Annotated in this window: 44 protein-coding genes; 23 read left to right on the top strand and 21 right to left on the bottom strand. The window is 60.0% G+C overall.

The window, feature by feature from the left end:
• Window positions 1-137 precede the first annotated feature (137 nt).
• From TRIHO_RS04070 to TRIHO_RS04025, 10 genes are all read left to right on the top strand, one after another.
• Window positions 138-1,523 (top strand): MFS transporter, encoded by a 1,386-nt coding sequence (locus tag TRIHO_RS04070; protein WP_068240649.1) that lies wholly within the window; start codon window positions 138-140, stop codon window positions 1,521-1,523.
• Window positions 1,520-2,443: a penicillin-insensitive murein endopeptidase gene (gene mepA, locus TRIHO_RS04065; protein WP_068240647.1), complete on the top strand. Its 924-nt coding sequence runs from the start codon at window positions 1,520-1,522 to the stop codon at window positions 2,441-2,443. The genes TRIHO_RS04070 and mepA overlap by 4 nt, the downstream gene beginning before the upstream one ends.
• Window positions 2,416-3,348, top strand: coding sequence for an esterase-like activity of phytase family protein (locus TRIHO_RS04060; RefSeq protein WP_068240645.1), 933 nt, complete (start codon window positions 2,416-2,418; stop codon window positions 3,346-3,348). The genes mepA and TRIHO_RS04060 overlap by 28 nt, the downstream gene beginning before the upstream one ends.
• A 126-nt stretch (window positions 3,349-3,474) precedes the next feature.
• Window positions 3,475-4,107 (top strand): queuosine precursor transporter, encoded by a 633-nt coding sequence (locus TRIHO_RS04055; RefSeq protein WP_068240643.1) that lies wholly within the window; start codon window positions 3,475-3,477, stop codon window positions 4,105-4,107.
• Window positions 4,108-4,507: 400 nt separating this feature from the next.
• On the top strand, window positions 4,508-4,927 hold the full coding sequence (gene arfB / locus TRIHO_RS04050) for an alternative ribosome rescue aminoacyl-tRNA hydrolase ArfB (protein WP_068240641.1): 420 nt from the start codon (window positions 4,508-4,510) through the stop codon (window positions 4,925-4,927).
• A gap of 68 nt (window positions 4,928-4,995) precedes the next feature.
• Window positions 4,996-5,742, top strand: coding sequence for an SDR family oxidoreductase (locus TRIHO_RS04045; protein WP_068240639.1), 747 nt, complete (start codon window positions 4,996-4,998; stop codon window positions 5,740-5,742).
• A gap of 103 nt (window positions 5,743-5,845) precedes the next feature.
• The gene (locus TRIHO_RS04040; RefSeq protein WP_068240664.1) at window positions 5,846-6,865 is read left to right on the top strand and encodes a P1 family peptidase; all 1,020 of its coding nucleotides are present in this window, start codon (window positions 5,846-5,848) and stop codon (window positions 6,863-6,865) included.
• Window positions 6,866-6,999: 134 nt separating this feature from the next.
• Complete coding sequence (locus tag TRIHO_RS04035) at window positions 7,000-7,431, top strand: c-type cytochrome (RefSeq protein WP_068240638.1); 432 nt, start codon at window positions 7,000-7,002, stop codon at window positions 7,429-7,431.
• Between the two features lie 110 nt (window positions 7,432-7,541).
• Window positions 7,542-8,096 (top strand): isopentenyl-diphosphate Delta-isomerase, encoded by a 555-nt coding sequence (idi, locus tag TRIHO_RS04030; protein WP_068240637.1) that lies wholly within the window; start codon window positions 7,542-7,544, stop codon window positions 8,094-8,096.
• 60 nt (window positions 8,097-8,156) lie between these two features.
• Window positions 8,157-9,413 (top strand): flavin-dependent oxidoreductase, encoded by a 1,257-nt coding sequence (locus TRIHO_RS04025; protein WP_068240636.1) that lies wholly within the window; start codon window positions 8,157-8,159, stop codon window positions 9,411-9,413.
• 172 nt (window positions 9,414-9,585) lie between these two features.
• Here the strand turns inward: TRIHO_RS04025 and glpK are convergent, their stop codons facing one another.
• The 3 genes from glpK to panB all read right to left on the bottom strand — a co-directional run bounded on the left by glpK (window position 9,586) and on the right by panB (window position 12,882).
• Complete coding sequence (gene glpK, locus TRIHO_RS04020) at window positions 9,586-11,070, bottom strand: glycerol kinase GlpK (protein ID WP_068240635.1); 1,485 nt, start codon at window positions 11,068-11,070, stop codon at window positions 9,586-9,588.
• Between the two features lie 121 nt (window positions 11,071-11,191).
• Window positions 11,192-12,034, bottom strand: a complete 843-nt coding sequence (gene panC, locus TRIHO_RS04015) for a pantoate--beta-alanine ligase (protein WP_068240662.1) — start codon at window positions 12,032-12,034, stop codon at window positions 11,192-11,194.
• A 14-nt stretch (window positions 12,035-12,048) separates the two neighbouring features.
• Window positions 12,049-12,882 (bottom strand): 3-methyl-2-oxobutanoate hydroxymethyltransferase, encoded by an 834-nt coding sequence (gene panB / locus TRIHO_RS04010; RefSeq protein ID WP_068240634.1) that lies wholly within the window; start codon window positions 12,880-12,882, stop codon window positions 12,049-12,051.
• A 230-nt stretch (window positions 12,883-13,112) separates the two neighbouring features.
• Here panB and TRIHO_RS04005 point away from each other — a divergent pair, with 230 nt between their 5' ends.
• Window positions 13,113-14,591, top strand: coding sequence for an ABC transporter substrate-binding protein (locus tag TRIHO_RS04005; RefSeq protein WP_068240633.1), 1,479 nt, complete (start codon window positions 13,113-13,115; stop codon window positions 14,589-14,591).
• Window positions 14,592-14,688: 97 nt separating this feature from the next.
• Here the strand turns inward: TRIHO_RS04005 and TRIHO_RS04000 are convergent, their stop codons facing one another.
• Window positions 14,689-15,816: an acetoin utilization protein AcuC gene (locus TRIHO_RS04000; RefSeq protein ID WP_068240632.1), complete on the bottom strand. Its 1,128-nt coding sequence runs from the start codon at window positions 15,814-15,816 to the stop codon at window positions 14,689-14,691.
• 122 nt (window positions 15,817-15,938) lie between these two features.
• Here TRIHO_RS04000 and TRIHO_RS03995 point away from each other — a divergent pair, with 122 nt between their 5' ends.
• From TRIHO_RS03995 to TRIHO_RS03975, 5 genes are all read left to right on the top strand, one after another.
• Window positions 15,939-16,886 (top strand): ABC transporter permease, encoded by a 948-nt coding sequence (locus TRIHO_RS03995; RefSeq protein ID WP_068240630.1) that lies wholly within the window; start codon window positions 15,939-15,941, stop codon window positions 16,884-16,886.
• 130 nt (window positions 16,887-17,016) lie between these two features.
• On the top strand, window positions 17,017-17,832 hold the full coding sequence (locus TRIHO_RS03990; protein WP_068240660.1) for an ABC transporter permease: 816 nt from the start codon (window positions 17,017-17,019) through the stop codon (window positions 17,830-17,832).
• Complete coding sequence (locus tag TRIHO_RS03985; RefSeq protein ID WP_068240628.1) at window positions 17,829-19,442, top strand: ABC transporter ATP-binding protein; 1,614 nt, start codon at window positions 17,829-17,831, stop codon at window positions 19,440-19,442. Before TRIHO_RS03990 ends, TRIHO_RS03985 begins: the two co-directional genes overlap by 4 nt.
• Window positions 19,439-19,912 (top strand): GNAT family N-acetyltransferase, encoded by a 474-nt coding sequence (locus TRIHO_RS03980; protein ID WP_068240626.1) that lies wholly within the window; start codon window positions 19,439-19,441, stop codon window positions 19,910-19,912. Before TRIHO_RS03985 ends, TRIHO_RS03980 begins: the two co-directional genes overlap by 4 nt.
• Window positions 19,905-21,362 carry an aldehyde dehydrogenase family protein gene (locus TRIHO_RS03975; RefSeq protein ID WP_068240625.1) on the top strand — a complete coding sequence of 486 codons (1,458 nt, stop codon included), beginning with the start codon at window positions 19,905-19,907 and terminating at the stop codon, window positions 21,360-21,362. Before TRIHO_RS03980 ends, TRIHO_RS03975 begins: the two co-directional genes overlap by 8 nt.
• 27 nt (window positions 21,363-21,389) lie before the next feature.
• On the opposite strand, the gene pncB is transcribed toward TRIHO_RS03975, so the two are convergent.
• From pncB to pncA, 3 genes are all read right to left on the bottom strand, one after another.
• Window positions 21,390-22,679 carry a nicotinate phosphoribosyltransferase gene (gene pncB / locus TRIHO_RS03970; protein WP_068240624.1) on the bottom strand — a complete coding sequence of 430 codons (1,290 nt, stop codon included), beginning with the start codon at window positions 22,677-22,679 and terminating at the stop codon, window positions 21,390-21,392.
• 63 nt (window positions 22,680-22,742) lie between these two features.
• Window positions 22,743-25,013 carry an ATP-binding protein gene (locus tag TRIHO_RS03965; protein ID WP_068240622.1) on the bottom strand — a complete coding sequence of 757 codons (2,271 nt, stop codon included), beginning with the start codon at window positions 25,011-25,013 and terminating at the stop codon, window positions 22,743-22,745.
• Window positions 25,014-25,102: 89 nt separating this feature from the next.
• Window positions 25,103-25,696 carry a bifunctional nicotinamidase/pyrazinamidase gene (gene pncA / locus TRIHO_RS03960; protein ID WP_068240620.1) on the bottom strand — a complete coding sequence of 198 codons (594 nt, stop codon included), beginning with the start codon at window positions 25,694-25,696 and terminating at the stop codon, window positions 25,103-25,105.
• 226 nt (window positions 25,697-25,922) lie between these two features.
• Between pncA and trhO the strand changes: the two genes are divergently transcribed.
• The gene (trhO, locus tag TRIHO_RS03955) at window positions 25,923-26,816 is read left to right on the top strand and encodes an oxygen-dependent tRNA uridine(34) hydroxylase TrhO (RefSeq protein ID WP_068240618.1); all 894 of its coding nucleotides are present in this window, start codon (window positions 25,923-25,925) and stop codon (window positions 26,814-26,816) included.
• A gap of 137 nt (window positions 26,817-26,953) precedes the next feature.
• On the opposite strand, the gene TRIHO_RS03950 is transcribed toward trhO, so the two are convergent.
• A complete protein-coding gene (locus TRIHO_RS03950; RefSeq protein WP_068240659.1) occupies window positions 26,954-27,451 on the bottom strand; it encodes a lactoylglutathione lyase family protein in 498 nt (165 codons plus the stop codon).
• Between the two features lie 101 nt (window positions 27,452-27,552).
• Here TRIHO_RS03950 and TRIHO_RS03945 point away from each other — a divergent pair, with 101 nt between their 5' ends.
• Window positions 27,553-28,440 (top strand): LysR family transcriptional regulator, encoded by an 888-nt coding sequence (locus tag TRIHO_RS03945; RefSeq protein ID WP_068240657.1) that lies wholly within the window; start codon window positions 27,553-27,555, stop codon window positions 28,438-28,440.
• 378 nt (window positions 28,441-28,818) lie between these two features.
• Here the strand turns inward: TRIHO_RS03945 and TRIHO_RS03940 are convergent, their stop codons facing one another.
• Window positions 28,819-30,336: a Fic family protein gene (locus TRIHO_RS03940; RefSeq protein ID WP_068240616.1), complete on the bottom strand. Its 1,518-nt coding sequence runs from the start codon at window positions 30,334-30,336 to the stop codon at window positions 28,819-28,821.
• Window positions 30,337-30,934: 598 nt separating this feature from the next.
• Window positions 30,935-36,880, bottom strand: coding sequence for a DUF3320 domain-containing protein (locus tag TRIHO_RS03935; protein ID WP_232367708.1), 5,946 nt, complete (start codon window positions 36,878-36,880; stop codon window positions 30,935-30,937).
• Window positions 36,881-37,126: 246 nt separating this feature from the next.
• Here TRIHO_RS03935 and TRIHO_RS23115 point away from each other — a divergent pair, with 246 nt between their 5' ends.
• Window positions 37,127-37,501 carry a transposase gene (locus TRIHO_RS23115; protein ID WP_232367707.1) on the top strand — a complete coding sequence of 125 codons (375 nt, stop codon included), beginning with the start codon at window positions 37,127-37,129 and terminating at the stop codon, window positions 37,499-37,501.
• A gap of 228 nt (window positions 37,502-37,729) precedes the next feature.
• Here the strand turns inward: TRIHO_RS23115 and TRIHO_RS23110 are convergent, their stop codons facing one another.
• Together TRIHO_RS23110 and TRIHO_RS03930 are read right to left on the bottom strand one after the other, a co-directional pair.
• Window positions 37,730-38,332, bottom strand: coding sequence for a DUF433 domain-containing protein (locus TRIHO_RS23110; protein ID WP_082705012.1), 603 nt, complete (start codon window positions 38,330-38,332; stop codon window positions 37,730-37,732).
• The gene (locus TRIHO_RS03930; protein WP_131811173.1) at window positions 38,329-40,035 is read right to left on the bottom strand and encodes a TniQ family protein; all 1,707 of its coding nucleotides are present in this window, start codon (window positions 40,033-40,035) and stop codon (window positions 38,329-38,331) included. Before TRIHO_RS03930 ends, TRIHO_RS23110 begins: the two co-directional genes overlap by 4 nt.
• A 38-nt stretch (window positions 40,036-40,073) precedes the next feature.
• Between TRIHO_RS03930 and TRIHO_RS23485 the strand changes: the two genes are divergently transcribed.
• Window positions 40,074-43,589 (top strand): N-6 DNA methylase, encoded by a 3,516-nt coding sequence (locus TRIHO_RS23485; protein WP_106406149.1) that lies wholly within the window; start codon window positions 40,074-40,076, stop codon window positions 43,587-43,589.
• A gap of 416 nt (window positions 43,590-44,005) precedes the next feature.
• Here TRIHO_RS23485 and gyrB read toward each other — a convergent pair whose 3' ends face one another.
• On the bottom strand, window positions 44,006-46,423 hold the full coding sequence (gene gyrB / locus TRIHO_RS03915) for a DNA topoisomerase (ATP-hydrolyzing) subunit B (protein WP_068240612.1): 2,418 nt from the start codon (window positions 46,421-46,423) through the stop codon (window positions 44,006-44,008).
• 85 nt (window positions 46,424-46,508) lie between these two features.
• Window positions 46,509-47,102 carry an NAD(P)H-dependent oxidoreductase gene (locus tag TRIHO_RS03910; RefSeq protein WP_068240656.1) on the bottom strand — a complete coding sequence of 198 codons (594 nt, stop codon included), beginning with the start codon at window positions 47,100-47,102 and terminating at the stop codon, window positions 46,509-46,511.
• A gap of 113 nt (window positions 47,103-47,215) precedes the next feature.
• Here TRIHO_RS03910 and TRIHO_RS03905 point away from each other — a divergent pair, with 113 nt between their 5' ends.
• Entirely contained in the window at window positions 47,216-47,800 is a 585-nt protein-coding gene (locus TRIHO_RS03905; RefSeq protein WP_068240611.1) for a TetR/AcrR family transcriptional regulator, read from the top strand.
• On the opposite strand, the gene TRIHO_RS03900 is transcribed toward TRIHO_RS03905, so the two are convergent.
• The 7 genes from TRIHO_RS03900 to mutM all read right to left on the bottom strand — a co-directional run bounded on the left by TRIHO_RS03900 (window position 47,793) and on the right by mutM (window position 55,188).
• Window positions 47,793-48,413: a LysE family translocator gene (locus TRIHO_RS03900; RefSeq protein WP_068240609.1), complete on the bottom strand. Its 621-nt coding sequence runs from the start codon at window positions 48,411-48,413 to the stop codon at window positions 47,793-47,795. The two genes, TRIHO_RS03905 and TRIHO_RS03900, sit on opposite strands and share 8 nt — an antisense overlap.
• A complete protein-coding gene (recF, locus tag TRIHO_RS03895) occupies window positions 48,410-49,507 on the bottom strand; it encodes a DNA replication/repair protein RecF (protein WP_068240606.1) in 1,098 nt (365 codons plus the stop codon). Before recF ends, TRIHO_RS03900 begins: the two co-directional genes overlap by 4 nt.
• A gap of 66 nt (window positions 49,508-49,573) precedes the next feature.
• Window positions 49,574-50,695, bottom strand: a complete 1,122-nt coding sequence (gene dnaN / locus TRIHO_RS03890; protein ID WP_068240604.1) for a DNA polymerase III subunit beta — start codon at window positions 50,693-50,695, stop codon at window positions 49,574-49,576.
• A 318-nt stretch (window positions 50,696-51,013) separates the two neighbouring features.
• Complete coding sequence (dnaA, locus tag TRIHO_RS03885) at window positions 51,014-52,411, bottom strand: chromosomal replication initiator protein DnaA (protein WP_068240602.1); 1,398 nt, start codon at window positions 52,409-52,411, stop codon at window positions 51,014-51,016.
• A 576-nt stretch (window positions 52,412-52,987) separates the two neighbouring features.
• Window positions 52,988-53,251 (bottom strand): 30S ribosomal protein S20, encoded by a 264-nt coding sequence (gene rpsT, locus TRIHO_RS03880; RefSeq protein ID WP_068240601.1) that lies wholly within the window; start codon window positions 53,249-53,251, stop codon window positions 52,988-52,990.
• 243 nt (window positions 53,252-53,494) lie between these two features.
• Window positions 53,495-54,271, bottom strand: a complete 777-nt coding sequence (locus TRIHO_RS03875; protein WP_068240599.1) for an enoyl-CoA hydratase — start codon at window positions 54,269-54,271, stop codon at window positions 53,495-53,497.
• Between the two features lie 65 nt (window positions 54,272-54,336).
• Window positions 54,337-55,188 (bottom strand): bifunctional DNA-formamidopyrimidine glycosylase/DNA-(apurinic or apyrimidinic site) lyase, encoded by an 852-nt coding sequence (mutM, locus tag TRIHO_RS03870; RefSeq protein WP_068240597.1) that lies wholly within the window; start codon window positions 55,186-55,188, stop codon window positions 54,337-54,339.
• 86 nt (window positions 55,189-55,274) lie between these two features.
• On the opposite strand from mutM, the gene ubiE reads away from it, so the two are divergent.
• Complete coding sequence (gene ubiE, locus TRIHO_RS03865; protein WP_068240595.1) at window positions 55,275-56,027, top strand: bifunctional demethylmenaquinone methyltransferase/2-methoxy-6-polyprenyl-1,4-benzoquinol methylase UbiE; 753 nt, start codon at window positions 55,275-55,277, stop codon at window positions 56,025-56,027.
• 3 nt (window positions 56,028-56,030) lie between these two features.
• Entirely contained in the window at window positions 56,031-57,557 is a 1,527-nt protein-coding gene (gene ubiB / locus TRIHO_RS03860; RefSeq protein ID WP_068240593.1) for a 2-polyprenylphenol 6-hydroxylase, read from the top strand.
• Window positions 57,558-57,671 lie beyond the last annotated feature (114 nt).

Genomic DNA, 57,671 nt, shown 5'->3' with positions numbered 1-57,671 from the left:
GCGCCCTGGTTGACGCCGGGTGAACAGGTGGTTTCTGGGAAACAGATGGCCCCTGCGCCGCCGGACCACGTCGGACTTGCCAGCCCCGGCTGCGCCCTGCCATACCTTGCGCCAAACAGGGCACTGCGGGGGCAAAGATGACGGAACGTTCAGCGGCGCAGGTGATGTCCCTGCGTAAACGCGTCTGGGGATGGTGGTTTTTCGACTGGGCCAGCCAGCCTTACCACACGCTGCTTGTCACCTTTGTATTCGGACCGTTTTTCGCGGCGACAGCGACGCAGTATTTCCTCGGGACCGGCCTGGGGGACGAGGCCGCGCGGGCGCAGGCCCAATTCAGCTGGTCGCTCTGCCTCACGATCACCGGGTTGATCATCGGTATCTGTGCGCCTTTCATCGGGGCGCTGGCCGATATTGCCGGGCGCAAGATGCCATGGATTGTCGGATTTTCGGTGGCCTATGTCCTCGGCTCCGCCGGTCTGTGGTTCATGGATCCCGGCGGCAGCAACATGTGGTGGATGCTTGTCAGTTTCGGGATCGGGTTCATCGGGGCGGAATTTGCGCTGATCTTTATCAACGCGCAACTGCCGACATTGGGCAGCAAGGACGAGATCGGCCAGGTGTCCGGCTCTGGCTTTGCCTTTGGCTATCTCGGCGGTGTGATCTCGCTCTTTATTATGCTGTTGCTTTTTGTCGAACAGGACAGCGGCAAGACATTGATCGGGATCGACCCGATCCTGGGGCTGGACGCCAACAGCAAGCAGGGCACCCGCGCGGTCGGCCCCTTTGTCGCGGTTTGGTTCATCGTCTTTATGATCCCCTATTTCAGCTGGGTGCGCGACCCACATGGGCCCTCCCGCGCCAAGGCCAGCCTCGGCCGTGCCGTGTCGATGGTGGTCGCCTCCGTGAAGGGGTTGAAGCAGCGCAAGAGCCTGACCGCCTATCTTGTGTCCTCGATGCTCTACCGCGACGCGCTGAACGGGCTCTACAGTTTTGGCGGCGTCTATGCCGGATTGGTGCTGGATTGGTCGATCACCCAGATCGGCATCTTTGGCATTGTTGCCGCGATTTCCGCCGCCGGGTTTTCCTGGGTCGGCGGTCTGGCGGACCGGCGGTTTGGGCCAAAACCTGTGATCGGCGCCGCCATAGCGGTGCTGAGCCTCGTCTGCCTCGTCGTCGTCAACATGTCCCGGACAGAGCTCTTTGGCATCGCCCTGGCTGACGGATCTGGCCTGCCGGACCAGATCTTCTTTGGCTGCGGTGTTTTGATCGGTGGTTTCGGCGGGATCTTGCAGGCCACCAGCCGCACCCTGATGGTGCGTCACACCCGCCCGGAAACCGCGACCGAAGCCTTTGGTCTTTATGGGCTTTCCGGTCGCGCAACCGCCTTTCTCGCACCCGCGCTGATTGGCCTGGTGACCACACTGACAGGAAATGCGCGCCTTGGGCTGACGCCAGTGATTGCGCTCTTTGCCCTTGGTCTGCTTTTATTGTCGCGGGTGGATGGTGAAGGAGATCAGGTTTGAGAGTCATTCGGCACATCACCCTTGCGGCGCTGTTGCTCGCCGCCTGTAGCCCCGCGCAGGACAGCCCGCGCAGCGCGGCCACAGCCTATGCGAACAAAACAGTCAGCTCCACAGCGCCCGCCAAGCAGCTGTTTGGGGCCAAACGCGATGCCTCCACCCAGCGGCCCAACCCGCTTGGGTCTTATGCCAAGGGATGTGTGGCTGGCGCGGCGCAATTGCCGGAAACCGGACCCACCTGGCAGGCCATGCGTCTGAGCCGGAACCGCAACTGGGGTCACCCGGAAACCATCGATTTCATTCAGGACCTGAGCCGTGTCGCGGCGCGGCAACCCGGCTGGAAAGGCCTCTACGTCGGCGACATCAGTCAGCCCAGAGGCGGGCCGATGTTGTCTGGCCATCGCAGCCACCAGATTGGACTGGATGCAGATATCTGGATGCTGCCACCGGATCGGCTCGACCTCAGCCGGGACGCGCGGGAAAATATCTCTTCGATCTCATTGCGCCGTGCCGCTGGGGCCTATGTCAATGAGAACTGGAGCGCCCAGCACCACGCCGTGCTGAAAGCGGCCGCATCAGACCCTCGGGTGGCGCGGATTTTCGTCTTCCCCGGTGCCAAGGTCAAAATGTGTGATACCGCGACCGGCGACCGCAGCTGGCTACGTAAAATTCGCCCCTGGTATGGCCACCACTACCATTTCCATGTGCGGCTGAATTGCCCGCGTGGCGCACGCGGCTGTGTCGATCAGGATCCACCGCCAAACGGAGACGGCTGTGACGATGCCCGGCAATGGGTTTCTGACATCCTGAACCCACGGCCACCAAAACCGGTTGACCCCAACGCGCCAAAGCCGCAACCACGTCGGGATTACACCCTTTTGGATCTTCCCCAACAATGCGCCGCCGTACTCTTGTCCGACTGACCACGCTTTCTTCCGGGCTTGTCCTGATATGCTGTGCCGCAGCCTGGGCGGCCTCTGCCGTTTGGAACGTGGCCCGCGCCGAAAGCAACTCTGCCCAGCATATATCCAGTTTTCGCTGGCACGAGGCACCGGATTGGTTTGGGGGTTTTTCTGGGATTGAGCTGACCGGGGACGGGACCGGTTTCGTGGCGATCACCGACCGGTCGCATATCGTCGAGGGCCAGATTTCGCGGGACGGGGACCGGATCGCCGGAGTCAGCATCACCCGGCACGACCGTCTTTTGGATGCCGATGGCGCCCCCATTCGCCCGGAAGTCGAAGACAGCGAAGGCCTGACCATCGTCGGGCGTAATACCTATTTTGTCTCATTCGAGACGCCGCATCGGGTGCTGGCCTATTCGCCCACCGGCGTGCACGAATTGCCCACTCCGAAATCCTTTCGCAAGTTCCGCTATAACGGATCTTTTGAAAGCCTGGCCAGCGATGCGACCGGGCAGTTGCTTCTGATCTCCGAAAAACCGCCGCGCAAACCCGATGTGCCCCGCGTCTGGCGCTGGACTGAAAGCAAGGGCTGGCGTGGCGCGGGGCCCTACCCGGAGCTGGACGGTTTTTTACCCGTGGGCGCGGATTTCGGCCCGGATGGCGCGGTTTATGTCCTGGAACGCAAATTTGTCTCGGTCGGATTTCGGTCCCGGCTCAGGCGTTTCACCCTGACACCAACCGGTCTCGAAGGGGGCGCAATCCTGCTGAACACGCCGCTGGCGCGACATGACAACCTGGAAGGCGTCAGTATCTGGCAGGACAGCGCAGGCGGCTTGCGGGCCACGATGATTTCGGACGACAACTTTCTCTGGCTGCAACGCACGGAGATCGTCGAATACCGCCTGCCAGACCTGCCAGGGTAACGGGAGGGCGTCCATGGCGCAGAATCGCTTGCAATTCGTGCCATAGGGGCATAGACGACGCCACCATCGACGCGCCCGCAAAGGCGCACAAGTCTCCGCGACCTTGTCTAAAAAACGGACCCATACATGACCCGTACCTATATTCCTGGCATCCTTGCCATGGCCGCCGTTGTTGTGGCCTCCAATATCCTCGTTCAGTTTCTCTTTGGCAATTGGCTGACCTGGGGCGCTTTCACCTATCCGGTCGCATTTCTCGTCACCGATGTGATGAACCGCGTCTACGGGGCCAAGGCCGCACGCCGCGTCGTGCTGGCCGGTTTTGCAGTTGGCGTGCTGTGTTCGCTGATCGGCACCCAGATCATGGGCGAGTTCGGTCCCCTCGTCACCCTGCGCATTGCCATCGGCTCTGGCCTGGCGTTCCTCCTGGCGCAACTTGCTGATGTGGCAATCTTTTCTGCGCTGCGCGCCGGGAAATGGTGGCGCGCGCCCCTGGCCTCCACCCTGGTCGGATCCTCGCTCGATACCGCGATCTTCTTTACTGTCGCCTTCTCCGGCGCGCTGACCGTGCTGGAACCTGGCAATGACGTCTCCTGGGCGGGCGAGGTTCTGCCCCTGCTCGGTTTTGGCCCGATGGCGCCGCTCTGGGTCTCGCTGGCTGTTGCCGATTGGGGGGTAAAGCTGGCACTGGCGCTGATCGCCCTGATCCCGTTCCGCCTGATTGTTGCCCGCCTGGCAGGCAGCCAGACCGCCCGCGTCTGACGTCGCGCGATTTTCATTTGGTGATCCGGGGTATTCATGCCAGTCTGATCTCAACCGAAACAGTGAGAAAAGGAGGTGATCCAGTGTCAAGAAAGGTATTGGAGCAGAGTGTAGCAACAACCGGAGCGGCCCTCTACTGAGGCAGCCCTCTCTGGCAGTGGTCAACCGGCCGGGTTTCTGCAACCCTCACCTGCCTTTGCTCTCAACAAACTTTCGGAAGGGCCGTACCAATTTGGGGCGGCCCTTTTTCTTCTCTTTCTCGACCTGTTTCTCTACCTATCGATCCTTGCGCGGTCTCCTCCTTTCCGATCCGGCACCGCGACGGGTTGCCGATCTTTTACGGATGTAGCCGTCCAGATTGGACTTTGCCCTGTCGTAACAACACCCTATGGTCTGCCCCATGCTGCATATCAGTGACGAAATCACCCTTCAGGACTGGGAATTGACCGAAAGCTTCATGCGCGCCTCCGGGCCAGGGGGGCAAAACGTCAACAAGGTCTCCTCGGCGGTCGAACTCCGTTTTGAGGCGGAGCGTTCGCCGCATCTGCCCGCCCCGGTAAAAACCCGGCTGCGCCGGATTGCCGGGCGTCGCTGGACCAAGGACGGCGCCGTGATCCTGCAATGTGACGAAACCCGCTCGCAGGTCCGCAACCGCGAAATCATCCGCGAACGTCTGGCCGAGCTGATCCGGCGCGCGCTTGTCAAACCCAAACGCCGCATCGCGACCAAACCCACCCGAGGCAGCGTCGAACGACGCATCAAGGCGAAAAAGACCCGTGCCGGGGTAAAATCGCTCCGCGGCCGGGTGGACGAGGATTAAATTTCCCGATTGCTCCGGCTGCCGCGCCGCGCCATCCTGACCCAAATCAGGACGAGGGAGGACCACTCATGCGGCTCAAGGACAAAACCGCCATTGTCACCGGCGGCGCGTCAGGCTTTGGCAAGGGTATTGTCGACGCATTCCTGCGCGAAGGGGCGCGCGTGATGATTGCCGACATAAACGAGACCGCAGCCCGCGACCTGGCCAGTTCTCTCGGCAGTCGTGCCATTGCGCAGCGCGTTGATGTCAGCAACCGCGCTGCGGTGACGACAATGGTCGACGTCGCGCTGGAAGAATTCGGCCATATCGACATTCTGGTGAACAACGCCGGGGTGACACATCTGCCAACCGCGCTGGAGGACGTCACCGAGGAGGATTTCGACCGGGTGTTCAACGTGAACATGAAATCCGTCTATCTGACCGCACAGGCGCTGGTGCCGCATATGAAACATCGCGGTTCCGGCGCAATCCTCAACGTTGCCTCCACGGCCGGCGTCTCGCCACGGCCCAGGCTCAACTGGTACAATGCCTCCAAGGGATGGATGATCACCGCCACCAAAACCATGGCCGTCGAACTCGCCCCGGCCGGTGTACGCGTCAACGCGATCAACCCGGTCGCGGGCGAGACGCCGCTGCTCAAATCCTTCATGGGAGAAGACACCCCGGAAATCCGGGCAAAGTTCCTCTCCACCATACCGCTGGGTCGCTTTTCCACCCCCGAGGACATGGGAAATGCCGCCCTTTATCTCTGCTCGGACGAGGCCAGCATGGTCACAGGTGTCTGCATGGAAGTCGACGGCGGCAGATGCATCTGACGCCGGCCACACCCCGCCAATCGGCGCGCCAGCGCTTGGCCTGCGCGCCCGGCACGGGCGCCCCGCTTTGCTGCCCCCACACCAAAAGAAGAGATGCCCGATGATGACCCCCGGTGCAAAGAACCTGATCACCGATGTGGCAGGCCTGCGCGTCGGCAATGCCGCCGATGCCACGCTGAAATCCGGCACCACCGTGCTCACTGCAGACCGCCCTTTCACGGCGGCGGTCCACATCATGGGCGGCGCGCCGGGCACCCGGGAAACTGATCTTCTGGCCCCTGACAAGACGGTTGCCGGTGTCGATGCGCTGGTGCTGTCAGGCGGATCAGCCTATGGGCTGGATGCCTGTTCCGGCGTCGTCGAGGGCCTGCGCGCCATCGGCCGCGGGTTCCGGCTTGGCCCGGCCATCGTGCCCATCGTGCCCGGCGCAATTGTCTTTGACCTGCTGAACGGCGGCGCCAAGGATTGGCCGACCAACCCCTATCCCGCGCTGGGGCGCGCCGCCTTTGACGCGGCCGCGGTGGAATTCGACCTTGGCACTGCGGGCGCTGGCACCGGGGCGCTGACAGGCATGCAAAAGGGCGGCCTTGGCTCCGCCTCTCTGGTGCTCGACAGCGGCCACACGGTCGGCGCTTTGGTGGTTGCCAATCCGATCGGTTCGGTCACCACCCCGGGCGAGCGTCATTTCTGGGCGGCTCCCTTTGAAATTGATGGCGAATTTGGCGGCCTCGGCCCTGACCCCGCCGCCGGACTTGGCCGGGCCATGCGCAGCCGCAAGCTGGAGGCGATGGCCGATCTGGCAGGCGCAGCCGTCAGCTCCAACGGGACCAACACCACAATTGCGATTGTTGCCACCGATGCGACCCTCAGCAAAGCCGAAGCGCAACGCATGGCCACGGCGGCTCATGACGGCATGGCCCGCGCCATCGTGCCCTCACACGGTCCCCATGATGGCGATCTGGTCTTTGCCGCAGCCACCGGCGCACACCCGCGGGGTGACCCTGCGGCCAATATGCTCGATCTGTGCCACGCGGCCTCGCTCTGTCTTGCGCGCGCCATTGCCCGTGCCGTTTATGAGGCGCGCGCCGAACCCGGCGACATCCTGCCCTGCTGGCCGGCCTGATCGGCAAGCGTTTTGGCACCATATGCGATTGTTTTTCAGGCCCATAGACCACAGCTGACACTTAGTCGCGTTGACTTATCGGCGGCATCCGCCCGATCCTGACAACAGCCAACTGACCCTACAGGAGCCAGCACATGAAATACCTTCCCGCCGCCGCACTGCTCACCGCCCTTGCCGCACCCGCCCTTGCCGAAAGCGATGCCGCCGCCGGGGAAAAGACGTTCGGCAAGTGTAAATCCTGCCATCAGATCGTTTCCGACAGCGGCGAAACCCTTGCAAAGGGGGGCAGAACCGGACCCAATCTCTTTGGCATCGTGGGGCAGACGGCCGGGACCGCAAAGGATTTCCGCTATGGCGATGATCTCGTGGCAGCGGGCGAAGCGGGGCTTGTCTGGGATGAAGAACAGTTTGTTGCCTACCTCGAAGACCCACGCGGCTTCCTGAAAACCTATCTCGACGATTCCGGTGCGAAATCCAGAATGAGTTTTCGCCTGAAATCCGGCGGTGCGGACGTCTTTGCCTATCTCGCACAATTCGGCGCCCCGGATACCGCTGCCAGCGACTAAGGCCGCGCCTGGGCGCCAGGCGGGACGCCTTGAGATTCGCGGCGTCTTGCCCTACACGCTCGACGTTCCGTGCCGGTGGTTCCCGGCGCCGCGATATCGTCAGGAGTGACATGCCCGAGCGCAGCCCAAATCTGATACCCGCCTGGGTCGATGGCGAACTGACCCCCGTCGACAAGCTACGCGCCCATCAGGACGGGCTGCGGCACAAGGCCGTCTCGGTGTTTGTGGTTCAGGACCGGCAGATCCTGATGCAGCGGCGGGCGATGGGAAAATACCACACCCCCGGTCTCTGGGCGAATACCTGCTGCACCCACCCGATGTGGAACGAAGCCTCAGACATCTGCGCCGTGCGGCGGCTGGACGAGGAACTGGGCCTGTCGGGCCTGCATCCTGAGTATCGTCATCGAATTGAATATCGTGCAGACGTCGGCGATGGCCTGATCGAACATGAGGTGGTCGATGTGTATCTGGCCCATATGCTGGAGCCGCTTGGCCTCACGCCCAATCCCGACGAGGTGATGGAAACCCGCTGGGTCGACTACCACGACCTTCTGGCAGAGGTGGCCCGTCATCCTGATCGGTTCACCCCCTGGCTGAAGATCTATCTGGCGGACTATGCAGACGTGATTTTTGGCCCTGACCTGATCGTTGCGGCGCGGGACTGACCCTCCGCTTGCCATTGCCGCGCTGGCGGTGTTTTCATGTCCCGTGGGAGGAATGAGACAATGACAGTTTTGATTGCAGGCGGTGGCATCGCCGGTCTCGCCTTGGGCCTGACCCTGCACCAGATCGGCGTCCCCTTCCGGGTGTTTGAGGCCAGCGCAGAGCTGAAACCGATGGGGGTCGGCATCAATCTGCAACCCAACGCGGTGCGCGAACTGTTTGATCTCGGGCTCGAAGCGGAGCTGGACGCGATCGGCGTGCGCACCCGCAGTCTCGGGTTTTTCTCCAAATACGGCAAAACCATCTGGGAGGAGCCGCGCGGCCGCGACGCCGGCTATGCCTGGCCGCAATTTTCGGTCCACCGAGGCGCCTTGCAGATGCTGCTCTATCGCGCCTTGGTGGCGCGGGCCGGAGCTGACGTCATCACAACTGGCGCCCGCGCCGTCGACTGGCAGACTTCCGACACCGGCGTCACCTTGCACTTCGCCGATGGCAGCAGCGCCAATGGAACCTTGTTACTGGCCGCCGACGGCATTCATTCGGCATTGCGCGCCCGACAATACCCAGAAGAAGGTCCGCCAATCTGGGATGGCCGCATCCTGTGGCGCGCCACCACGCGCGCTCCGCTCTTTCGCGGCCCTGCAGCGATGGTGATGATCGGCCACAATCGTCTGCGGTTCGTTTCCTACCCGATATCGCAACCGGATGAGAACGGTCTGGCGACCATCAACTGGATCGCAGAGAAACGGTTCGACCCCGAGGCCGATTTTCAACGCGAAGACTGGAACCGGGCGGTGGATGTCGAACGGTTCATCGCTGATTTTGCGCAATGGCGATTTGACTGGATTGATGTGCCGATGCTGATCCGCGGTGCGGAACAGGTTTACGAATATCCCATGGTGGACCGGGACCCTTTGCCACGCTGGACATTCGGCGCCATGTCACTGATGGGCGACGCTGCCCATCCAACCTATCCCGTCGGTTCCAACGGGGCGAGCCAGGCGATCCTGGATGCCCGCGTGATCGGCGCCCAGTTGCTGCGCCATGGCATGACCGAAGCGGCGCTCCTGGGCTACGAGGCAGAAATGCGTCCGGCAGCGACCCAGATCGGCCGGGCCAATCGCTCTGGAAACGGCCCGGATGCGGTCCTGCAGCAGGTCGAAGATCTGTGCGGTGGCGACTTTGACAGCATCGACACCGTGATCCCCCACGCCGATCTGGCAGCCCATGCTGCCCGTTACAAGGCGATCTCGGGGTTTTCCATCGCGGCGCTGAATGCCCAGCCCCGCACCATCGCCGAAGGTCAGCGGCTCAGCTAACGCCTGCTTTCTGACGACAGGCGTGGGTGGCACACAAGACTGGCAACCGGGACCGCGCCGCGTCAGCGGCGCCCGGCCCAACGGGTGCGCTTGCATGGATATGCATGCGCACCGGGCGGGAGAGCCCCCTCCTCCCGCCTGCGCACCGAAGACGCACCACTGCGGATGTCGCCTAGACGCCAATCACCGCCTGAACCGCGCGTTTCCAACGGTCATAGGCTGCATCGCGGCGCCCAGCGTCCAGCATCGGCTTGAACTCTCGATCCAATGCCCAGGTCGCGGCAAACCCTTCCTGATCCGGATACACACCCGCCTGCATGCCCGCCAACCAGGCCGCGCCCAGCGCCGTGGTTTCCTGCATCACCGGCCGATCAACGGCGGCGCCCAGAATGTCGGACAGGCTCTGCATCGCCCAGTCGCTGGCGCTCATTCCACCGTCCACCCGCAGGGTCACCTGGGTATCGCCCTTCCAATCTGCCCGCATCGCTTCCCACAGGTCGCGGGTCTGATAGGCGACGCTCTGCAACGCGGCGCGGGCAAATTCCGCCGGCCCCGAATTGCGGGTCAGCCCGAACATGCCGCCCCGGCACTCCGGCTGCCAATAGGGCGCGCCAAGGCCGGTAAAGGCTGGCACCAGGATCACATCCTGCACCGGGTCCGCCTTTTCCGCGAGCACACCCGATTCGCTGGCTTTGCCGATAATCCCCAGCCCATCCCGCAACCACTGGACCGCCGCCCCGGCGATAAAGATGGATCCCTCCAGCGCGTAGGTCGGCGTGCCATCCAGCTGATAGGCAATGGTCGTCAGCATCCGGTTTTCTGACAGAACAGGCGTGTCGCCGGTGTTGAGCAGCGCAAAGCAACCCGTACCGTAGGTGGATTTCATCATGCCCGGCTTGAAACAGGTCTGCCCAAGGGTGGCTGCATGCTGATCGCCGGCAACGCCAAGGATCGGGATGGATCCACCTAAATGCGCGCCAAGTGTGGTCCCGAATTCCGCAGCGCAATCCTTCACCTCTGGCAGCATCGCGCGCGGCACGCCAAGCATGTCGCAGATCTCGTCGCTCCAGTCCCCTTTGCGAATGTCATACATCAGGGTGCGCGCTGCGTTGGTGGCATCGGTGACATGTGACGCCCCCCCGGTCAGCCGCCAGATCAGGAAACTGTCGACGGTCCCGAACATCAGTTCACCGGCTTCGGCCCGCGCCCGCGCGCCCTCGACCGTGTCAAGGATCCACTTGACCTTGGTGCCCGAAAAATAGGGGTCAAGCAGCAGCCCCGTGGTCGCGCGTACCATATCCTCCCGGCCGTCGTTCCGGAAGGTTTCACAGATCTGCGCCGTCCGGCGATCCTGCCAGACAATCGCGTTGTGGATTGCCTGACCGGTGTTTTTGTCCCAGACGATTGTGGTTTCGCGCTGGTTGGTGATCCCGATCCCGGCGATGTCCGTGCTGGAAATTCCCGTGTCTTTGATCACCGTCCGGCAGGTGGACAGGGTAGTCTCCCAGAAATCCTCGGGATCGTGCTCGACCCAGCCTGCTTGCGGATAGTGCTGCGCGAACTCCTCCTGCGCAACGGCGGCCACCTGCATTTCGGCATCAAACAGAATTGCGCGGGTCGAGGTGGTCCCCTGGTCAATCGCAAGAATATAAGTCATCGGCTCCCCTCCGGTTCAGATCTTGAAGCGGAGAGTAGACATAATTTCACCGACGCGGCCAGCCCCTACTAAACATGTAGTAGTGGAAAGTTGCGCACTGCGGCGGACACCGACGCTGAGGTCAGACCGCGATGTTGTCGATCAGCCGCACGCCATCCAGCCAGGCTGCGACAAAGATCCGCGTCGCCGTCTCTGGTCCGGTCTGTTCCGACAGGTTGGTGGCGCTGCGCAGGTCGATGTATTCAACCTCGGAAAACCCCGCCTGAACCAGCGCATCGCGCATTCCGGCTTGCAGAGGGTCCCAGGCGGCACCTGCCCTCAGTTGCTCTGCGGCGGTCTCCATCATCCGGTTCAGCGCGCCTGCCGTGTCCCGCGCCTGTGCGGAGAGGCGCAAGTTGCGCGAGGACAGCGCCAGACCCGATGCCTCGCGCACGGTGGGACAGCCGATCACCTCGATTGGAATATTCAGATCACGCACCATGCGCTTGACCACCAGCAATTGCTGATAGTCCTTCTCGCCAAAAAACGCCTTGTCTGCCCCGGATTGCAGGAACAGTTTCGCCACCACGGTGGCCACCCCGTCAAAGTGACCGGGCCGGTTGGGGCCGTCCATCACCTCTGTCACGCCGGTCACACTGACGGTTGTCGCATAGCCGTCCGGATACATCTGATCGGGATCGGGCACATAGATCGCATCCACGCCATAGGGTGCGAGTTTGGCGGCATCCTCGACCTCTGTCCGTGGGTAGCTGGCCAGATCCTGCGGATTGTTGAACTGTTTTGGGTTCACAAAAATCGTCACCACGACATGGTCGCAAGCGGCACGCGCAGCTTCGACCAGCGACAGGTGGCCGGCATGCAACGCGCCCATGGTCGGCACCAGAGCGAGGCTCTCGCCGTTGCGGATCCAGTCCCGACGCAGGGCGCGCAGGTCATCAAGGCGACGCAGTATTTTGGGGGTCATCTGGAAGGGATCCTTCACTCTTTCGGTGCCGGAGTCTGGTCGGCAAAGATATGTTCAGCGCCAGGGAAGCGCCGCGCCCGCACTTCGGCGGCATAGTCCGCAATCGCAGCCTCGGCCGCGGGGCCAAGATCTGCGTAGCGTTTGACGAATTTTGGTTTGAACGCGGTGAAAAATCCCAACATGTCGTCCACCACCAGGATCTGCCCGTCGCACCCGACCGAGGCGCCGATGCCGATGGTCGGGATCGGCACAATCTCTGTGACCTGATCGGCAAGCGAGGCCGGCACTTTTTCCAGCACAACGGCAAAGGCCCCGGCATCGGCCACCGCGCGGGCGTCTGCGATCAGCGGCTTGGCGGCCTCGGCACGGCCCTGCACCTTGTAGCCCCCAAGCGTGTTGACCGACTGTGGCGTCAGGCCGATATGGGCCATCACCGGAATGCCCCGGCGGGTCAAGAACTGGATGGTCGGCGCCATTTCCACGCCACCTTCAAGTTTTACCGCTGCGGCGTTGGTTTCAGCCATCAACCGGGCGGCGTTGCGAAAGGCCTGGGCCGGGCTTTCTTCATATGACCCGAAAGGCATGTCGATCACCATCATCGCGCGGTTCAGCCCACGGGCCACCGCCGCGCCATGCATCACCATCATGTCCATCGTCACCCCCAGCGTCGAGGGCAGCCCATGCAGCACCATCCCAACGCTGTCGCCGACCAGCACAAAATCGCAATGCGCATCCATCAAGCCTGCCATCGGCGTCGTATAGGCCGTCAGGCTGACGATCGGGCGCTGCCCTTTGAGGGCGCGAATGTCATCGGCGTTGAAGGCGGTTTTGCGGGCAGTGGCGCTCATGTCTCGGCTCCTTGGCTGGACCGTTTTTCAGCCGACATCGCAGTCGGGCGGGCAAAGTTGTCGGTCTTTATCAACTGCGGCACCGCAATACCAGCCATGCGGCACAGCAGCAAAGCTTGATTACGGGACGAAAAAGACGGACGCTTCCCGCAATCGCCCCGCGAACGTGGGCGACATGATCCCGTCGGGTCGCGATCTGCCTTCCCGGCGCCAGAGGAGGACCTGAGAAAATGAATTTCAAATCGCCCTTTGCGGCAGCGGTTTGCGCCATCGGCCTGATGGTCAGCGCGGGCTGGGCCAAGGAAACGGTCACCTATGCCACCAGCCTGGAGCCACCCCATCTCGACCCGACTGCGGGGGCCGCGCAGGCGATTGACGCCGTGGTGCATTTCAACATTTTCGAGGGTCTGACCCGTTTCACCCCCGATGGCGCTGTCGTGCCCCTGCTGGCAAAATCCTGGGAGATTTCCGAGGATGGTCTGACCTATACCTTCACCCTGCAAGAGGGGGTCACCTTTCACGATGGCAGCGCGATGGACGCGGCAGATGTGAAATTCTCGCTGGACCGGGCCCGCGCCGAGGACAGCACAAACGCCCAGAAGGCCCTGTTTACCGCGATTTCTGATGTCGAAGTGACCGACCCCCAGACGGTCGTCGTGACGCTGATGGAACCCAATGGCAGCCTGCTGTTCAACCTCGCCTGGGGCGATGCCGTGATCGTCGCCGAAGAATCGGTGGAGATGCTGAAGACAAATCCGATTGGCACGGGTCCCTATCGCTTCAACGAATGGATCCAGGGCGACCGGGTCGAACTGGTCCGCAACCCCACCTATTGGGGCGAGGTACCGCCGCTCTCTGCCGCTACGATCAAATTCATCTCGGACCCCACCGCCGCCTTTGCCGCGATGATGGCCGAGGACATCGACGCCTTTGACAACTTCCCCGCGCCAGAGAACGTCGCCCAATTCGAAGCGGACCCCAGATTCCAGGTGCTCGTCGGTTCGACCGAAGGTGAAACGATCCTTTCCATCAACAACGCCCAGTCGCCGTTTGACAATCCAAAGGTGCGCGAAGCGATTGCCCATGCCATCGACCGTCATGCGATCATTGATGGCGCAATGTTTGGCTATGGCACGCCAATCGGCACCCACTTCGCACCGCATAACCCCGCCTATCTGGATCTGACCGGTCAATCCGACCACGATCCGGACAAGGCACGCGCGCTGCTGGCCGAGGCCAACCTGCCGGATGGCTTCTCCACCACGTTGCATCTGCCGCCGCCGTCTTATGCCCGCCGGGGTGGTGAAATCATCGCCGCACAGCTGGCGGAGGTCGGCATCACCGCCGAGATCATCAATGTGGAATGGGCGCAATGGCTGGAAACAGTGTTCAAGGGCAAGACCTATGGGCTGACCATTGTCAGCCACACCGAACCGATGGACATCGGCATTTACGCCCGACCCGGCTACTATTTCCAATATGACAATCCGGACCTTCAGGGGCTGATGAACCGCCTGAATGCCACCACCGATCCCGAAAAACGGACCGAGATGTTGCAAATGGCGCAGCAGACAATTGCCGATGATTACGTCAATGGCTACCTCTTTCAGCTGGCCAAGATCGGCATCGCCAAAGCGGGACTTAACGGCACCTGGGTAAACGCCCCGACCGCCGCTATCGAGATCGGTGCCCTGAGCTGGGCCGACTAACCCGCCACCAAATCCAGAGCCTGCGGGCGGGGCACTGCCCTGCCCGTCGCCTTGTTTTTGCGCTGTCCGGATCGCGATGCAAGGTCGCTGATGGGCCCTACAACGGGCGGTTTTTCCATCGCTGCCGAAGATACGCAACCCGGTCGAAGATCTCGGACCGGACCGGCCCCGTGCGGGGGATGTCCCGCAGGCTGGTGAACCAATGTTCGGGTGGATTGCGGCCCAAACGATGCCCCGTGAACGTCAGGGCGCGCAGAACATCTTGCGCGGCATCCGGCAAACGCTCCGGGATATCCTGCCCGAGAAGCGTCGCCCAGACACCCGTCCAGAGCCGCCCCACCGACCACGGATTATAGCCGCCACCGCCAAGCACAAGATACCGCGGGGCGAGACCTTTCAGTGCCGCAACGATCTGCCAATGGGCGTTATTGGACAGATCGAGATGCGCCAATGGGTCCTCGGTCACCGCATCCGCACCGCATTGCAGCACAATCGCATCCGGCGCGAAGTCCGCCACAGTCGGCAGGATCAATGCCTCGCGGATATGCGCCATCTCGCTGTCATTGAGTCCGCGCGACACCGGCAGGTTCAAGCCCGATCCGCCCGCGTCGTCGCACAGCTCCCCTGTTCGCGGCCACAGGTTTTCTTCATGCACCGAGATCATCAAGACCGCCGGATCGCCAGCAAACCCAGCCGCGACCCCATCGCAGTGATGCGCATCAATATCCACATAGGCGATTCGCCGGGCCCCGTGATGGCGCAGCGACAACATCGCCAGGACCGGATCGTTGAGATAGCAAAACCCGTTGGCACGGTCGGGCATGCCGTGATGCGTGCCACCTGCGGGATTGTAAACGACGCCGCCCCGCGCCAGCAGCTCGCCTGCCAGTATCGACCCGCCCGCTGCCGTTGCCGGTCGTCTGAAGATCTCGGGGAACACCGGGTTCGAGACGGTCCCGATGTGGTGCCGCGCCCGTACCGTATCCGAAACCTGCAACGCCGCCTCGGCCGCCTGAAGCGCTGCAACATAGGCGGGCGTGTGCCACGCATGGAGGGCTGCCGGTTTGGCGCGGGGCGAAGTCACAAAGGCCTCTCGCGGCAGCCACCCCAGGGCACGCGACAGGTCCATCGCAGTTGACACGCGCGGCACGCGCAACGGATGCCACCCGCCATAGGACGAGCCGCGATAGATTTCCGATCCGATGAACAGGGGGCGCTCCAACATGGATCAAGAGCTAGCGACCCGGACCCAAAGCGCAAGCCCCCTCACAACCGCGACCACGTTGCCAAGCGGATTTCCAAAGCTCCCTCTGGACCGACAGGCTCGCGCGCCCTAACCTGCCGCCAATGCTGCACTATCTCGCCAAACGCATCCTCTCGCTCTGCCTGAGTCTCGCCATCGCTTCGATGGTGATCTTTGCCGTGATCGAAGTGGCCCCCGGCGATCCCGCCTCCTTCATGCTGGGCACCGGCGCGCAGGAGGATACGGTCGCCGCGCTCCGCGAAGAACTGGGGCTCAACCAGAGCAAACTGAGCCGCTATTTCAGCTGGGTCACCGGGATGGTCACGGGCGATTTCGGCACTTCCTATACCTATCGCACTCCAGTGGCAAAAATGGTCGGCGACCGCCTCTGGGTTTCCCTGCCGCTGGCGCTTTATGCGTTGATCCTGTCCACCCTGATTGCGCTGCCGGCCGGTATTTTCGCCGCATCGCGCCGGGGCAAGCTGGGCGACATGTCGGTGATGGGCGCGACGCAGGTTGGCATGGCGGTTCCGAACTTCTGGTTTGCAATGCTGCTGGTGCTGGTCTTTGCCATCAACCTGCGCTGGTTCGCTGCGGGCGGGTTTATCGGCTGGGACAAGGGGCTCTGGGCCGGGCTGCACGCGCTGACCCTGCCGGCCATCGCGCTGGCGCTGCCTCAGGCAGCGATTTTGGCGCGGGTCATGCGGTCTGCCCTTCTGGACGTCCTGAACGAGGATTTCATGCGCTCGGCCCGCGCCAAGGGCTTGAGCCAGGGCCAGGCCATTCGTCGCCATGGTGTCCGCAACGCACTGATCCCAGTCCTGACCATCATCGGGCTGCAGTTTTCGTTTCTCCTCGCCGGTGCGATCATCATCGAGCAGGTGTTTTACCTGCCCGGCCTCGGGCGGCTGGTCTTTCAGGCGATTTCCGCGCGCGACCTGATCGTGGTAGAAAGCGTGGTGATGCTACTGGTCTTTGCGGTGATCATGGTGAATTTCCTCGTCGATCTGACCTATGCACTTGTGGATCCCAGACTTCGGAGGACGCCATGACCGCATCCATCCGGCGCGCGAACCACAGGGGGACACCCGCGGCCTGCTGGCCCCAGGGCAACCGTCAAACAAGGGGCGCGCCGCCATGTCATCTGCCACGGATATCCCCCCGAACCAAAAGGCGCGCGCCATGAGCCGCAGCCTGATTCTGGGCGGCATGCTCGCCGGAATAATGCTGATCCTGGCGCTGGTCTCCTTCGTCTGGACGCCATTCGACCACGCGGTGATGAATATCCCCGACAAGATGCAGCCGCCGAATGCGGTGCATTGGCTTGGCACCGATCACTTTGGCCGCGATATCCTGTCCATGGTGATGGTCGGCGCGCGCACCTCGCTTGCCGTGGCCTGTCTGTCTGTCGGCATCGGCATGAGCCTCGGCGTGCCGCTCGGCCTTGCCGCTGCGGCGATGCGCGGATCGTGGCTGGACGAGATGATCATGCGCGGAAACGACCTTGTCTTTGCCTTCCCCTCGCTTGTCATCGCAATCCTGATCACGGCGGTTTTCGGGCCCAGCGCGGCCAATGCCATCATTGCAATCGGCATCTTCAACATTCCCGTCTTTGCCCGCGTCGCACGCGGCGGCAGCCTCAGCCTCTGGGCGCGCGAGTTCATCCTGGCCGCCCGTGTCGCCGGTAAAAGCCGGGCCCGCATCTCGGTCGAACACATTCTGCCGAACATATCGAACTTGTTGATTGTTCAGGGAACAATTCAATTTTCGCTTGGCATCCTGGCCGAGGCGAGCCTGTCCTACATCGGGCTTGGCGCCCAGCCGCCGACCCCCAGCTGGGGGCGCATGCTCGCCGAGGCCCAGACCATGGTCAGCCTCGCCCCGCATCTGGCCATCGTGCCGGGTCTGGCCATCATACTGACCGTGGTTGGGCTCAACCTGCTCGGTGACGGGTTGCGGGACCGGTTCGATCCCCGATTGCTGGAAGGGCGCGCATGAGCCTCCTCGACATATCCGGCCTCAGCCTCTCCATCGGAGCCTTGCCGATCTTGCGGGACGTAACGCTGTCGATTGCGGCAGGCGAGATCCTTGCCGTCACCGGCGAAAGCGGCTCTGGCAAATCAATGACCGCGCTTGCCGTGATGCGGCTGTTGCCGCAGGTGGCCAAAACCCGCGGCGCGATCTATCTCGAAGAGACCGAGCTGTGCGCCCTGTCCGAAGACGACATGTGCCGCCGCCGGGGCCGCGACATCGGCATGGTGTTTCAGGAACCCATGACGGCGCTTAATCCGGTGATGACCATCGGCGCCCAGGTCATGGAAACGATCCAGATCCACACCGACATGACCCGCGCCGAAGCTGAAGTCGAGGCCGCCCGGGTGTTGACCCGGGTCGGGTTGCCGCCAGACCGCTTCGCTCTGGACCGCTATCCGCACGAGCTGTCAGGCGGCCAGCGGCAACGTGTGGTGATCGCAATGGCCATTGCGCTGCGCCCGAAACTGCTGATCGCCGATGAACCGACCACCGCCCTTGATGTGACAACGCAGGCGCAGATTCTCGACCTGCTGCGCGATCTGGTCCGCGAAACCGGCATGGGCCTGATGATCATCACCCATGACCTTGCCGTGGTTGCCGGCCTCGCGGACCGCATCGTGGTCATGCGAAACGGCGAAGTGGTGGAGCGCGGCCCGACCATGAGCGTCCTCACCCACCAGCGCCATCCCTATACAAGGATGCTGTTTCAGGCCTCCCGGCACAGGGTGACATTGCCAGCCGCGCGTCAGGCACGGTCTCCCCTGCTTGAGGTCCGGCATGCGGTGCGCGACTACCCCACTGCGCGCCCTCACCTCTTTGCGAAACACGGTCGGTTTCGGGCCGTCAACGATGTCAGTTTCACGCTGCATCGCGGCGAGCGGCTTGGCCTTGTGGGCGAGTCAGGCTGTGGGAAATCCACCCTGACCCGGGCCATATTGGGGCTCGAGGGTCTGCAAGGCGGAGAGCTGCTCCTGAACGGTCAGCCGCTGTCGCAAAAGCGCAGCCCCGCCGAGCGGCAAGCGATGCAGGTGGTGTTTCAGGATCCCTTTGGCAGCTTCAATCCCCGCCATCGGGTCGAGAGGCTGATCACCGAACCTTTTCACAGCGCAGCTGACGCCCCCACCGGCCGCAACCGGGAGGATATGGTGGCCCAGGTGCTCAGCGATGTCGGCCTGCGACCGGAAGATGCGCAGAAATACCCACATCAGTTCTCTGGCGGCCAGCGCCAGCGTATTGCCATCGCGCGCGCCCTGATCACCCGACCGGAGTTGATCCTCTTTGACGAGGCCGTCTCGGCGCTGGACGTTTCGGTGCGCGCCCGCATTCTGGACCTGATCGCCGATCTGTGCCGCGCCTATGGGCTGACCTACCTTTTCATCAGTCACGACCTGAGTGTGGTGCGCGAGATCTGTGACCGGGTTCTGGTGATGCAAAACGGCGAAATCGTCGAGGACGGCCCGGTGGCGCAGGTGTTCGCCGCGCCACAGCATTCCTATACGCGGCGCCTACTTGCGGCCGCACCGGTGCTCCCCGACATGACTGCAGAGGATGACACCGCCGGAGCCCCGGCATGACTGTATCGCTCTCGCTGATCCTGCCGCGAGAGCGCGGTCGCCTGGCCACCCTCCTTGCGCCCTATTTCGCCGAGGTCGCCCCCGAAGCCCGCCTTGATCCACAACGGCGGGCGGGACAGATGCTGAACCGGCGAGATGTGACCGCCTTCTGGGTCCACGACTGCAGCCGCCGCATCGGATTTGCCATCGTCCTGAACCTGCCCGATGACCGACGGGAACTGTCCGAACTGATGATTCTGCCACGGTTTCGGCGCAACGGTCTGGGCAGGGCCGCCGCAGCCCTGATCCTCAGCGAATTCCCAGGCTTCTGGCGCATGGGGGTCTCTCGTCACTCGCCAACTGCCGATGCATTCTGGCACACTTGCCTAACCCAGTTTCCCAATGTCCGCGCCCTGCGCACGGGCGCGCCTTTCACCGACCAGCAGGTCAAGAGTTTCACGTTCGAGATCGAAGGACCGTATCATGGCTGACACCTCTCCTCTCTGGTTCGATCCCAGCCTTTGCCTGATCGGGGGGGCCTGGCGTCCCGCCGCGGGCGGCACGACGATTTCGCTGACAAACCCTTCGGACGGCAGTGAAATCTGCCAGATCGCGCGTGGCGGTGCCGCCGACATAGACGCCGCCGTTGGCGCGGCACAATCGGCACAGGATGGCGCCTGGGGCGCGATGAGCGCAACCGAACGGGGCCGTATTCTCAGCCGTCTGGCGCAGGTCATCGCCGACAATGTCGCCACCCTTGCCGCACTTGAGGTGATGGATGTTGGCAAGCCACTGACCCAGGCGCGCGCCGACGCGGTGGCGCTGGCGCGGTATTGCGAATTTTATGGGGGCGCTGCGGACAAAGTGATGGGGGAAACCATCCCCTACATGAATGGCTATACGGTCTACACCCTGCGCGAACCTCTTGGCGTTACCGGCCACATCGTGCCCTGGAACTATCCGATGCAGATCATTGGCCGCTCTGTCGGGGCGGCGCTGGCGATGGGAAATTCCTGCGTCCTGAAACCCGCAGAAGAGGCCTGCCTCACCGCGCTTGCCTTTGCTCATCTGGCCGAAGAGGCGGGGCTGCCCGCCGGTGCGCTGAATGTGGTGCCCGGGCTTGGTGCAGAGGCCGGAGCCGCCCTGTCCGGTCACGCCGGTGTGCAGCATCTTTCCTTCACCGGGTCTGTCGCGACGGGAGCCTTGGTTCAGGCCGCTGCAGCGCGAAACGTGGTGCCGGTGACGCTGGAGCTGGGCGGCAAATCTCCTCAGATTGTCTTTGCCGATGCGGATCTCGATGCGGCGCTGCCGTTCCTTGTCAATGCAGGCATCCAGAACGCAGGCCAGACCTGTTCCGCGGCCTCTCGTATTCTTGTCGAACGTCCCATCTACGAACAGGTCAAGGCGCGGATGGGCGATGCCTATGCCGAGCTGACCGTCGGTCCCGCCGCCGAGGATCTGCGCCTTGGTCCGTTGATTTCGGCCCGTCAGAAAGAAATCGTCACCGGCTTTCTTGCGATGGGGACGGACCTGACCATTGCCGGTCAGGGTCAGATCGTCCCCCACGCACCGGCAAGCGGCGCCTATGTGCGCCCCACCCTGTTCGCCGACGTGCCGCCCGATCATCCGCTGGCGCAGCAGGAGATCTTTGGCCCGGTTCAGGTCTTGATCCCCTTTGACGCCGAAGACGACGCGATCCGGATCGCCAACGGAACCGACTACGGACTTGTTGCGGCGGTTTGGACCCGCGACGGTGCACGTCAATTCCGGCTCGCCAGGCGGTTGAAGGCCGGTCAGGTTTTCCTCAACACCTATGGTGCTGGCGGCGGCGTCGAATTGCCCTTTGGCGGCGTCGGAAAATCCGGCCACGGTCGCGAGAAGGGGTTCGAGGCCCTTTACGGCTTCTCACAACTCAAAACCGTGGCGGCGCAGCACGGCTGACCAAGCGCGGGGCGGGGCCTGATCGCCTCAGACAATCACCTCGATGCTTTGCTGTGTGCCGACGCCAAAGACGCGCTTGTAGCGGGCGATCTCCTCCGCCGGTCCCATTGCCTTTTCTGGGTTGTCCGACAGTTTCACCGTCGGCCGTCCGTTGGCCGATACCGCCTTGCACACCAGCGAAAACGGCGCAAGCCCGTCACCGGGAACCAAGCCGCGGAAATCATTGGTCAAAAGCGTGCCCCAGCCAAAGGAAACCGTGACCCGGTCGGAAAACTGCCTGTGCAATTCTGCGATCTTGTCCACGTCGAGCCCGTCTGAAAAGATCACCCGTTTGCTGCGTGGGTCTTCGCCCCGATCCTGCCACCAGCGGATCGCCGTTTCTGCGGCTGTCGCCGGGTCCCCGCTGTCGACCCGAATACCGGTCCAGCCTGCCAGCCAGTCGGGCGCGTGGTCCAGGAACCCCTTGCTGCCATAGGTGTCGGGCAGGATGATCCGCAGGTTGCCTTCGTGCTCCTCGTGCCAATCCGACAGCACCTCGTATGGGGCCTGGGCCAGCGCCGCATCATCCTGGGCCAGGGCGGAGTAGACCATTGGCAGTTCGTGCGCATTGGTGCCAATCGCCTCCACCTCGCGCCGCATCGCGATAAGACAGTTGGAGGTTCCGGTAAACGACCGTCCCAGCCCTTCCATCATCGCCTGCACACACCAGTCCTGCCACAGGAAACTGTGCCGCCGCCGGGTGCCGAAATCGGCGATGGACAGTCCCTTGACGTGGCGCAGACGTTCTATTTTCTCCCAGACCTTGGTCATCGCGCGGGCATAGAGCACCTGCAGTTCAAACCGCCCCATGTCGTTCAGAACCGCCCGCGACCGCAGCTCCATCAGCACCGCCAATGCCGGGATTTCCCACAGCATGACCTCGTGCCAGGCCCCCTCAAATGTCAGCTCGTATTGATCGCCACGCCGCTCCAGATGATAGGGGGGCAACCGGAGCCCCTCGAACCACTCCATGAAATCCGGGCGGAACATCTGGCGTTTGCCGTAAAACGTGTTGCCCCGCAACCAGGTGCTTTCCCCCCGGCTGAGCGACAGCGAACGAATATGGTCCAACTGCTCGCGCAGCTCGCCTTCGTCGATCAGCCGGGCCAATGGCACCTTGTCAGAGCGGTTGATCAGCGAAAAGGTAACCTGCGTGTCCGGCTTGTTGCGAAACACCGACTGGCACATCAGCAGCTTGTAAAAATCCGTATCGATCAGCGACCGGACAATCGGATCAATCTTCCACTTGTGGTTATAGACGCGGGTTGCAATGTCCAAGGGTCGACCTTTCGCGGTTGTTCACCGATTGATAGGACAGGGTCGCCCCCTTCGGCAAGCGGTTCAGCTGTCTTCAGGTTCCCGCGCGGTTTCGGCAAATTCGACCAGCAGCGTCAACAATTCGCGGCGCGACAGGGGCTTACTGAGAAAGGCGTCCATACCTGCATCCAGGCAGGCCTGCCGGCTGACATCATCGACATTGGCGGTCAGCGCCGCGATAAAGGGTTGCGCGATAGGCAGCCGCCTGATCGCCCGTGTCGCCTCCAGCCCGTTCACCTCCGGCATCGACATATCCATGAAGATCACCTGGGGTTTGTGCACGCTGGCCAGCACTTCCGCCTCCGCGCCATCGGTGGCAAAGCGCAGATCGACCGGTGCATCGGCAAGAAATTTGCTGATCAGCAGCCGGTTCACGCGGTTGTCTTCAGCCACCAGCAACCGCAGCCCGGTCAAGCTGGACAGATCCATCGGCGCCTGATTGTCTTCGACCTCTCCGACGACGCGCGGCGCTGAACTCGCGAGCCCGAGATCAATGTTGAGAGTGAAACAGGACCCTTCGCCCAGTTTGGAGGTGACAGTGATGTCGCCCCCCATCGCCTGCGCCAGCCCGCGTGAGATCGACAGCCCCAGCCCCGTGCCGCCATAGCGTCGCGAGATGGCATTGTCAGCCTGCGAAAACCGCTCGAAAATATAATCGAGCTTGTCGGTGGGGATACCGATCCCTGTGTCCTCCACCGCAATAGAGAGGGCAAGAGTCCGGTCACGGATCTGCCCGGAGACGCGAATGACAACGCCGCCATCGCTGGTGAATTTCAGGGCATTGCCGACCAGGTTGATCAGGATCTGGCGCAGCCTGCGATCATCCCCCGTGACCCAGACCGGCATGGCGGGGTCAATTTCGATCGACAGGGACAGATCCTTTTCCTCAGCCTGACCGCTCAACAACAGCGCCGTGTCCTGGACACAGGCATGCAAATCGAACTCCACCTTGAACAGCGACACTCCGGCGGCTGTCATCCGCGACAGATCCAGCACATCGTTGATCAGCGACAACAGCGCCCGCGAGGAGGACAGGATCGTATCGGAATACAGCCGTTGCTCCTTGGTCAGGTCGGTGGCCTGCAGCATCTGTGCCATGCCGATAACACCGTTCATCGGGGTGCGGAATTCATGGCTCATGGTCGCCAGGAATTCTTCCTTGATGCGGGCGCCCTCTTCGGCGGCAAGCCGCGCCTCTTCCAATTGCTTTTCATAGGTTTTGGCGGCGGTAACATCGCGTTCGACCGCAATAAAAAGCTCCACCTCGCCCTTGTCGTCAAAGACCGGAACCTGGTTGGTCTCGATCCAGATTTCCGCGCCATCCTTGCGCTTGTTGATCAATTCCCGGCGAAAGGATTTTCCCTCGGCGCGGCCACGTTCGATATCTCGCAGCACCTCGGGGTCAGTGCGGTCGCAATTCAGCAAGTTGCCGGGATTGGCCCCGACCAATTCGTCAAAGGAAAAGCCGGTCATGCGCACAAACCCGTCGTTGACCCAGACGATGGTGCCATCACAGTCGATCAGCATAACCCCGTCGTTGGCGTTCTCGGCAATCATTGCCAGTCGGCGGGCTTCTTGTTTCTGATCGAACAGGCGCAGATAGGCATCTTCCAGCGCCTGCCGCTGGAGCGCCTGTGATCGCATCGCCCGACGCGCGTGTTGGTGACGTTTCTGGACAAAGATCAGAAACCAGAACTGCATCATGAAAAAGGCCAACAGCCCGGCGAACAGCAGCTCTCCATCCGGGCTTTGAAGAGCGCCTGACAACAGGATCTGCGTGGCAAGCCCCAGTGGCATGGCGGCATAGATCACCAAACGCACAATGCCGGAGGCCGCGTTGTACCGATAGTCAAGCGAGGCCATCAGACTGGGCCCCAGTATTACACAGACGACAAAGAACAGCTCGGCGACCCCGGCATGATCAATGGTGTGCGTATGGCTATCCAGCGTCGGTATCAGGGCAAAAGCGCAAACAACCAGGGCATGCAGCATCGACAGCAATGTCGTGGAAACCCGCGCCTGGCCGAGCGACATGCCAGCATCCATCCGGTGCGACAGGCTGCGCAGGTACCAGCTTTCTGTGACATCGCAGAGGACAAAGACAACAAACACGATGCCGGGCCAGAGCGGGCCGACAATCACCCCGAGCAGCAAACAGGCGCAAAAACCGACGCTGAGGCGTGTATTCAGGAAACGACTGCGGTCCAACGCATAGCGCAGCATCAACCCTTTGGGGCTGAACTGTGCACTGTGCAACGTCAGTGGCCCGTCAATTTTCCGGTTTGATTGCTCCATTTCCCGCTAACCCGGTTGCGTCCGACCAACGATACCGGACCTTGCCGTCTTTCCTACAAGTCCGAGATTAACAAATCTACCTTCCCGGATTACGTAATAATTACGCCTTTTTGACGCATATTCTCAATTTGCGTCGCCAAAGACCCATCCAGATCAATTGCACGGCACGCATTTTGCGGAAGGTTCACGCTAAAGCCCAATCGCCGGGCATCCATGGCGGAAAAGGCGACACAGAAATCCAGCGCAAGCCCCACCAGCGTCAGCTCTGAAATGCCGCGCGTGCGCAGATACCCCTCCAGCCCGGTCGGCGTGGTCTGGTCGTTCTCGAAAAATGCCGAATAGCTGTCGACCTGCGGCCGGAACCCCTTGCGGATAATCAAATCCCCATCGGTGCGCAGGTCCGGGTGGAACGCGCTGCCCGCACTGCCCTGAACGCAGTGATCCGGCCACAGAACCTGCTGGCCATAGGGCATTTCTGTCGTGTCAAATGGGCCGCGTCCGGGGTGCGCGCTGGCAAAAGACGAATGCCCTGCCGGATGCCAGTCCTGGGTCAGGATCACGGTTTCAAAACCCGCCATCATCGCATTGATCGGCGCGACGACCTGGTCGCCGTCCGGCACAGCCAGCGCTCCGCCCGGACAAAAATCATTCTGGACATCAATTACAATCAACGCTTTGGTCATCGGAAAACCCTCTGGTTGTTTTGGCGCCCCAACAGGACCCTCTCACGGCCGGATGTGCAATGGTTTTCAACCTCCGTCGATGCAGATGGATACAGGCACTGCCTGCCAGCCGCTGCCAATTTTGCTTTGCCGTGGCTCAGCCGGGCGCAATTGACCCAATTGGCGCTGTTTCACCTTCCGTTTTCCCATCTTGCAAAGGCCTGCGCTTCGTTTTACTGGCCGGGGCATGTACACCATTGCCGCGCTCTATAAGTTCACCCGGTTTGCCGACCCCGCCGCCCTGCAGGCAGCGTTGCAGGATCTGTGCGAGGAACAGCACGTGCAAGGCTCCCTGCTGCTGGCCCATGAGGGCATCAATGGCACCATCGCCGGACCGCGCAGCGGGATCGACACGGTCCTGGCGCATATCCGGTCGCTGCGGGGCTGCGCCGATCTGGAATGGAAAGAAGCCACCAGTGACCATGCACCCTTTGGCAAGATGAAGGTGCGCCTGAAAAAGGAGATCGTCACCATGGGGCAACCCGATGTCGATCCGCGCGCCACTGTCGGCAACTATGTCGAACCAGAAGACTGGAACGATCTGATCCGCTCTGACGATGTGGTCGTGATCGACACCCGCAACGACTACGAAGTCGCCATCGGCACCTTCGAAGGCGCGGTTGATCCCAAGACCGAGAGCTTTCGCGATTTTCCGGCCTGGTGGGCACAGAACAAGGATCGGTTCCACAACAAGCGGGTCGCGATGTTCTGCACCGGCGGCATAAGGTGCGAAAAGTCGACAAACTACCTGCTGTCGCAAGGGGTCGAGGATGTCTATCACCTGAAAGGCGGCATTCTGCGCTACCTGGAAGAAATGCCGCCGGAACAGAGCACCTGGCAAGGCGACTGTTTTGTCTTCGACAACCGGGTCTCTGTGGGGCACGGGCTGAAGGAAGGGCCGCACAGCCTGTGTCATGGCTGCCGCCGCCCGATCCTGCCCTCAGATCAGGACCGCCCCGAATATGAGGCCGGCGTCTCCTGTCACCAATGCATCAATGAAACGTCGGAAAGCGATAAAAACCGGTTTCGCGAGCGGCAGAAACAGATCCACCTTGCCAAGGAACGCAGCGCCCACAGTTGAGCGCCGCCGTGGGAATTTACCAACCGTTTTGAAGCTGCGCCTCAAAGGGTGCGGACCCGCGCAGGGGCGGCGCCACTGCTGTCGGGCCTTGGCACAAGTCACCACGCCAGCCTGACCGCCGCAGCAGCACCCCTGTCTTACGCATAAGCGCCGGCAGAATAGGTCAGCTCATAGCTGTGGCTATAAAGTTCGAAGATATTGCCAAAGGGATCCTCGACATAGACCATGCGGTAAGGCTTTTCTCCGGGGAAGTATTCACGCACTGGCATCCGCTGTTTGCCGCCAGCGGCGACGATGCGGGCCAGCAGCTCTTCCAGATTTGGGTCCTGAATCGCAAAATGGAACGTCCCGTGACGACGGAACGCAAAGTTGTCGTCCGGGGCATGGTTGCCTGCGAATTCAAAAAGCTCGATCCCGATGCCGTCCGCCGTGGACAGATGCGCGATCCGCAGGCGGCTCCAACCCGGACCAAAGACATCTGTACACATCAGACCAATCGCACTGTCGTCCTCGACGACCTCGCTCGGTTGCATGAGCACGTAGAACCCCATGACTTCGGAATAAAACGTCAGTGCAGCGTCAAGGTCCGGAACCGAAAGGCCGATATGGGAAAAACTGCGGGGTGTTTGGGTCATCTCATTCTCCTGCGATGTGAAGTTGAAAGAGATATAGACACGCGCCATTCGCATGTGAAATTATCACATTTAATGAATATCAAAACATGGCGTTATAAATGATGCTCAATGCCACCTGGATCGAAACCTTCACTGTTCTCGCAGAAGAAGGGCATTTCACCCGCGCCGCAGAACGGCTGAACATGACGCAGCCGGGCGTGTCGCAACAGTTGCGCAAACTCGAACGGCAACTCGGGCAAAAGCTGATCGCGCAGGATGGAAAGAGCTTCACCCTGACCGATGCAGGAGAAACGGTCCGCGATCTGGGTCTGTCACGGCGCGCGGAGGAAAAAACGCTGCGGGACGAGATCACGCGAGAGGATCCGAACGTTGGAGAGCTTCGGATCGCTTGCTCGGGTAGTTTCGCCCTGCTGTTGTACCCTCGCGCCATAGATCTGATGCGCGATGCGCCCAAGCTCGCGATCCATGTCGAAGCCGCGCCACAGGACCGCGTTCTTGAAGGCGTCTTGGACGGGCGCTTTGATCTTGGCGTGGTCAGCGAAGAGCCACGTCATCCCCGCATCGACGCACAGCATATCGGGCAAGAGGAACTGTGCCTCGTGCTCCCAAAGGGAAGAGGCCAGACTGTGGGGTTCGACGATCTTGAAAATCTGGGCCTTGTCGCGCACCCGGATGTCTATCGCTATGCGAATGAGCTGTTTTCGCTGAATTTCCCAATGGCGTTCACCGGTTCCGACAGGCTGAGGCTGCGCACTTACGTGAACCAGATCGGCCAGATACCGGGCCCCGTCGCCGAAGGTCTGGGCTACACGTTATTGCCACGCAGCGGTCTTGCGACATTTCCCTTTGCAGATCGCGTGGAGGTCGCGCGCCTGCCCCTCCCCCGGTATCAGCAGCTCTGGTCCATTTCCCGACGAAACCTGACGCCCAGTGCGCGGTTAAAACGGATCAAGGCCTTCGTCAAAGAACTCGCCACCACTCTGGATTGAGTTTGATCTGCCCTTGGCCTGCAAGGATCCAAGATTGGGCAAAGAAATTGGCGCCGCACAAAATTTTGTGCGACGCCCCGTGATTCCTGTGTCGTGAGACAAGGTGTAGGGAAGCGCGTATCTTTGCGCGTCGATCACCATATATCAATGACTTAGCCATGACATTGAGCACATATCTTTGCGCCGTTTGAGCGCATAACTTTGCGCGCATATCCGGTGCTAATGTAGGTGCTGGCCTTGGGATAAGGCGGCATCGAGGCCCAGCCCCTGACGGTAAATGTTGATGGCGTCGTCCCTCTTTGGGTGACCATTCCGTGCTGTGGAGTAAGGCTCGAAGCGTGTTGGCGCGCCGATACGCTTCGAGACATAGCCTTTCTGTCAGGGCTTGTTGCCAAGATGCTCACTTATCAGCTTCGCGAAGGGAGCGATATCGCCTCCAAAACTCGCAGCGTCGAGAGCCTGCATATAGCGCCTCCGCTGATCGAGCCGGATCACAGCCCATGGATAGCCCGAACTCGCGAGCACCGCGTTCATCACGAAACGAGCGAGGCGCCCGTTTCCGTCGGGATAAGGGTGGATGTAGCCCAAAAGCCAGTGACCAAGCACCGCGCGCACTCCGGAATGCTCCTCCTCGTCAAGGAGGTCGAAGTAGGTCTCCATCGCATCCATAAGCTTTTCGCACGCCGGGGGCACATGATTGGCTGTGCGAATAAATACCGGGTGATTGCGATATCCGATCAGTTGGCCTCGCGTCAGGATGCCTGCGTCGATCGACGGCTCGAAGAGATCCTGATACCAATCGCTTAGATTGTCGCGCACCGAGACCGGCTCACCTCGCTCGATGGATGTTTTCACCACCTCGCGGGCAGACTGGAAAACATTCCAGTAGCCCTTTGCGGCCATTGCATCACGAGAGGTGGCGTCCGACATGTCGGCCTCCGGGTCCCAGCTACCGCTGCGAATCTTCTCGATCAGCTCTTCGGAGACCCGATAACCTTCGATCGAGAGCGAGTTCCAGGCATCATGGGTGTAGACATCGTCGATCCGCCCAAGCACCTCGTCGACTTCCACAGGCCCTCCCGGGGCCGGTAGCAGGTCAATGATCGCTTGTCGGTCCCTCTGCCATATCGCTCGCAACATGTTAGAGATCGGGGCCGCACCAGCAACAACAGCAATGCCTTCCCCCGTAAAGGGGTTTTCATTCCTCAGATCCATATCTGCGCGGCGCATGCCATCGGCCAGGCGCTTGGCGTGATCGTCCATCCCCAAGTGCTTGAACGCGCCAACCAGGCGGTTACCCGGGCGCCTGTGCGCCCCGCCCACCACCGCGCGCAACAGGACATCGACATTTCGGTAGCTGCCCATCAGTGCTGCCACCGACATAGCCTGCGTATGATAGCAATTCTCTGCCATATGGATCAGCGTGGCCTCCGGAGTGTAGACCCTCAGCCCATTCGGCATCTGCATCCTCCGTCCCTGCTCAGGAAGCTCCCTGACCCTCAGATCGAAGAGCGAGCGCTTGCCTGGGAGTTCGACAGCATTGTTGCCTCCCTTGGGGGCATGCACCATCACCTGGGTAACCGGCACCTGAGATCCAGTATGCAGGCTAAGGCAAATCTCAGGACTGAGAACCCAGTCGCTACCGAAACGATGCTCGCAGTATCTCTGGATAAATGACCAGTAGCTCATCGTCCACGGCGTCGTGTCACCAGGACGCGAACTGGGGTCCGACAGATGATACCAGCCCTTCATGATGGGCTGAAGATAGCCCGCCTTCCTTAGCGCCTTGATCCTCACCGGGTCGATCTCGCCGCTGCGAACAACAAGATGTCCTTGCTTCTGCAAGGTGTGCAGGGCTTCCATCGCGCCGGCCAAGATCTCCCGTTTGTCTACCATAACCGTCCCGATTCATCACATGCGTCCAATTTCAAGTATATAGCCTTGTCCGTTATCAAGTAAACATCATAGTCCAATTTCAAGTAAATGATGTTGTCCAAGCTCAAGTAAATGTCGAGGATACTCGCAGCGATCCGCTCGGAGCCCTCTCGAAGATATTTTCGAGACTTAGCACACTTGCGTTCCCCCTCAGAGTTTCCACAAGAACCTTGTTTCAAAAGCAATGCTGGCCCTTCCGGGGGCAAATGGAAGCACTCATATCAACATTTTCCGTAAGGGGCTGGGCATCGAGGCCGAGCTTTGTGCCTCCTTTTTGTCGGTATAGCGACGGTATTTTACCCACTATACTGGTATATCGGGCGAAATACTGAAGATATCGCCTATGCATGCCATCAGGTTGTATTTCAAGAAACTATGCTTGGCGGTCGTTGGACGCGTAGTTTCAGTTACAGACAAATCCGAATAATTGTCTGTAACTGCACCAGAGCGTCGATCATGTTAAGAGCCAAAAGGGGCAGTAGGACGCGACGCTATCACTCATGCGTCCGGCACAACCTTAAAATTGGTTGTATCTCTTGAATGCCTTCGCTCCGGAGAACTACGGGTCGCGATCCTGATTTTCCTGTGGAGCGTCTGCGACTGGCTCCGAAGTAGATTCTTTCCGCCATTCGAGACAGGCTTCGAGATAACTTCGGCTGTCGGCTGTCAAACGCTGCAAGCCTACCAGACGCGATAGATCGCGAGCGGGGTCGTCGCTTCGTTCGAGCGCCGGTGCATTAGCGTCATAGAGCCAGGCAATTTCTGCGCGCGAGATGTCGCGGATGCTGCGATCCAGGTCAGTCTGAAACGGTACACGGTTTGAGTGACTGCCCTTCCTCCATGCAAAATCGACGCCGTCCGCATTGTGGACATCGATGCGCGCCAAGGCCGCGCGCACCTGTTCAACGATACGTCGCCCAGTACGTTGCCATCCATGTTTTTGAGCGACACGCCGGGAAAGGAGTGTCACTGGAAGTGGTCCTTCGTTCTCGACGATATCCTCTATCAGACGTTCAAGGCGCGGGATGTAGGCCGCATCGTAGAATTGCTCCGGATCTGGAGGCAGATCTCCGAATACCTCCGTAGCGCCCGCTTCTATTAAATCATGTTCCGGACGTTTAACGCCTGCAACAAGAGGTTCTTCGCGAGGTTCGAGTAGATCCATAGTTGGATCAGGCACTTGCTCCAGTTTCACCGGAGCTGTCACCATTTCAGTTGCATTACTTTGTTCGACAGGTTCGATTTCGTCGGTCGGCAATTCCTCTTCAAATGAAGTAGCTCGGGTGGCATCTTCTTCCGCGCGCCTTGCCCGGTCGTCCTCCAGATGGTTCGTCAGCGCGTCATGGATACGCTCCACGACGGCCTTTGGGTTCTTGAACCAATCAGTCGACCAGATGCGCAAAATCGTCCAGCCGAGGTTTTCCAGAACAGCTTGTCGTACTTTATCCCGGTCTCTCGCCGTGGCAGAGCCGTGATAGGTCGCCCCGTCGCATTCGATCCCTGCAAGGTACACGCCCGCATGATCCGGATGCACGACACCCAAGTCGATACGGAAGCCGGAGACACCAATTTGTGGCCGTAGTTCCCAACCCTTCGCCTCAATGGCCACTTTGATGGCCGCCTCAAAGACGTTCTCCACAGGGCCGAGGGAGCCATCGTCTTGCGAAGGAAGTGCAACTGGCCCACGCGCCGCGAAGTCCAGGAAACCCTTGAGGTGCTTTACGCCAAGCGCCTTTGTGCGGGTCAAGTCGATCTGATCCGCACGAACCGAGGCAAAGATATGCAACTCTTGCCGAGCGCGGGTAATTGCTACGTTCAACCGCTTCTCCCCACCATCGCTATTGAGCGCACCAAACGCCATCGAAAGCTTGCCAGCGTGATCCGGACCGAAGGTGATCGAGAACAGCATGATGTCGCGTTCGTCCCCTTGGATGTTTTCCAGATTTTTAACGATGACGGGTTCTTCGCGTTCGTCTTCAAAGAACCATTCCAGTTCGGGGTTCTTGCGGCGCTCCTCATCCAGCAGGTCGAGGATCAGCCCTTGTTGCTCACCGTTAAAGGTGATGACGCCAAGCGTGAGGCGCTCTACTTCAGGCAGCACGAGCCATTCTGTCAACCGGAGCACAACCATACGGGATATGGCTCGGGCCTCGTCCTCGTTAGTGCGCCCCATGCCACGGGCATAAGTGCCATTTATCTGGTGCAGCTTTACTGCTTGGGATTCCGTGGCTGGTGACGGAAAGGTCACCAGTCTCCCGCCATAGTAATGCCAGTTGGAGAATGCGATTAGTGATTCATCCCTGCTCCTGTAGTGCCAGTCAAGTTGCTGGGTCGGGATACCCGCAGCGGACACCTCGTCAAGAATCGAAGCGAGGTCTTTTTCGCTTTCTGGCAGATCCTCTTCGGGGTCATCGTTGCGACCAAAGAAGTTGGTGGGGGGCAGCTGCTTGGGGTCGCCAACGATAATGGCTTGCCGGCCTCGTGCTATTGCGCCAATCGCGTCCCAGGTTGTGATCTGAGATGCTTCGTCGAAGATTACGACGTCAAAGGCAGCTTGCCCCGCAGGCAGGTATTGCGCGACAGACAACGGCGACATCAACACACATGGTGCGAGTTTGGTGAAGGTATCAGGCATTTCTGAAACCAGGGATCGGATCGGCATACTGGGGCGTTGCAGGCCGAGCTGGTGGCGCAGGGTTCCCAGCTCCGATTTGCGGGCCACGCCATCGCGAGCAGGTAAACCATGGCGGATGCGGTGAAGGACTTGCCCTGCTGCCATCTCAGTAGCACGATCGTCGAGGGCGCGGAACTTGTCGATCGCGTCCTCATGGGACCAGTGGGAAAAGCCCCGCAGCGCTACTTCTGCGTCCATGGCCCGCGGCAGCCACCACTGGGCGTAGGCCGTGGTGAAAGCTTCTTCGACGGCACCAGTCAAAGTTCGGGCTTCAACAGCTTCGACCAGGGAGGTCAATCCTGCCCCGCAAGCTTGATTGCGGACGTTGATCCAACGCGTCCAGTCCTCCAACGCCTCGCGGTTCTCCAACGTTTGATCAAGCAGCTGGGTGAGGTCATCAAAGGAATGCTTTGTAGGGTCGGTGCCTGCTACTTGCTGGAAGGCATCCGCCTGAGCGATCCAATTTTCATGAACCTTACTGAAGCCATCCAGGGCTGTCCGTAGGGCGCCAGTCTCGCGGCGTGCCAGAGTAAGTTTGACCTCAGTCCATTGTGAGTGATCCGAGACCTTTGACGCCAGCGGGTCGGTCACCGCTCTGAATTGCTGCGCCTCACCGATCAACTGGGCCAAACGGGTGGCGTCGGTTACGGCCTTTTCGAAAGCGGGACAGCTGGACAATGCAATGGTCTCGATGTCGCCGTTGATCCGCCGCAAGGCATCGAGACCGGCAATGTCGTTACTCGGATCAGCCTTGCCACCTGTAGCGTAGGTCTGCAGCAGCTTTCGCACTGCGGATTTGGCGAAGGTTGAGAATGGCCAGAACTTGGTTTGGGCACGCCGCCAGTCAGCATCCATCTGGTCGAGCGGCATCGTGCTCAGTCGATCCAAAGGATAACTTGCCGATAGTGCCTCGGACGCGGTGCGATACGCGTCCAACATTGGGGCAAGTCGTTCACTTTCCTGGACCGCATTCGGCAGGTCCGCCTCCAAGCCCCAGCTTACATCGGAACCGTTGGCCGGCCATCCAGAAAGCGCCACCAATTCTTCAAGCCGGTCCTTGGTCAGAGCATCTTCAGTTAACCCATACAAAGCAGTTAAGGCGGTCGCGTGCTCTGCCACCTCACGAGTGGCCTTTCTCAGGTTCTCCGAGCGCGACAAAAGCTCAGTTTGCCAGCCGAAAGACCACTCTTCGGCACCGACCAGTGGCAAAGCTGGGCGGTCCTGGACAATTTGGTGACAGCGCCCGACCGCCTCGGCCAAGGTCCTTAAATGCGCATAGCTCTCGGCATCGTGGGCATCCTTGTTGTCAAAGGACAGCTCAAAAGAAACCTCCGCGTGCGCAGCATGGCCCACCGCTTCATAGACACTGAAGCCCTGCGTACCCTTGCGATGAAGGGCCGCAACGTACTCATTCAACTGAGTGCGTTTGATCGAAAGGTCATCAGTCACTCGAATCCATTCGGCCTCTGACACTTCGCCCTGCCGATCCCAGCTACGCCCCAGTTGATTGAGCACAGACTTTCGGTCTGCCTTGTTGGAATGGAGTTCCAAGACCGCGTCGCCAAGCCCATGCGCCGATAAGCGACGATGTACGACGTCCAGCGCCGCGGACTTCTCGGCAACGAAAAGAACGGTCTTTCCAACTGCGAGACACTGCGAAATGATGTTAGCGATAGTCTGGCTTTTGCCGGTTCCTGGAGGGCCGATAAGGACAAAATCATGCCCGTCCTGTGCAGCAAGGACAGCCGACAACTGTGAAGAATCCGCAGGCAACGGCGTGAACATATCTCGTGGTGCGACCCGTCGATCCACATCAGCTGCTGAGGGAAGTGCGGCCGCACCTTCGGCAAGGAATGGCTCGGTTGGATTGTCGACGAGGTGCTGTACCAATGCATTATTGCGCAGGCTATCCGTCCGCTCTACCAGGTCTTTCCACATCAGGAACTTGGCAAAGGAGAAGGTTGACATAGCCAGTTCCACCACCACCTCGAACCCCGCGACGTCGCGCACTTTGCGCCGCATGATTTCGAATATCAGCGGCAGGTCGTAGCCGCTCTCATCACGCGGCAACTCCCCCTCAAGTTCTGGGATATGAAGGTCAAAGTCGCGCTTGAGAAACTCGAGGAGAGTCGCGTTCAGGCGGACATCATCCTCGTGGTGCTCGATGATGAATTCGGATTGGGCAGAGCGACGCGATACCTTCACGGGGATAAGCAATAATGGTGCACGGTAGCTGCGTGTATCGGTGTCAGTCTTTTTCCAACGCAGGAAGCCTGCGGCGAGAAACAGAGTATTGGTGCCGCCTTCCTGCATGTCGCTCTTGGCCTTGCGGAAAAGCCCGAGAAGGCGGTTGTTTGTGTCTTTTCCTGTTAATGGGACAGCCAGTTGTCCTTTGGCAAAGGCGTCGCGCGCGACATCTTCGAGCAGCTTAGGCTCTTCCTTGCTTAGCAGGTCACGCTGTCCGACTGGATCTTCGTCCTTGAGTGCAAGAGCTTTGAATTTCTTTCCTTCGGCCAATTGGTCTTCAAGACTCGAAACGTCCGGACAGACAAAGGGGATAGTTTGCTTGGTATCGCGGAAATTCAGCAAGCGGTTGCGCAGGGACAGATCCAGCAGCTTACGTTGCCAGCGTGAAATGCGATCTTGTGGCGTCTTCGGCTCTTCATCTACGAGATCACCTGGCAGGAAATCAAAGGCCAGCGGCTTTGGCAAGGCTGGGGGCGCAGCTTCGATCAGTTCAGCTTCTGGGTTTGTCTCAATGCTGTGAGAGGCAAGCGGCCTGATGCGCGCGACGCGTGCCCGCCGAACATCAACGGCCAATTGGAAGGTATGCTCATTGCGTTCAGCCGTCAGGTCACGTCCGACGCTGACTGCCTGCTCCAAACCGATAGTTGGTCGCTTTGTTAGAAGTGTCGTCTCCATGGTGATAAACTCGCGGGCGTCAATGGCCTTGCGCACAGTCATGACATCAGGTTCCGTCACCTGACCGAAATCGCGTTCGGTAAGCCAAACACCTGCCCAAGCGTGACCCTCAGAAAATAGAACCACTGAGTTCAACCCAGCCGCTTCGAAGCACGCAGCAAGCAACAAGGAACTGTCCAAGCAGGTTGCAAGCCCTTCTGATTTAACGCGCGCAGGGCTGCGAACCTTCTGACCGCGTGTCTCAAAAGACGCTGGAGGATAGGCATAGGTCAATCCAAGCGCGGTGGTCGCAGACCAGATTGCTCCCGCGAGCATCCACACACGCCCTGGATCTTTCGACTGGTAGCCGTCAATTGCGCCGCTTTTTCCGCCACGCTCCAGCAGCCGACCGGCCTCCTTCAGGATGGCTGCCACCACCGCATCGTTGGGCGAGACATAAGCAGCCAGCAGATGGGCCATATCTCCGATGCCGCCCCATTCGTCCCGAGCCAGCATTTCGATCCGACGGTCTTCGCGAAACAGTCGCGTGTCATCGGCGGATACCGTCAATTTCAATTGGCCAAACTCTGCCTCGTTCAGCCCGGATAGGAGCGCGTCATTTAAGGGCGTTTCGAGATCAGACAGCTTCCGTTCTTCGCCTGGGCCAAGCCGATCCAGCGTCCAGGTTTTCGGCTTGATGACAGAGGGCGTGCTCTCAATCGTAATAGAAAGGTTCTCCAGAGGCGCATCTGTCCCATTGATTAACTTAATCTTGCGAAGAATCGAAACGCCGTTCTGGGCGGAGGAGAAATTGATTTTATCCGCCGTAGAGAAAGTTACCGTGAGGTTCTGATCTTCCTCAGCTGTGGTTATTGGATCAATGATTTCTGACATAATGCAACTCTTGATAAGTATGGCTCGATGCTGCACACGCTGCTCTGCGTGTCAATCTGTAGTGAAGGTGCGCATGCTAATGATTAGATTTGAACTACAGAAATGGTTCGCAGTTCGGAGAGTTTGATAGTGTCCCAGGAGGTGGTGTAATTCTGATGGTAGCGCGGGCTGAACGGAGCCTTGCGTAGCTCAAGCGAAGCCCGTGCGGGTTGCTGGGCGGCCATGGACGTTCTCCGGTAGGGATTGGGTTGCACACCTGACCTACCGATCAAGGAGATCCCCATGACCAAAGATACGATATCAGAAACGGCCGCGTTGAAAGCGCTTCTTTCGGAGACAGCCGACCACCAGATACTTGCCGAGATGCTTGGCTTTGTCGCCGACCGGTTGATGGCGCTGGATGTAGACCAGCTGTGCGGTGCCGGGGCACACGAGCGCTCCACCGGGCGGATGAACCGCCGAAACGGGTATCGTGAACGCCGATGGGAGACGCGTGCCGGTGCCGTCGATGTTCAGATACCCAAACTGCGAAAACCGTCGCTGCCATCTGCGAGGATAACATCATGGACCCGGCGAAAATCGCCGTCCTGTAAACCGGCTCAACACCCAGCCGGAGAACAAGTTACACCACGTCCTGGGACACTATCGAGAGTTTGATAATTGTCCTTCGAACATCCCTCGCAGATCTATGTGCATAGGAAACTCGCATCGGTCGCGAACAATGAGGCCCGCTCCAATGGGTCGTTTCAATCTCCATGGGGATCAAGGCAGCAGAAGCTACTTCTTTGATGGGCCGCTTCGAGCCAATGACATCATGGCTCGCCGAAGGTGCAAGCTGCAGCAGCGGTTTCGGTGGCCCTTTCCAGGTTGCCAGAGAGAACAAACTCAACCAGGGACACTACTGAGCGGATGAGCCCTTGCATATAGGCTTGCCTGTTCAAGATGCTCTGCCGTCAGGCTTGGGAAATTCTCCAAAATGTAGTGAACCGTTTCAAACCTGCAGAGATCCGCTAATTCGTAAACACCAATTCGTGTTCCCCGCATGACCGGCAACCCTCCCCTGATTTCAGGATCGAATAGGACTGCAGCCTCGGCGCTTGCCAATGAGGCCATTCTTGAAACCGTCTTCGTGACCGAGCCGGTCAAATCAACGCGCAATATGCCTTTCTTGAATACACCTTGCTTCGAAGAGCCTCTCGCTACATCGCCAATCTCTCGCAACAATTTACGGCGGAGCCGAGGACTAAGAAGGTGTCCGGCCGCCAGGTCAAAATGTACAATTGGGCACGCGATCGGTTTGAGCATCGGCTGGGAACCGCTAACAGCCGTCTTTGAACTGGAAAATATGGACTTAGGAAATCCACCTTTCTTAATCATTCGGACCACAACCTTGCGATCCACGTCAACAACCGCAGCGACTTCATCCAAGTTGAATGGTCGTAAAATCGATTTTGGCAGATCCGAGAACGTTCTGAAATCAGATTTCATTGCGTCGTCTTTCGTGCTGAAGCCAAGTCGGAAAGTTTGAGGAGGTGACCACGCCAAGCGGTGCCATCCTGAAAAGCCCCGATGGTCTCAATGCCAATATTCGAGAGTGTGGTCATGAGATGGCGGGCGGATGTGCCAAGCTGGCCCGCAAGAGTAGAGACTGGCACATATTCCATTTGGAACCTGCATAAGTCTTCCTGGCTGATGATACGGCCAACCTTGCCTGCGTGAGGATATTCTTCGTGCTGGATCAGGCCTTGCTTGCACCATTGCGCGACGCATTGATCCTTCCAGCCTGTCAGTTCGGCGACCAGTTGAATGGTGAGACCTGGCCCATGGCGCACGGCAGCGATGATTGTATCAACCTCTTTGCGGGAGAACCGAAATCCAGCGAAGCGCCCATCTGTGGAACCCTTTGCGGGCCGAAGGCGGCCGTTCGAGATACGACAAAATACTTCCTTCAACGCAGCCGCATCTGTGGTGAAGCGAAGATTCAGATCTTTGAGGGCAACGGTCGTTCCTTCAACTTCAGTCGCGGTAGAGGCGGTATCTGCGACGAACCGTTTGATTGCGACACTGTCGTGTTGGCCATCCACCAGCGGTGGCAAAGTTTCAGGAATGAACCGACAAATAAAACCAGCTTCAGCAAGAAGGTCATATTGTTTGCGCGATATGCCGAAGACCTCCCTTGCCGTAGTTTTGTCGATGAAACGCTGCCTGTCTCGCGCAATATCAGCTACGGTATCGCGGTGGATCATCGTGTGTCGGTGCCCGAAGCCCGATGCATATTTCCTCCCGGGGATGCGTTGTTTTGCCGTCGCATCCACAAGACGGTCTGCACGGATGTGCAAAATCTTTGCTGCCTCTGCAGCACTGACCCAATTCCGCATATCAGAAGGGGCGTCGGCTCCCCCTGCATAGGCACCATCAAACTCACGTTGGACGACCTTTCCGAGGGTAGCATGAAAGTCATTGTATGCTTGGCCGTCGAATGCGTTCAGCCGTTGGTACCACTTGCCAAGCCGCATGGGAGCGGTTGGGGCGCCTGAGTTTGACAACCGTGCCGATACTGCACACTCGAACCTCGCCGGCCAGTCACAAAAGGTAGAGAATACTGGTTCGAGAAATGCAGTAGCCTCCGCCAGATTTTTTGGAAGTGGCGTCTTGCCCTGTTTTCCGGTCTCGGTTTCGACTTCGACGCTTGCCAAAAAGTATACGAACTCCCCAATGTCTACCGGTGTGCGAAATGCCAAAGCAGGTGGGAGCGCAGATCGCGCGGGGTGCATGTCGCCGGAGATCAGCGCGGACAAGGCAACCTCTACCTCCAGCGCCTGATTCCGCGGCAAGCGATCAAGCGGACAGCCACAATGGCAACTGTCATACCCGCCGCGACCGGGCATGAAATTCTCACCGCACATCGGGCATTCATCGACGAGCCTCAAACCATGTTCGGAGCAGGCCGTCACGAAACTGTGCCGCCATGAATGATGGTGCGGCTTACCGTCCGAAATACAGTCCGGACATACGGGCGCGCTATGATGGCGTTCGAACCTCCAGTTTCGGGTCGGTATTGATGGCCTTGCGGAAGGAAGAATATTTCTGAGAGTACCTGCAGGGAGTTCGAGGATGCCCTCCACTTCCAAAGCGCCCTCGATGAGCGGTCTGCCGTAACGCAAGCCAAAGGACCCGAGAAAGTCAGACACATCAGGCCACATTTCGGCTTCAGCAAAGCGGCGCAGATATGGGCCTGATCTTTCTACGTCATGCCTACTCGCGCTTTCTCAAGGTGCGTGACGAGATCATCCCAACCTTGCCATCTCGCGGGGGCAAAACCCGCGCTTTGACCAAGGAAGATTTCTCAGCGCGTTCGTCCATTTTCCTTCGCGACAACGCTCAGTTCGATTACCTGGTGAGCCTTCCTGAAAGCGAGACAGCATCAACGGCCGTCATCGCGGCGATGAAGTCGATCGAAGAAGACTACACAACCTTGGAAGGGCTTCTGCCGAAACAGGAATACGCCGAGCTTGATGAAGACGCCTTGCGACAGGTGCTGCGCATTTTCAATGACCCGGCGCTTCACAAAGCAGACGGCGACGTGTTCGGCCGCATCTACGAATATTTCCTGACCCAGTTCGCCGACCAGAAAGCCCACGACAACGGCGAATTTTTCACGCCGATCAGCATCGTGGAAACCATTGTGAATGTCATCGAGCCCACAAGTGGCAAGGTCATCGACCCAGCCTGCGGGTCTGGCGGCATGTTCGTGCAGTCTGCCCACTTCGTGGAGACCATGAAAGCCAACCCGAACGAACGTCTCACCTTCTATGGGATGGAGAAGAACCCGACGACCCTACGCCTGGCCAAGATGAACCTCGCGGTGCATGGCCTTGAGGGTGATATCCAGAAAGCCATCAGCTACTACGAAGACCCGCACAAGGGCCAAGCCCCCTTCGACTACGTCATGGCCAACCCGCCTTTCAACGTCGACGAAATCGACGCCGAGAAGATGAAGGATGACAAGCGCCTATCCTTCGGTCTACCGGGCGGGAACAAGGGCGGCAAAGTCTCGAACGGCAACTACGTCTGGATGTCCTTCTTCCATTCCTACCTGTCCGAAACGGGCCGCGCAGGCATCGTCATGTCGTCGCAGGCGTCCTCGGCGGGCGGGCAAGAGGCCAAGGTCCGCGAGGCGATGGTCAAGACCGGTGACATGGATGTCATGCTCGCGATCCGGGGCAACTTCTTCTACACGCGCACCGTACCCTGCGAGATCTGGTTCATGGACAAGGGCAAGCCCGAGCATCTGCGCGACAAGGTGCTGATGCTGGATGCGCGGCAGGTTTTCCGCAAGGTGACGCGCAAGATCTGCGACTTCTCACCTGAACAGGAAAAGAACCTCACCTCCATCGTCTGGCTGTATCGTGGGCAAGAAGACCGCTTTGCCGGGTTGGTGCAGGATTATCTGTCCACCGCGCGGGACGAGGCCCAGCAGACTGACTTTGCCGACCTGCTGGATGTGCTGGGCAAGGCTTGCACCCATTTCATCGCGCATACCGACACCGCCGAATTGAAAACCAGTGTTAAGAAGCTGAACGCCGATGCACAGACCTATGGGGAGGCTGCCGCCGCGTTGGCACAGCCTGATGCCTCGATCGACGCGCTGACGGCGGCGTGGACGGCGATGCAGCCGCTGGCGGATCAGGCCAAGACCTTGATCAAGGAAATCGACCACCTGTCAAAACTTGCCCAGAAGGCGCAGGAGAAGGTGTCTGAGACTCTGAAGGCCAATGTAGAGGCGATCAGCGATGAGGACGCAGCCAAGAAAGCCTTGTTCGCCAATGACGAGATCACCAGGCAGGTGTTTGGTGGGTATCTGTCCACCTACGACTTCCAGGATGCCATCGAGGACGGAGCGACTTTGCCGCTGTTCTACGATGCCCGTGGCGACAAGCTAAAAATCGCGGGGGCAGACCTGAATGGCCGCCTGGCTGATGCCTTGGCCGAAGCCGAGGTGGATGACCCAGATGTGGCCGCGAAACTGTCAGACGATCTGAAACGCGAGTATCACATCGTCACAGCCGAGCCGCGCCTGAAGCATGTGGCAAAGGATTTCGCCTGGCACTTCTCAACCAACTGGGAAAGCGGCAAGGCGATGTATGTCGCCATCGACAAGGTCACGGCCGTTCGGATGTACAACTACATTCAGGCCGAGTGGGAGGCCCAAATCGCTGCGCTTGAGGCCGAACTCGGTTCCATCGCCGACGACCAAGAACGGCTTCAGCGCGAGGCCAAGATTGCCTGGATGCGCGAGACCGAGATGGCCGTTGTTGTCAGCGACGAGCAGAATGAGATCAAGAAATTCAAAGACTGGGGCCTCGACATCATCCCGCATCGCAAGCGAATGAAGGATGGCTTTACGGTTAAGGAAAAAGTCGGTGGCCGCGAAATCGATATGCGGCTGGATGTCGAGACAGCGTTCAAACGGGAAGAGCATCCCTTCCGCATTGTGATCGTCTGCGCCATGTGGCTGACTGGCTTCGACGTTCCGTCTCTATCGACCCTGTACCTCGACAAGCCATTGCAGGCCCATACCCTGATGCAGGCAATTGCTCGGGCAAATCGCGTGAAAGAAGGTAAGAACAACGGGTTAATCGTCGACTACTGCGGAATCTTGAAAAACCTGCGCAAGGCCCTTGCGACTTTTGCTGGCCATACTGGGGGTGGAACTCTTGGTGGCCCCGATGAGCCTGGGCCAGATGTCGACCCTGTAAATCCAGAAGAAAAACTGCGAAGCGAACTCGTCGAAGCAATTGCACTGGTCGGAGAGCGCCTGAGAGAAGGTGGGTTTGATTTGGACCGGCTGCGCAAGGCCGAAGGCTTTGACAAGCTCAAGGCCCTTAAAGACGTCAAAGAGACAATAAATCAGAACGATGAAACCCGGAAAGGCTTTGAAATTGTCGCGCGGGCTGTCTTCCGCAAATATAAGGCATGCCTGACCTTTGGATGGGCAGAGGATTTCAAAAAATCCTACCAAGCTATCAACTACATTTATGGCTCCCTCCAGGATGATAAGGCGGAAGCTGACACGACAGCGATCATCCAGCGACTCAACGCCATTGTTGCCGACGCGATCCAAATAACTCCAGACACCGAGGGTGATCGAATATTTGATATTTCGAAGGTGAATTTCGACCTCCTGCGTAAGGAATTCGCGAAAAGCGAGAGAAAAGCCAGCGATACTCAGGACCTCCGTGAGGTCGTGAGAAATCGATTGGCAAAAATGTTGGCAGCAAATCCGACCCTGACGGATTTCGAAGAGCGGTTCGACAAGATCATCAAGGAATACAACAAAGAGAAAGACAAGAACACAATCGAGGCGACATTCGAGGCTCTCATACACCTCGCTGCTGAGATGGAGGCCGAGGCGCAATCTCACGTAGCTATGGGATTGTCGGCCGATCAGAAGCCAATCTTTGACCTTCTTTTTAGGGCTGACCTATCCCAGGAGGAGATCAAGCAAATCAAGTCTGCCTCTATCGCTGTGTTGGAGGCCCTTAAGGCGCGGATGGAACAGGTCAACGACATCTTTCAGAAGCAAGCAACGCGAGCAGGTCTTCGCCAAGAAATTTACGACCTCCTGTACGATGAAAATACTGGACTCCCGGCTTCGAAATATAACGATAAGGAGTTAGAGATCCGCACAGATGACATCTTCAAGTTTTTCGAGCAGCGGTACACTGCAGGATTGATGCTCTAAAAGTGTCCTTTTCGCACCGCTGCAAGCCCTAACTACCGTAGACAAAGTCGGCTTCTCTGCCTTCTGGCGCTGGAAGCGCTACTATAAAGTAAAGCTTATGGTTCGATCGGACACCGCAAATAATGATTTCTTGCAGATGTTTGGAGAAGAACCAAACAGCTTAATTGGGGCATGCTGCCCCCATAGATAAGACCTAAGCTGTCAGGGGCAATGGGTGAAGTCTGGCCATTGGCAGGGTAATGGAATCGTCTACGCCAGACAGGAGGATGATGGCTTCGACATGGTTCTGCAACATAGCCATCGTGACAAAAAAACCGCAAGATACTGATTAATAAGTATTATAGGTCCACGAAAGTTGTGAGAGACGCGCAAACTTATGCGCGCCACGCAAACTTATCCGCTTCCCTACACAAGGTTCAGAAGTCCAGATTTTCCACGCTCAACGCGTTTTTCTGGATGAATTCGCGACGTGGCTCCACCACGTCTCCCATCAACTTGGTGAACAGATCGTCGGCTTCGATCATATCATCGACGCGCACCTGCAACAGCGTGCGGGCGTCCGGGTCCAGCGTCGTTTCCCACAGCTGATCCGGGTTCATTTCGCCAAGCCCCTTGTAACGCTGCAGGGTCAGGCCCTTTTCGCCTTCGTCGAGGATCGCCTTCAACAGCTCCAACGGACCGTGGATATGCTGCTGGCGGTCCTTGCGCTGCAACACCGCCGGGGTGCCATAGATCTCTTGCAGCGACTGGGTAAAGGTGCCGGTCTTGCGGGCCTCGCCAGAGCGCAGCATCGGCCCGTCCAGGGTCCGGACCTCTTCGACGCCCCGCAGGATCCGCGCCAGACGAATACCGTGATCCTGAGTGATCCGGCCCTGCCAGCCCCGTTCATATTCCAGCGCAATCAGATCGAGACGCGCCGCCACCTTGTCCGCAACACCTTGAAGGTCGGCATCGACCGCGCCGGGCACAAACCCGCCCGCGATCGCTGCCTGTTCCAGAATGTGGCGCGGGTAATGGGTCGGAAAGGCATCCAGCAGGCGTTTCAGCCGTCGGGCCTCATCCACCACACGGGTCAGATCCTGCCCGGCGACTTCGGCCCCGCTGCCAAGCCGCAGAACGGCTCCGTCTACCCCCTGGTTGACGAGGTATTCTTCCATCGCAGCCTGGTCTTTGAGATAGACTTCGGATTTGCCCCGCGCGACCTTGTAGAGCGGCGGCTGCGCAATATAGAGATAGCCGCCCTCGATCAGTTCCGGCATCTGCCGGTAGAAGAAGGTCAGCAACAAGGTACGGATATGGGCACCATCCACGTCCGCATCGGTCATGATGACGATCTTGTGGTAACGCAGTTTTTCGATGTTGAATTCGCCGCGCCCGATGCCCGTGCCCAGCGCCATCACCAGGTTGCCAATTTCCTGGCTGCCCAGCATCCGGTCGAACCGGGCCCGCTCGACGTTGAGGATCTTACCCTTCAGCGGCAGGATCGCCTGGGTCTGACGGTCCCGACCGGTCTGGGCGGACCCACCGGCAGAATCCCCCTCGACGAGGAAGACTTCGGTCTTGGAGGGATCTTTCTCCGAACAGTCTTTCAGCTTCCCGGCCAGAAAGTTCACGTCCATCGCCGTCTTGCGTCGGGTCAGTTCGCGCGCCTTGCGGGCCGCCTCTCGGGCCAGCGCCGCTTCGATGATCTTGCCGACGACCTGCTTGGCCACATTCGGATTTTCCTCGAACCATTCGGCCAGCTTTTCGTTCATCAGGCTTTCGACCACCGGACGGACCTCGGACGAGACCAGCTTGTCCTTGGTCTGGCTGGAGAATTTCGGATCGGGCACTTTGACCGACAGCACGCAGGTCAGGCCCTCGCGCGCATCATCGCCGGTAAAGGAGATCTTTTCCCGTTTGGCAATGCCAGAGGTCTGGGCGTAGTTGTTGATGGTCCGGGTCAGCGCGCCGCGAAAGCCCGCCACATGGGTGCCGCCATCGCGCTGCGGAATGTTGTTGGTAAAGGGCAGAACCGTTTCGTGGTAACTGTCGTTCCACCACATCGCGATCTCAACGCCGATGTCGTCCTTTTCGCCAAGGATATAGATCGGCGCGTCCATGACCGGGTTTTTGGACCGGTCCAGGTATTTTACGAATTCCTTGACGCCGCCGTCGTAGAACAATTCGATCTGCAGCGCCTCGGCCGGGCGTTCGTCGCGCAGCACAATGCGCACGCCGGAATTCAGAAACGCCAGTTCGCGCAGACGTTTTTCCAGTGTCTCGTAGGAAAATTCGAGGTTGGAGAACGTCTCCAGCGACGCGAGAAAGCGCACTTCGGTGCCGGTCCGGTCACCGCAGTCGCCGACCACGCTCAGATGTTCGGTGGTATAGCCGCCTTCGAACCGGGCGACATGTTCCTTGCCATTGCGCCAGACCCGCAGTTCCAGCCAGTCCGACAGGGCATTCACAACCGACACGCCAACGCCGTGCAGACCGCCGGACACCTTGTAGGAGTTGCTGTCGAATTTGCCGCCCGCGTGCAGCTGGGTCATGATGACCTCTGCGGCAGAGACGCCCTCTTCCTGGTGGATATCAACCGGGATGCCGCGGCCGTTGTCGCTGACGGAAACGCTGGAATCCGCATGAATTGTCACTGTCACCCGGTCCGCATGACCGGCCAGTGCCTCGTCGATGCCGTTGTCCACGACCTCGTAAACCATATGATGCAGCCCGGACCCGTCATCAGTATCGCCGATGTACATGCCAGGCCGTTTGCGTACCGCTTCCAACCCTTTGAGAACTTTGATGGAATCCGCACCATATGAGTCTGGAGCTTGCTCGTTTTCGGACATTCACGCCATCCTATTTTTACTTTCGGATTTTATACGCGGTCCGGGGGGGGATGTCACGCGCAAGCCCCTTTTTTTCTTGGCAGAATCACGCGGCACGCGCCCCAAGTGCACGCACTTTTTCACACCATTCGCCAACGCGGGAGGATTCCGGATGCGACGCCGGAGCAAAGGAGGTGAAGCGCGTCGGTTTGATGCCGACAAACCCCAGGATCTGCCGCGCCAGGATCTTTTTGATGGCGTTGCTGTAAAACAGCCGCAAAAAGACCGGCGGCGTGTCCGAGGTCAGCAAAACCCGCGCGGTCTTGCCCGTCAGCATCGGTTCCGGCAATCCCAGCGCCGAGAGCTTGCGCGTGTTGAAGGTCCGGCCCGGCAGCAATGCCCGGTCAAAGGCGCCTTTCAGCTTCGCCGGGATCGCGCCCCACCAGATCGGTGTCGTCAGCACCACATGCTCGGCCCATTCCAGGTCTCTCACCAGCGCTTCGAGGTCCGGTTCCAGCGGTTTGGGATCGCCAAATCCACCCTCGCCGAAATCCATGTCAAAGCTCATCTCGGCCAGGTCATGAAACCGAACCTCATGGCCGGCTTTTTCCGCCGCCGCACGATAGGTTTCCGCCAGGGTTTTGTTCAGGGACGTCCGGCCGGGGTGGCCATTCAAGAGGATAATTTTCCGCGTAGACATGCGCAGTTCCAATCTGATAAATGTGACCGTGGTCATCTTATTGACTCACAAAATGACCGTGGTCAACTAATAAATTGACTACGGTCACTATTTATCGAAAGCGTGCCTGCCCCATGACCCGAGCTCCCCAGAAACGTCGTTTGGAAACAAGAGCGAAGCTCCTGACAGTGGCAAAGACAATCGTTGCGACGCAGGGCTACTCTGCTCTCCGGGTCGAGGACGTCGTTGCCCACGCGGGGGTCGCCAAGGGGACGTTCTTCTCCCACTTCGGCGACAAGGACGGCCTGCTGGCGGTCATTCTGGGCGCGCGCATGACCGAATTCCTCGACGAAATGGAGGCAACTCCGCCCCCGACGCACCCCGAAGACATCGCCATCCGGCTGACCCCGATGTTGGATTTTGTGGCGCAGGACCGGGTGATCTTTGATCTGCTGTTGCGATACTCCGGCACCACCGGCGCCGAGGTTGACGCCGTCATCACCGAAAGCTTCACCCGGCAGATCACCATGTTCGCAGGTTGGATCGCTCAGATGCAGGCCCATGGGCAGATCCGGGCGGATCGCGACCCCGCCCTACTGGCCGAGGGCATACAGGCCTTCCTCAACCACGTCCTGGCGCTGGGTTTCTGTATGGAGCACGAAAAACAGCCCCCCGCTCAGGCGCTTGCGCCCTTCCTGTCCTGCTGGTTGGTCAGGTAAATGGAATGATGCAGGCCACCGCGATCAGCAAATAGCCCGCCCCAAGGTTCATTCGCAGCATCGCGGTCGGAGAGCGCAGCAGCGTCCGCACCCGGCTGACACAGCCCGCCAGGATGATATTGCCCAGCAAGGGGACCACCATGGACACGGCGCAAATGGCCACGATGTCACGCGTCGTCACACCCGAAAGATCAAAGAACCCCGGCAGGATGCCCATGTAGAACAGCGCCGCCTTGGGATTGCCTAGGATCACGATCACCCCGGCAACAAACCCCGCCCAGGGGCCAGGCCGCGTCAGACGGCTGTTGGCCGCAATCGGTTGCCCGGCGCTGCGGATCGTGGCGATCCCCATCACCAGAAAAACCAGCACCGCAACGCCTTTCAGAACCAACGCAATCTGCGCCGATGCAGCCGTGATCCAGCTGACCCCAAGAATTGCGACCAGCGGCCAGAAGATATCGCCGATGGCGACACCGATCGCCAGGGGCCAGCCGGCGTGAAACCCGCCTGAAATGGCCCGCGCCACCAGCGCCAACCAGACCGGGCCGGGCGTCAGAAACAGGGCAAAGACACCGCCAGCGTAAATCGCAAGTTCCCAGAACGTCAGCGTCACAATACATCGACCTCGCTTGTGCCACCCCTATCGGTGACGACCAGATGTTGGGCGCGCGGCCCCAGCTCGGCAAAAAGCTCCCGCCCCGTGCCCGTCATCCACGCCTGCGTACCCAAGGCGCAGATCTCGTCATAAAGGGCCGCACGGCGCCCGGCGTCCAGATGGGCTGCGACCTCGTCCAGCAACAGGATCGGCACCGCCCCGTCTTCGGCCTGCAACGCCCGCGCATTGGCCAGGATCAGCGACACCAGCAACGCCTTTTGCTCGCCGGTCGAACACTCCTTGGCAAGCACGTCCTTGGTGGCGTAGCGGCCAATCAAATCGCTGCGATGGGGTCCAATCAAGGTCCGCCCAGCCGCCAGATCGCGGCCACGCCCCGCATCCAGGGCCGCCTGTAGATCTGCCGCGCTCTCGGGCATGGCGCCCTCCGCCTGGATCAGATCCAGGTCCGCAACCGGAAAGGCGGTCTCCGCCGCCCCCTGCGCCTGGCGCAACCGCTCCACGGCCTGGCAACGCGACTGATGGATGCGATGGCCGGCCTCGGCCATCTGTCCTTCCAGCACCCGATACCAGGCTGCGTCGCGCACATTGTCCTTCAGCAGTCGGTTGCGCTCTCGCATTGCCTTTTCATAGGACAGTGTCGCTTCGGCATGATCGGGGTCAAAACTCAGTGCGATCCGATCCAGAAACCGGCGCCGCCCATCGGCGCCCTCGATCCACAGCCGATCCATCGCCGGGATCAACCAGACGACGCGGGCGATCCGCCCCAACGCAACCTGACTGCTGCCCTTTCCGTCAATCCGCACCTGTCGCGCATTGCCTGCTTCCGAGGAGGTCTCGACCTCAAAACTCTGATGACCGGCCTGCAGCACACCGCGCAATTTCCAGCCAAGACACTCCGGCTGGCGCGCCATGTCCGCCGCAGAGGCCCGCCGCAGCCCCCGCCCCGGTGAAAACAACGACACGGCTTCCAGAATATTGGTCTTGCCCGCGCCATTGTCGCCATGGATCGCCACTGGACGGGCGTCCAAATGCAAATCCGCCCGCAGATGCGAGCGGAAATGGGACATGAACAAGGACGTTAGCGCCAGCACGGCATTTCAACTTCTCTTAAATATCGCCGCCGAAGGCCGGGCCGCAAGGCCCGAAACGCCCCCGGATCAAACGCGCATCGGCATGACGACGTAGACCGCGCTCTCGTCACTGCCTTCGCGCATCAGGGTCGGGTCGCCCGAGGAATTGAACATGAAAACCGCGTTTTCGCGATCCACCTGATTGGCAATTTCCAGCAGGTATTTGGCGTTGAACCCGATTTCCAGCCGCTCGTCGCTATAGGCCACGGCCAGTTCTTCTTCGGCGGCGCCGCTGTCGGGCGCGTTGACGGACAGGATCAACCGGTCCTCGTCCAGTTGCAGCTTCACCGCGCGCGACCGCTCCGAGGACACGGTGGCGACACGGTCCACCGCCTTGGCGAATTCGCTGGCATCCACTTCCAGCCGGCGGGTGTTGCCGACCGGGATGACACGGGTGTAGTCGGGGAATGTCCCGTCGATCACCTTCGATGTCAGCGTAATGCTCGGCGTGGCAAAGCGCACCTTGGTTTCAGACACCGACACGGCAATGTCCATCTCGTCATCGTCCAGCAGCTTGCGCAACTCGCCCACGGTCTTGCGCGGCACGATCACACCGGGCATGTCCTCGGCGCCCATCGGCAGATCCGCATCAATTCGGGCCAGACGGTGGCCGTCGGTGGCCACACAGCGCAGCGCCTTGCGGCCGCTCTCGCCCTCCGCGACATGCATGTAGACCCCATTGAGGTAGTACCGGGTCTCCTCGGTCGAGATCGCGAATTTCGACTTGTCGAACAGACGGCGCAGCATGGCGGCATTGCCGGTGAAGTTGGACTGATACTCCGAGGTCGCCATCACCGGGAAATCCTCGCGCGGCAGGGTCGCGAGCGAGAAATTCGACCGCCCCGCCTCGACCGTCAACCGACCGCTGGCAGCGTCTGCGGTCAGGGTCACCAAGGCACCATCGGGCAGTTTGCGCACGATTTCGTGCAATGTCGTGGCGGCAACAGTGGTGGCGCCGGCGCGTTCGACCTGGGCCGGGGCTTTGTCGACCACCTCGATATCCAGATCGGTGGCGCGGAACATCACGTCGCTGCCCTCGGCCTCGATCAGCACATTTGCCAGGATCGGAATGGTGTTGCGGCGCTCGACCACCGACTGTGCCTGCGCCACAGCCTTCAGAAGCGTCCCGCGTTCAATGCTGATCTTCATATCCCTCATTCCTCTTCGACTGGCAGTCTCGGGCGAACGGCCTTTGGCCGGGACCGGCAGATTAGCGGCCCCACCCTTCAACACAAGGTTTTTTATTGATTTCTCCAAGGGATTGGTGGGGCCGTCAAGGGCTGAGAGCCACGCCCGGCCACAAAGTCACAAATCAGGCGCAGCTGCGTCTGAATTCCCTCAGAGGTGAAAGAAAAACCGGCCCCGGAGGGCGCCCGGGACCGGTCATTACTGTGCAGGCAAACGTGAGGCGCAGCCTGTGGGTTTCAATCCGACCGTTGTCGGCGCTGGCGCGGGATCAAACCCCGATCACGCCTCCAGCGACCGGCGCAGCATTTCCACGTCTTCGGCGATCTGGCCGTCGATCGTCTTCAGCTCTTCGATCCGTCGCACCCCATGCATGACGGTTGTATGATCCCGCCCGCCAAAGCGACGGCCGATCTCCGGCAGGCTGCGGCTGGTCAGCTGCTTGCACAGATACATCGCCACCTGACGCGGCCGCGCATAGGACCGCAGCCGTTTGGGGCCGATAATATCGGACATGCGGATGTTGTAGTATTCGGACACCTTGCGCTGGATCTCCTCGACGGTGATCTTGCGCTCGGACGCGCGCAGCACGTCGGCCAGACAATCCTGCGTCAGATCCATGTCGATCTCTCGCCCCACGAGGGAGGCAAAGGCGAACAGACGGGTCAACGCCCCTTCCAGCACACGCACATTGGTTGAAATCCGATGCGCCAGCAGTTCCAATACGCCATCGGCGATCCGCAGATCCGGATAGCTCTTTAGGTTCTGTTGCACCTTGGTTTGCAGAATGCCCAGACGCAATTCGTAATCCGTCGGGTGCAGGTCCACCACCAGGCCACATTGCAGGCGGGACTTCACCCGGTCCTCCAGATCCTTGATTTCACCCGGTGCGCGGTCGGCAGAAATGATGATCTGCTTGTTCTGATCCACCAGCGCGTTGAAGGTATGGAAGAATTCTTCCTGGGTGGAGTCCTTGCCGGCGATGAATTGCACGTCATCCACCATCAGCACGTCAACCGAGCGGAACAGATGTTTGAAATCCATCATCTTGCGCTCGCGCAGGGACTGAACAAAGCGGTACATGAACTGTTCCGCCGACAGGTAGAGCACGTTCAGCTCCGGATTGCGCTCTTTCAGCTCCCAGGCGATGGCGTGCATCAGGTGGGTCTTGCCCAGCCCGACGCCACCATAAAGCACCAGCGGATTGAAGGTCACCGGCCCACCTTCGGCCACGCGCCGCGCCGCGGCATGGGCCAGCTCGTTTGGCTTGCCCACGACAAAACTGTCAAAGGTGAACCGCGCGTCCAGCGGCGCGGCCTGCAGCTCTTCGAGCGGCGATCTCACCGCGGGACCATCCTGTTGCGCACCTTGAACCGGCACGGCGGCAAAGGATTCGATTGCTTCGCCCCCGGTTGGCTGCACAGGTCGGGTCGGCGAATTAGCCGCAACCTTGAACGCAAGGCGCTGCACCGACTCGCCGGATTTGTTGAACTCATGCAGGATCAGATCGGCAAAGTTCTGGCTGACGTAGTTGCCCATAAAGTTGGTGGGCACATGGAATGTCGCCACGCCGTCATCAACCTGCGCGAACTCCAAAGGTTCGATCCATGTCGTGAAGTTGTTTTGCCCGACTGTCTTTAGCAATCGTTGTCTGAGTTGACCCCAAGTGTCGTCTGTCATGCTGCGCCTCACGCATCCTATATTCGGCCAGAGTTCTCCGGCCTTTCGTTTCGTCCCGTTTTGAATGCTTCCGCAGAAACACCCAGATTGCGATGGGCACAAAAAAAGCGTCGCCAGTCTGCATGCAAACTGACCTACACGTGTTTCGAAAACCGAAAACAACGTCAAAAAACGCGCGGATACAAAACTCACCGCGACGAAGAAAAACGCTCGCCCCTTAACTCACTGGATGGGATAGATGCCAAAGCCTGGTATGCAGCGTACATTGCCAAATACCATCGTTTCCGGTGCCACGCGCAGCGCGTAGTTCACCGACAATAACGACTCTAATGCCCGTTAGAATCGTCGCGAGCAGCCTATCCCCCAAGCGAATGAATCGCTGTACCCTTGGTAGCAATTTCGGACATGGAGCGGCAACGAAACTATGATGTTGACTCTGTATTCAACGGCAAAGAATCCCTGCGACTCGGCGGAAGTACTGGAAATCCTTGGAAACAAAAAAGGCACCGCAAAGCGATGCCTTTAGAAGCAATTTATCCGAAAAACCTACCGCAAATTACGGCGCCCGGACCCGTCTCAGCCGAGCGATTTAACGCGGGCGGACAGGCGGGAGATTTTCCGCGATGCTGTGTTTTTATGGTAGACGCCTTTGGTCACACCGCGCATCAGCTCGGGCTGTGCGGCACGCAGGGCTGCGGTTGCGGCTTCTTTGTCGCCAGAAGCGATCGCTTCTTCAACTTTACGCAGGAATGTGCGGATGCGCGAACGACGCGCCTTGTTGACAGCAAAACGCTTCTCGTTCTGACGGGCGCGCTTCTTTGCCTGGGGGCTATTTGCCATGGTGTACTGACCTTATCTACGGGTTCTATATCTCGAAAAGGCGTGTGCCAACCGAACCCGGATCAGATCCATCAGGTGTGATTCTAGCCAGAGCGGGCTGCACGCGCATGTATGACGGCGGCTTCTACGGGATTCGGCGGGAATGTGCAAGCCGCCATTGCACCGCCCCATCGCCGGACGACCCGGACCACGCAGGGCGGGCGGCATTCGCCCCTGCCCTGCGATGATCCCGTCGGTTCGGGCTTACTTGTCCCGGAACTGCGCTTCGCGTTTTTCCAGGAAGGCGGCCATGCCTTCTTTTTGATCTTCGGTGGCGAACATGGCGTGAAATACCCGCCGCTCGAACAGCATGCCCTCGCTCAGCGGCAGCTCATACGCGCGATTGACCGATTCCTTGACCGCCACCGAGGTCAGCATGGATTTCTCGGCAATCTTCTGGGCCGCGCCCATCGCCTCTTCGATCAGCTTCTTGGCAGGGACCACCCGCGACACCAGCCCGGCGCGTTCCGCTTCCTCGGCGGTCATGAACCGGCCTGTCAGGTTCATATCCATGGATTTGGATTTGCCCACAAACCGGGTCAGACGCTGGGTCCCGCCCATGCCGGCCACAACCCCGAGGTTGATTTCCGGCTGGCCGAACTTTGCCGTTTCCGCCGCGATGATAAAATCGCACATCATGGCGACCTCGCAGCCCCCGCCCAGCGCATAGCCCGCGACCGCCGCGATGATCGGCTTGCGAATGGCGCAGATGCGGTTGTTGGTATCGGCAAAAAGGTTGGACGTGAACACGTCCACATAGCTCATGTCCGCCATTTCCTTGATGTCGGCACCGGCCGCAAAGGCTTTTTCGGAGCCCGTCAGCACGATGCACCGCACCTTGTCGCTGGCGTCCGCGTCTTCCAGAGCGGCACACAACTCGCCCAGAAGGACAGAATTGAGGGCGTTCAACGCCTCAGGCCGGTTCAGCTTGATGAGGCAGACGTGGTCCTGAATATCGACGTTGATCGTCTCATAGGCCATGACAGTTCGCTTTCGGTTGTTTCTCCTGAATTCGAGTCCTTATCACGGCGGTCCTCTCTTTCAAGCTATCTTTGGCACTTGCCACAGTAGAACGAAGATCGCCCGGACTGGGTGATTCTGAGAACCTCACCGTCACATCCTTCGCGCCGGCAGGGGGCGTTTTCGCGTCCGTAAACGTCAAATTGATGTTGGAAATACCCAAGTTCTCCATTGGCTTGGCGGAAATCCTTCAGCGATGACCCGCCCGCCTCGATCGCCTCGCTCAGCACCTGACGGATGATCGGGACCAGGCCGGAAACCCGCGGCTTGGCAATGCGCCCCGCCTCGCGACGTGGCGACAGCCCTGCCCGAAAAAGCACCTCGCAAACATAGATATTGCCCAGACCCGCAATGATTCCCTGATCCAGCAGCGCCGATTTCACCGGCGTGCGACGCCCCGCAAAAGCCGCGACCAGATGGGCCTCGTTGAAATCGTTGCCAAAGGGTTCCGGCCCCAGCACGGACAGCAGTTTGTGGGTCTCGGCTCCGGCAGTGTCCAGCAGATCCATCGCCCCGAAGCGACGCGGATCATTAAAGGTCACCCGGGCGCCGTTGTCCATGTGCAGCACCACATGGTCGTGTTTCGCCGCTGCCGGATGGTCATGCACGAATTGCCCCAGCGGATCGCCGGACACGGTCATCCGCCCCGACATGCCCAGATGCACCAACAGCGTCTCACCACTGTCCAGATCGGCCAGAATGTATTTCGACCGCCGCCGCATCGCGATCACCTGTCGTCCGGTCAGCCGGTCCGCCATGCGGTCGGGAAAGGGCCAGCGCAGATCGGGCCGGTTCACATCGGCACGCGCGATCACCGCCCCCTCCATCGAGGGCGCAAGGCCGCGCATCACCGTCTCGACCTCGGGCAATTCAGGCATTAGAGGACTCCCCTGACAGAAGGGCGCATTGTGCCGCCCCATAAGCGCTCTATAACAAGGGCGAAACTGTGAGGACGACAAGGCCAATGACCGAGAAATCTGACGGCACCACCCATTTCGGCTTTCAATCCGTGCCAGAGCACGAAAAGGCAGGCCGCGTGCAGGGGGTCTTCAACTCCGTCGCCTCGAAATACGACATCATGAATGACGTGATGAGCGTCGGCATCCACCGGATCTGGAAGGACGCAATGATGGACTGGCTGGCACCGCGCCCCGGTCAGCGCCTGCTAGATGTGGCGGGCGGCACCGGCGACATCTCCTTTCGGTTTCTCAAACGCGCAGGCCAGGGCCACGCCACCGTGCTCGACCTGACAGCCCCGATGCTGGAAGAGGGTCGCAAGCGCGCCGAGGCCGAACAAAGGGCCGACAGCCTTGATTGGGTCACCGGCGACGCCATGGCGCTGCCGTTCAAGGACAATACCTTTGACGTCTATACCATTTCCTTTGGCATCCGGAACGTGACCCGCCCGCAAGAGGCGCTCAACGAAGCCTTCCGCGTCTTGCGGCCCGGCGGCCGCCTGATGGTGCTGGAATTCAGCCAGCTGCCAAACGAGGGGCTGCAAAAGCTCTACGATCTCTACAGTTTCAACGTCATTCCCCGCATGGGGCAGATGATCGCCGGCGACTACGACAGCTACAAATACCTGGTGGAATCGATCCGCAACTTCCCCGACCAGGACAGCTTCCTGAACATGGTCAAACAGGCCGGGTTCGAAAACGCCAAATACCGCAACCTGTCCATGGGCATCGCCGCCCTGCATTCCGGCTGGAAGATCTGACCGATGCGAGGCCCACACAACATCGTTCGCCTGATCCGCACAGGCGCCACCCTGGTGCGTGCCGGCGCCATGAATGTGGTGCTCGACGCCTTTGACGCGCCCGCGCCCCTGCGCATGGTGGCCTACACGCTGGGCTGGCCATTCCAATGGCTCGGCTACAAGGGCGACCCCTCCCTGCCCCCCGCCACCCGCGCCCTGACAGCGCTTGGCCCGGCCTATATCAAGTTCGGCCAGGTGCTCTCGACCCGCCCCGATGTGGTGGGCGAGGACATGGCCCAGCAGCTCCGGGTGCTGCAGGACAAGCTGCCCCCCTTCCCGCGCGAGGTCGCGATGGCCGAGGTGGAAAAGGAGCTGGGCCGCCCGGTGACCGAGGTTTTCTCCGAGTTCTCCGACCCCATCGCCGCCGCCTCCATCGCCCAGGTTCACCGCGCCCGGCTGGCAGAAACCGGACAGGACGTCGCCGTCAAGGTGCTGCGTCCCGGTGTCGAACGGGCCTTTCGCAAGGATGTCGATGCCTTCTATTTTGCCGCCCGCATCGTCGAGCTTTGCGCCCCCGGCGCCCGGCGCCTGCGCCCGATGGATGTGGTGACACATTTCGATGGCGTGGTGCGCGGCGAGCTGGACCTGCGACTGGAAAGCTCCGCCGCATCGGAATTCGCCGACAACACCGCCGGGGATGCCGGCTTCAAACTGCCGCCCGTGCAATGGGATCTTTCTGCCCGCCGGGTGATGACGCTGGGCTGGGCCGATGGGCTGCCGATCGGCGACAATGACGCGCTTGATGCGGCCGGCCATGACCGCCGCGCCCTAGGCGAACGGGTATTGTCGCTGTTTCTCAACCACGCGCTGCGCGATGGGTTTTTCCACGCCGACATGCATCAGGGCAATATGAAGGTCGCTGCCAATGGCGACATCATCGCCTATGATTTTGGCATCATGGGTCACATCGACCTCTACACCCGCCGGGTCTACGCCGAAATCCTCTATGGGTTCATCAAACGCGACTATCAGCGCGTCGCCGAGGTGCATTTCGAGGCAGGCTACGTCCCCGCCACCCGCGATGTCGACGAATTCGCCCGCGCCCTGCGCGCCGTAGGCGAACCGATCTTCGGCATGGATGCCACCCATATCTCCATGGGCCGCCTGCTCAACTACCTCTTCGAGGTCACCGAACGCTTCGGCATGGAAACCCGCACCGAACTGATCCTGCTGCAACGCACCATGGTGGTGGTCGAAGGCGTCGCCCGCTCGCTTGACCCGCGCATCAACATCTGGGACGTGGCCAAACCGGTGGTCGAAGACTACATCAAGGCCTCCATCGGCCCCCGCGCCATTGCCTCTGACCTTGGCAAGACGGCTATGGTGCTGGCCCGGTTCGGCCCCCGCCTGCCCGGACTGGTAGAACGCGCCCTGATCGCCCAGTCACAAGAGCCAGACCCGACACCTCGTCGCCATCCCTGGAAACGCGCCGCCGCGCTTGGCGTCGCGGTCGGCGTGCTCGTCACGCTCATGTTCGATCAGCTGTTCTGACACCCCGCCAATCTGCCCCTCACCCGAATGCTGACACAGGAGTGAGGGGGGCAGACCAGTTGCACAGGCATCCCCTTCATCTTTTCAGAAATACCTTGGGGTGAATGGCCCTTT

The organism is Tritonibacter horizontis (assembly GCF_001518015.1).
Lineage (GTDB): Bacteria > Pseudomonadota > Alphaproteobacteria > Rhodobacterales > Rhodobacteraceae > Epibacterium > Epibacterium horizontis.
The sequence above is the reverse complement of the archived record's forward strand: the minus strand, read 5'-3'. Positions and strand labels throughout refer to the sequence as shown.

Coding starts and splice junctions, on each gene's coding strand:
- dnaN (WP_068240604.1), bottom strand. CDS start 50,695: ATGAAGATCAGCATTGAACGCGGGACGCTTCTGAAGGCTGTGGCGCAG.
- TRIHO_RS03875 (WP_068240599.1), bottom strand. CDS start 54,271: ATGGCCTATGAGACGATCAACGTCGATATTCAGGACCACGTCTGCCTC.
- TRIHO_RS03975 (WP_068240625.1), top strand. CDS start 19,905: ATGGCTGACACCTCTCCTCTCTGGTTCGATCCCAGCCTTTGCCTGATC.
- TRIHO_RS03990 (WP_068240660.1), top strand. CDS start 17,017: ATGAGCCGCAGCCTGATTCTGGGCGGCATGCTCGCCGGAATAATGCTG.
- pncA (WP_068240620.1), bottom strand. CDS start 25,696: ATGACCAAAGCGTTGATTGTAATTGATGTCCAGAATGATTTTTGTCCG.
- TRIHO_RS03910 (WP_068240656.1), bottom strand. CDS start 47,102: ATGTCTACGCGGAAAATTATCCTCTTGAATGGCCACCCCGGCCGGACG.
- TRIHO_RS23485 (WP_106406149.1), top strand. CDS start 40,074: ATGGGCCTGATCTTTCTACGTCATGCCTACTCGCGCTTTCTCAAGGTG.
- dnaA (WP_068240602.1), bottom strand. CDS start 52,411: ATGACAGACGACACTTGGGGTCAACTCAGACAACGATTGCTAAAGACA.
- TRIHO_RS04035 (WP_068240638.1), top strand. CDS start 7,000: ATGAAATACCTTCCCGCCGCCGCACTGCTCACCGCCCTTGCCGCACCC.
- arfB (WP_068240641.1), top strand. CDS start 4,508: ATGCTGCATATCAGTGACGAAATCACCCTTCAGGACTGGGAATTGACC.
- mutM (WP_068240597.1), bottom strand. CDS start 55,188: ATGCCTGAATTGCCCGAGGTCGAGACGGTGATGCGCGGCCTTGCGCCC.
- glpK (WP_068240635.1), bottom strand. CDS start 11,070: ATGACTTATATTCTTGCGATTGACCAGGGGACCACCTCGACCCGCGCA.
- TRIHO_RS04025 (WP_068240636.1), top strand. CDS start 8,157: ATGACAGTTTTGATTGCAGGCGGTGGCATCGCCGGTCTCGCCTTGGGC.
- TRIHO_RS04045 (WP_068240639.1), top strand. CDS start 4,996: ATGCGGCTCAAGGACAAAACCGCCATTGTCACCGGCGGCGCGTCAGGC.
- TRIHO_RS03940 (WP_068240616.1), bottom strand. CDS start 30,336: ATGGTAGACAAACGGGAGATCTTGGCCGGCGCGATGGAAGCCCTGCAC.
- panB (WP_068240634.1), bottom strand. CDS start 12,882: ATGAGCGCCACTGCCCGCAAAACCGCCTTCAACGCCGATGACATTCGC.
- TRIHO_RS03965 (WP_068240622.1), bottom strand. CDS start 25,013: ATGGAGCAATCAAACCGGAAAATTGACGGGCCACTGACGTTGCACAGT.
- TRIHO_RS23115 (WP_232367707.1), top strand. CDS start 37,127: ATGACCAAAGATACGATATCAGAAACGGCCGCGTTGAAAGCGCTTCTT.
- TRIHO_RS03905 (WP_068240611.1), top strand. CDS start 47,216: ATGACCCGAGCTCCCCAGAAACGTCGTTTGGAAACAAGAGCGAAGCTC.
- TRIHO_RS04060 (WP_068240645.1), top strand. CDS start 2,416: ATGCGCCGCCGTACTCTTGTCCGACTGACCACGCTTTCTTCCGGGCTT.
- ubiB (WP_068240593.1), top strand. CDS start 56,031: ATGCGAGGCCCACACAACATCGTTCGCCTGATCCGCACAGGCGCCACC.
- rpsT (WP_068240601.1), bottom strand. CDS start 53,251: ATGGCAAATAGCCCCCAGGCAAAGAAGCGCGCCCGTCAGAACGAGAAG.
- trhO (WP_068240618.1), top strand. CDS start 25,923: ATGTACACCATTGCCGCGCTCTATAAGTTCACCCGGTTTGCCGACCCC.
- TRIHO_RS23110 (WP_082705012.1), bottom strand. CDS start 38,332: ATGAAATCTGATTTCAGAACGTTCTCGGATCTGCCAAAATCGATTTTA.
- TRIHO_RS04070 (WP_068240649.1), top strand. CDS start 138: ATGACGGAACGTTCAGCGGCGCAGGTGATGTCCCTGCGTAAACGCGTC.
- TRIHO_RS04040 (WP_068240664.1), top strand. CDS start 5,846: ATGACCCCCGGTGCAAAGAACCTGATCACCGATGTGGCAGGCCTGCGC.
- panC (WP_068240662.1), bottom strand. CDS start 12,034: ATGACCCCCAAAATACTGCGTCGCCTTGATGACCTGCGCGCCCTGCGT.
- TRIHO_RS03945 (WP_068240657.1), top strand. CDS start 27,553: ATGCTCAATGCCACCTGGATCGAAACCTTCACTGTTCTCGCAGAAGAA.
- TRIHO_RS03995 (WP_068240630.1), top strand. CDS start 15,939: ATGCTGCACTATCTCGCCAAACGCATCCTCTCGCTCTGCCTGAGTCTC.
- TRIHO_RS03950 (WP_068240659.1), bottom strand. CDS start 27,451: ATGACCCAAACACCCCGCAGTTTTTCCCATATCGGCCTTTCGGTTCCG.
- ubiE (WP_068240595.1), top strand. CDS start 55,275: ATGACCGAGAAATCTGACGGCACCACCCATTTCGGCTTTCAATCCGTG.
- TRIHO_RS03985 (WP_068240628.1), top strand. CDS start 17,829: ATGAGCCTCCTCGACATATCCGGCCTCAGCCTCTCCATCGGAGCCTTG.
- TRIHO_RS03980 (WP_068240626.1), top strand. CDS start 19,439: ATGACTGTATCGCTCTCGCTGATCCTGCCGCGAGAGCGCGGTCGCCTG.
- TRIHO_RS04000 (WP_068240632.1), bottom strand. CDS start 15,816: ATGTTGGAGCGCCCCCTGTTCATCGGATCGGAAATCTATCGCGGCTCG.
- idi (WP_068240637.1), top strand. CDS start 7,542: ATGCCCGAGCGCAGCCCAAATCTGATACCCGCCTGGGTCGATGGCGAA.
- TRIHO_RS04005 (WP_068240633.1), top strand. CDS start 13,113: ATGAATTTCAAATCGCCCTTTGCGGCAGCGGTTTGCGCCATCGGCCTG.
- gyrB (WP_068240612.1), bottom strand. CDS start 46,423: ATGTCCGAAAACGAGCAAGCTCCAGACTCATATGGTGCGGATTCCATC.
- TRIHO_RS04055 (WP_068240643.1), top strand. CDS start 3,475: ATGACCCGTACCTATATTCCTGGCATCCTTGCCATGGCCGCCGTTGTT.